49 protein-coding genes and 1 tRNA gene are annotated in these 45,438 nt (G+C 55.1%); 27 read left to right on the plus strand and 23 right to left on the minus strand.

Annotated elements, in window-relative coordinates:
* The 9 genes from ACILP3_RS06710 to ACILP3_RS06750 all read right to left on the minus strand — a co-directional run.
* A partial coding sequence (locus ACILP3_RS06710; protein WP_395615882.1) for an S-(hydroxymethyl)glutathione dehydrogenase/class III alcohol dehydrogenase occupies positions 1-1,051 on the minus strand: 1,051 nt, incomplete at its 3' end.
* Between the two features lie 62 nt (positions 1,052-1,113).
* A complete protein-coding gene (locus tag ACILP3_RS06715; RefSeq protein WP_395615883.1) occupies positions 1,114-1,887 on the minus strand; it encodes a molybdopterin-dependent oxidoreductase in 774 nt (257 codons plus the stop codon).
* Positions 1,884-2,705, minus strand: coding sequence for a cytochrome b/b6 domain-containing protein (locus ACILP3_RS06720; protein WP_395615884.1), 822 nt, complete (start codon positions 2,703-2,705; stop codon positions 1,884-1,886). The genes ACILP3_RS06715 and ACILP3_RS06720 overlap by 4 nt, the downstream gene beginning before the upstream one ends.
* A gap of 156 nt (positions 2,706-2,861) precedes the next feature.
* Positions 2,862-3,794, minus strand: coding sequence for a ParB/RepB/Spo0J family partition protein (locus tag ACILP3_RS06725; protein WP_395615885.1), 933 nt, complete (start codon positions 3,792-3,794; stop codon positions 2,862-2,864).
* Positions 3,791-4,570 carry a ParA family protein gene (locus tag ACILP3_RS06730; RefSeq protein ID WP_395615886.1) on the minus strand — a complete coding sequence of 260 codons (780 nt, stop codon included), beginning with the start codon at positions 4,568-4,570 and terminating at the stop codon, positions 3,791-3,793. Before ACILP3_RS06730 ends, ACILP3_RS06725 begins: the two co-directional genes overlap by 4 nt.
* Positions 4,567-5,235 carry a 16S rRNA (guanine(527)-N(7))-methyltransferase RsmG gene (gene rsmG, locus ACILP3_RS06735; protein ID WP_395615887.1) on the minus strand — a complete coding sequence of 223 codons (669 nt, stop codon included), beginning with the start codon at positions 5,233-5,235 and terminating at the stop codon, positions 4,567-4,569. Before rsmG ends, ACILP3_RS06730 begins: the two co-directional genes overlap by 4 nt.
* Positions 5,232-7,103, minus strand: coding sequence for a tRNA uridine-5-carboxymethylaminomethyl(34) synthesis enzyme MnmG (gene mnmG, locus ACILP3_RS06740; RefSeq protein WP_395615888.1), 1,872 nt, complete (start codon positions 7,101-7,103; stop codon positions 5,232-5,234). The genes rsmG and mnmG overlap by 4 nt, the downstream gene beginning before the upstream one ends.
* A 68-nt stretch (positions 7,104-7,171) precedes the next feature.
* Complete coding sequence (gene mnmE / locus ACILP3_RS06745) at positions 7,172-8,467, minus strand: tRNA uridine-5-carboxymethylaminomethyl(34) synthesis GTPase MnmE (RefSeq protein WP_395615889.1); 1,296 nt, start codon at positions 8,465-8,467, stop codon at positions 7,172-7,174.
* Positions 8,468-8,477: 10 nt separating this feature from the next.
* Entirely contained in the window at positions 8,478-8,735 is a 258-nt protein-coding gene (locus ACILP3_RS06750; RefSeq protein ID WP_395615890.1) for a DUF6489 family protein, read from the minus strand.
* A gap of 89 nt (positions 8,736-8,824) precedes the next feature.
* Here ACILP3_RS06750 and ACILP3_RS06755 point away from each other — a divergent pair, with 89 nt between their 5' ends.
* Positions 8,825-9,535, plus strand: coding sequence for a dienelactone hydrolase family protein (locus ACILP3_RS06755; protein ID WP_395615891.1), 711 nt, complete (start codon positions 8,825-8,827; stop codon positions 9,533-9,535).
* A gap of 31 nt (positions 9,536-9,566) precedes the next feature.
* Here the strand turns inward: ACILP3_RS06755 and ACILP3_RS06760 are convergent, their stop codons facing one another.
* From ACILP3_RS06760 to hemE, 4 genes are all read right to left on the minus strand, one after another.
* Positions 9,567-10,292, minus strand: coding sequence for a YjbE family putative metal transport protein (locus ACILP3_RS06760; RefSeq protein ID WP_395615892.1), 726 nt, complete (start codon positions 10,290-10,292; stop codon positions 9,567-9,569).
* 23 nt (positions 10,293-10,315) lie between these two features.
* On the minus strand, positions 10,316-11,572 hold the full coding sequence (rho, locus tag ACILP3_RS06765) for a transcription termination factor Rho (protein WP_395615893.1): 1,257 nt from the start codon (positions 11,570-11,572) through the stop codon (positions 10,316-10,318).
* Positions 11,573-11,791: 219 nt separating this feature from the next.
* Positions 11,792-12,235: a CopD family protein gene (locus ACILP3_RS06770; protein ID WP_395615894.1), complete on the minus strand. Its 444-nt coding sequence runs from the start codon at positions 12,233-12,235 to the stop codon at positions 11,792-11,794.
* 18 nt (positions 12,236-12,253) lie between these two features.
* Positions 12,254-13,285 carry a uroporphyrinogen decarboxylase gene (gene hemE, locus ACILP3_RS06775; protein WP_395615895.1) on the minus strand — a complete coding sequence of 344 codons (1,032 nt, stop codon included), beginning with the start codon at positions 13,283-13,285 and terminating at the stop codon, positions 12,254-12,256.
* Between the two features lie 302 nt (positions 13,286-13,587).
* Here hemE and ACILP3_RS06780 point away from each other — a divergent pair, with 302 nt between their 5' ends.
* From ACILP3_RS06780 to ACILP3_RS06825, 10 genes are all read left to right on the plus strand, one after another.
* Positions 13,588-14,421 (plus strand): pyruvate, water dikinase regulatory protein, encoded by an 834-nt coding sequence (locus ACILP3_RS06780; protein WP_395615896.1) that lies wholly within the window; start codon positions 13,588-13,590, stop codon positions 14,419-14,421.
* Complete coding sequence (locus tag ACILP3_RS06785) at positions 14,418-15,014, plus strand: Maf family protein (RefSeq protein WP_395615897.1); 597 nt, start codon at positions 14,418-14,420, stop codon at positions 15,012-15,014. The genes ACILP3_RS06780 and ACILP3_RS06785 overlap by 4 nt, the downstream gene beginning before the upstream one ends.
* On the plus strand, positions 15,011-15,820 hold the full coding sequence (aroE, locus tag ACILP3_RS06790; RefSeq protein WP_395615898.1) for a shikimate dehydrogenase: 810 nt from the start codon (positions 15,011-15,013) through the stop codon (positions 15,818-15,820). The genes ACILP3_RS06785 and aroE overlap by 4 nt, the downstream gene beginning before the upstream one ends.
* Entirely contained in the window at positions 15,817-16,416 is a 600-nt protein-coding gene (gene coaE / locus ACILP3_RS06795) for a dephospho-CoA kinase (RefSeq protein WP_395615899.1), read from the plus strand. The genes aroE and coaE overlap by 4 nt, the downstream gene beginning before the upstream one ends.
* 31 nt (positions 16,417-16,447) lie before the next feature.
* A complete protein-coding gene (dnaQ, locus tag ACILP3_RS06800) occupies positions 16,448-17,155 on the plus strand; it encodes a DNA polymerase III subunit epsilon (protein WP_395615900.1) in 708 nt (235 codons plus the stop codon).
* Positions 17,156-17,172: 17 nt separating this feature from the next.
* A complete protein-coding gene (gene hpf / locus ACILP3_RS06805; protein WP_395615901.1) occupies positions 17,173-17,748 on the plus strand; it encodes a ribosome hibernation-promoting factor, HPF/YfiA family in 576 nt (191 codons plus the stop codon).
* 87 nt (positions 17,749-17,835) lie between these two features.
* Complete coding sequence (locus ACILP3_RS06810; protein ID WP_395615902.1) at positions 17,836-18,303, plus strand: PTS sugar transporter subunit IIA; 468 nt, start codon at positions 17,836-17,838, stop codon at positions 18,301-18,303.
* The gene (locus tag ACILP3_RS06815) at positions 18,300-18,641 is read left to right on the plus strand and encodes a DUF1491 family protein (RefSeq protein WP_395615903.1); all 342 of its coding nucleotides are present in this window, start codon (positions 18,300-18,302) and stop codon (positions 18,639-18,641) included. The genes ACILP3_RS06810 and ACILP3_RS06815 overlap by 4 nt, the downstream gene beginning before the upstream one ends.
* Positions 18,642-18,807: 166 nt before the next feature.
* Positions 18,808-19,515: a cell wall hydrolase gene (locus ACILP3_RS06820; protein WP_395615904.1), complete on the plus strand. Its 708-nt coding sequence runs from the start codon at positions 18,808-18,810 to the stop codon at positions 19,513-19,515.
* A 77-nt stretch (positions 19,516-19,592) separates the two neighbouring features.
* Complete coding sequence (locus tag ACILP3_RS06825; protein WP_395615905.1) at positions 19,593-20,081, plus strand: MmcB family DNA repair protein; 489 nt, start codon at positions 19,593-19,595, stop codon at positions 20,079-20,081.
* Between the two features lie 3 nt (positions 20,082-20,084).
* On the opposite strand, the gene ACILP3_RS06830 is transcribed toward ACILP3_RS06825, so the two are convergent.
* The 3 genes from ACILP3_RS06830 to ACILP3_RS06840 all read right to left on the minus strand — a co-directional run bounded on the left by ACILP3_RS06830 (position 20,085) and on the right by ACILP3_RS06840 (position 23,979).
* Positions 20,085-22,022 (minus strand): DUF3604 domain-containing protein, encoded by a 1,938-nt coding sequence (locus tag ACILP3_RS06830; protein ID WP_395615906.1) that lies wholly within the window; start codon positions 22,020-22,022, stop codon positions 20,085-20,087.
* A gap of 65 nt (positions 22,023-22,087) precedes the next feature.
* Positions 22,088-22,879, minus strand: a complete 792-nt coding sequence (locus ACILP3_RS06835) for a sterol desaturase family protein (RefSeq protein WP_395615907.1) — start codon at positions 22,877-22,879, stop codon at positions 22,088-22,090.
* 5 nt (positions 22,880-22,884) lie between these two features.
* On the minus strand, positions 22,885-23,979 hold the full coding sequence (locus ACILP3_RS06840; RefSeq protein ID WP_395615908.1) for an alkene reductase: 1,095 nt from the start codon (positions 23,977-23,979) through the stop codon (positions 22,885-22,887).
* 73 nt (positions 23,980-24,052) lie between these two features.
* On the opposite strand from ACILP3_RS06840, the gene ACILP3_RS06845 reads away from it, so the two are divergent.
* Genes ACILP3_RS06845 through ACILP3_RS06875 form a run of 7 tightly spaced genes read left to right on the plus strand, consistent with a single transcriptional unit; the run spans position 24,053 to position 30,493 of the window.
* On the plus strand, positions 24,053-24,925 hold the full coding sequence (locus ACILP3_RS06845) for a DMT family transporter (protein ID WP_395615909.1): 873 nt from the start codon (positions 24,053-24,055) through the stop codon (positions 24,923-24,925).
* Between the two features lie 38 nt (positions 24,926-24,963).
* Entirely contained in the window at positions 24,964-25,632 is a 669-nt protein-coding gene (locus ACILP3_RS06850; RefSeq protein WP_395615910.1) for a COQ9 family protein, read from the plus strand.
* A gap of 47 nt (positions 25,633-25,679) precedes the next feature.
* Positions 25,680-25,922: a ferrous iron transport protein A gene (locus tag ACILP3_RS06855; protein WP_395615911.1), complete on the plus strand. Its 243-nt coding sequence runs from the start codon at positions 25,680-25,682 to the stop codon at positions 25,920-25,922.
* Positions 25,919-27,772, plus strand: coding sequence for a ferrous iron transporter B (locus ACILP3_RS06860; RefSeq protein ID WP_395615912.1), 1,854 nt, complete (start codon positions 25,919-25,921; stop codon positions 27,770-27,772). The genes ACILP3_RS06855 and ACILP3_RS06860 overlap by 4 nt, the downstream gene beginning before the upstream one ends.
* 36 nt (positions 27,773-27,808) lie before the next feature.
* Positions 27,809-28,333, plus strand: a complete 525-nt coding sequence (ssb, locus tag ACILP3_RS06865) for a single-stranded DNA-binding protein (protein ID WP_395615913.1) — start codon at positions 27,809-27,811, stop codon at positions 28,331-28,333.
* Positions 28,334-28,365: 32 nt separating this feature from the next.
* Positions 28,366-29,040, plus strand: coding sequence for a TVP38/TMEM64 family protein (locus tag ACILP3_RS06870; protein WP_395615914.1), 675 nt, complete (start codon positions 28,366-28,368; stop codon positions 29,038-29,040).
* Positions 29,033-30,493 (plus strand): dihydrolipoyl dehydrogenase family protein, encoded by a 1,461-nt coding sequence (locus ACILP3_RS06875; RefSeq protein WP_395615915.1) that lies wholly within the window; start codon positions 29,033-29,035, stop codon positions 30,491-30,493. The genes ACILP3_RS06870 and ACILP3_RS06875 overlap by 8 nt, the downstream gene beginning before the upstream one ends.
* Here the strand turns inward: ACILP3_RS06875 and ACILP3_RS06880 are convergent.
* From ACILP3_RS06880 to ACILP3_RS06890, 3 genes are read right to left on the minus strand one after another with little or no spacing between them, the layout of a single operon-like run.
* The gene (locus ACILP3_RS06880) at positions 30,490-31,092 is read right to left on the minus strand and encodes a CDP-alcohol phosphatidyltransferase family protein (RefSeq protein WP_395615916.1); all 603 of its coding nucleotides are present in this window, start codon (positions 31,090-31,092) and stop codon (positions 30,490-30,492) included. The two genes, ACILP3_RS06875 and ACILP3_RS06880, sit on opposite strands and share 4 nt — an antisense overlap.
* A 12-nt stretch (positions 31,093-31,104) precedes the next feature.
* Positions 31,105-31,635, minus strand: a complete 531-nt coding sequence (locus tag ACILP3_RS06885) for a YceD family protein (protein ID WP_395615917.1) — start codon at positions 31,633-31,635, stop codon at positions 31,105-31,107.
* Positions 31,629-32,177 (minus strand): ubiquinol-cytochrome C chaperone family protein, encoded by a 549-nt coding sequence (locus ACILP3_RS06890; protein WP_395615918.1) that lies wholly within the window; start codon positions 32,175-32,177, stop codon positions 31,629-31,631. Before ACILP3_RS06890 ends, ACILP3_RS06885 begins: the two co-directional genes overlap by 7 nt.
* An 88-nt stretch (positions 32,178-32,265) precedes the next feature.
* On the opposite strand from ACILP3_RS06890, the gene ACILP3_RS06895 reads away from it, so the two are divergent.
* Positions 32,266-32,739 (plus strand): outer membrane protein assembly factor BamE, encoded by a 474-nt coding sequence (locus ACILP3_RS06895; RefSeq protein ID WP_295489247.1) that lies wholly within the window; start codon positions 32,266-32,268, stop codon positions 32,737-32,739.
* 310 nt (positions 32,740-33,049) lie between these two features.
* Here ACILP3_RS06895 and ACILP3_RS06900 read toward each other — a convergent pair whose 3' ends face one another.
* Positions 33,050-35,311: an NADP-dependent malic enzyme gene (locus tag ACILP3_RS06900; RefSeq protein WP_395615919.1), complete on the minus strand. Its 2,262-nt coding sequence runs from the start codon at positions 35,309-35,311 to the stop codon at positions 33,050-33,052.
* A gap of 101 nt (positions 35,312-35,412) precedes the next feature.
* Here ACILP3_RS06900 and mutS point away from each other — a divergent pair, with 101 nt between their 5' ends.
* A complete protein-coding gene (gene mutS / locus ACILP3_RS06905) occupies positions 35,413-38,013 on the plus strand; it encodes a DNA mismatch repair protein MutS (protein ID WP_395615920.1) in 2,601 nt (866 codons plus the stop codon).
* 13 nt (positions 38,014-38,026) lie between these two features.
* Here the strand turns inward: mutS and ACILP3_RS06910 are convergent, their stop codons facing one another.
* Complete coding sequence (locus tag ACILP3_RS06910; protein WP_395615921.1) at positions 38,027-39,292, minus strand: NupC/NupG family nucleoside CNT transporter; 1,266 nt, start codon at positions 39,290-39,292, stop codon at positions 38,027-38,029.
* A gap of 173 nt (positions 39,293-39,465) precedes the next feature.
* On the opposite strand from ACILP3_RS06910, the gene ACILP3_RS06915 reads away from it, so the two are divergent.
* The 6 genes from ACILP3_RS06915 (at position 39,466) to ACILP3_RS06940 (ending at position 43,618) form a co-directional block, all read left to right on the plus strand.
* On the plus strand, positions 39,466-40,149 hold the full coding sequence (locus ACILP3_RS06915) for a queuosine precursor transporter (RefSeq protein WP_395615922.1): 684 nt from the start codon (positions 39,466-39,468) through the stop codon (positions 40,147-40,149).
* Positions 40,109-41,029, plus strand: coding sequence for an acetylglutamate kinase (gene argB / locus ACILP3_RS06920; protein ID WP_395615923.1), 921 nt, complete (start codon positions 40,109-40,111; stop codon positions 41,027-41,029). Before ACILP3_RS06915 ends, argB begins: the two co-directional genes overlap by 41 nt.
* An 82-nt stretch (positions 41,030-41,111) precedes the next feature.
* Entirely contained in the window at positions 41,112-41,414 is a 303-nt protein-coding gene (locus ACILP3_RS06925; RefSeq protein ID WP_395615924.1) for a YggT family protein, read from the plus strand.
* Positions 41,411-42,307: a bifunctional methylenetetrahydrofolate dehydrogenase/methenyltetrahydrofolate cyclohydrolase FolD gene (gene folD, locus ACILP3_RS06930; protein WP_395615925.1), complete on the plus strand. Its 897-nt coding sequence runs from the start codon at positions 41,411-41,413 to the stop codon at positions 42,305-42,307. The genes ACILP3_RS06925 and folD overlap by 4 nt, the downstream gene beginning before the upstream one ends.
* Before the next feature lie 4 nt (positions 42,308-42,311).
* On the plus strand, positions 42,312-42,995 hold the full coding sequence (locus tag ACILP3_RS06935) for a hypothetical protein (protein ID WP_395615926.1): 684 nt from the start codon (positions 42,312-42,314) through the stop codon (positions 42,993-42,995).
* On the plus strand, positions 42,995-43,618 hold the full coding sequence (locus tag ACILP3_RS06940; protein WP_395615928.1) for a MarC family protein: 624 nt from the start codon (positions 42,995-42,997) through the stop codon (positions 43,616-43,618). Before ACILP3_RS06935 ends, ACILP3_RS06940 begins: the two co-directional genes overlap by 1 nt.
* Here ACILP3_RS06940 and ACILP3_RS06945 read toward each other — a convergent pair whose 3' ends face one another.
* Positions 43,619-44,236 (minus strand): LON peptidase substrate-binding domain-containing protein, encoded by a 618-nt coding sequence (locus tag ACILP3_RS06945; protein WP_395615929.1) that lies wholly within the window; start codon positions 44,234-44,236, stop codon positions 43,619-43,621.
* Positions 44,233-45,156 carry a tetratricopeptide repeat protein gene (locus ACILP3_RS06950; RefSeq protein WP_395615927.1) on the minus strand — a complete coding sequence of 308 codons (924 nt, stop codon included), beginning with the start codon at positions 45,154-45,156 and terminating at the stop codon, positions 44,233-44,235. Before ACILP3_RS06950 ends, ACILP3_RS06945 begins: the two co-directional genes overlap by 4 nt.
* Before the next feature lie 170 nt (positions 45,157-45,326).
* Here ACILP3_RS06950 and ACILP3_RS06955 point away from each other — a divergent pair.
* Positions 45,327-45,401, plus strand: a tRNA-Gly gene (locus ACILP3_RS06955).
* Positions 45,402-45,438 lie beyond the last annotated feature (37 nt).

A 45,438-nucleotide genomic window follows, 5' to 3' on the forward strand; every position in this document is an offset into this window, starting at 1 on the left:
TCTCTTCCAGACCCATGACATGGGTGATCATGGGGTCAATCTCGATCTTGCCGGTCATATACATGTCGACAATCTTGGGCACATCGGTGCGGCCCTTGGCCCCGCCAAAGGCTGTGCCGCGCCAGTTACGGCCCGTCACCAACTGGAACGGACGTGTCGCGATTTCCTTGCCCGCCTCGGCCACACCAATGATGATGCTGGTCCCCCAACCGCGATGGCAGGCCTCCAACGCGGTGCGCATAACCTCGGTATTACCCGTGGCGTCAAAGGTATAATCTGCGCCGCCGTCGGTCATGGCCACGATCTTGGCAACAACATCCTCGCGGCTCATACCCTTTGAGTTGAGGAACGCTGTCATCCCGAACTTGCGGCCCCATTCTTCGCGGTCGGGATTGATATCGACGCCGATAATCATGCCGGCCCCTGCCAGACGTGCGCCTTGAATGACGTTGAGGCCAATACCGCCAAGGCCAAACACCACAACAGTATCGCCCACTTGCACCTTGGCCGTGTTGACCACCGCACCAACGCCCGTGGTCACGCCGCAACCAATATAGCAGCTCGACTGAAATGGTGCATCCTCACGGATTTTGGCAACCGCAATCTCTGGCAATACCGTAAAGTTCGAAAAGGTCGAGCAGCCCATATAATGAAATATCGTCTGGCCCTTATAAGAGAAACGCGACGTGCCATCGGGCATCAGGCCCTTGCCCTGCGTCGCGCGGATCGCGGTGCACAGGTTGGTCTTGCCCGACAGGCAGGACTTACACTGGCGACACTCCGGTGTGTATAAGGGTATAACATGGTCGCCCGCCTTGACGCTGGTCACGCCAGCGCCAACCTCACGCACAATGCCTGCGCCTTCATGGCCCAAAACGCTGGGAAAAATACCCTCGCTGTCAAAACCATCAAGCGTATAGGCATCGGTATGGCAAATCCCCGTTGCCATAATCTCCACCAACACCTCGCCAGCCTTGGGGCCTTCCAAGTCCAACTCAACGATTTCCAAAGGCTTCTTGGCCTCAAATGCAACAGCTGCCCGGGTCTTCATGGCGTTCGGCTCTCCTTATTATCTGAAAAAGGCTTTTCCATTAACAGCGCAGCCGCGCAAGCCTAGATTCCGGCATAATATTCATAGTCGCCAACATCTTCCCAATATCCGCCCTTTCCTCCATGGAATTTGGACAAATCATCGGTTGCCTCGACGCGCATGACATATTTGGCATGCTTATATCCCAACTGTCGTTCCACCCGCAACCGGACGGGTGCGCCATATTTTACGGGCAAGGTTTCGCCATTCATGCCCCATGCCAATATGGTTTGCGGGTGAAAGGCATCGATCACGTCAATCGATTCATAATAAGGGCGTGCGCCATAATTGTCCGCGCAGTGAAAGACGATATATTTGGCGCGTGGCGACAATTGCGCCTGCTGCAGCAAAAGGCGCAGCGGTGTGCCTTGCCATTGCGCAATGGCGCTCCACCCCTCCACACAATCATGTCGCGTGATTTGCGTGCGCGAAGGCATCGCCCTTAATGCGGCCAACCCAATGTCCATGGGATTGGCCACCATGCCGTCTATGCGCAACCGCCAATCTGCAAAGTTATTTTCAAGATGCGCCAGATAATCCGTCGACGTGCCCGTCAACGAACCATTGGTTTTGAACACAGGCGATATGTCCGACATCGCATATTCAGGTGCCAAGGCTGCACGGTCGGCCAAAGTCCGGTGCGCCATCTGATTGAGCGTTTCCGCCCCGCGCAATGCTGACCGAAAAGTTGCATTCTCATTCATAACGTCGCAGCCACCGAGAATCAGCCCGCTGCCCCCCAGAGTCACGCCCCGCAACAGGTCACGGCGGCGGAAGGATGCGCGGTCGTCTGTCATGGTCGTTTCCCGCCCTGATCCGGTTTCGACGCAGGCACAGGTCCCCCTGTAATCATCGATCGGATACCCGTAATTGGGCCAGAGAGCAGAACCATGATGAGATGCGCCACCACAAACAATGTCATCAAGGCTGCCCCGATAAAATGCAGCGAGCGTGCCGACTGCCGCCCGCCAAATAGATCCAGCAACCACGGCCAAGCCGCGTTCATGGCAGGAGACATGGTGATGCCGGTCAGGATCAACAGCGGAAGCAAAAGGAATATCACGCCGATATAGCTGAATTTTTGTATTATATTATAAGGACTTGAGTGTATTTTATTGCCAAAACGCAGCCGCGCATGATCTTTAATGTCACTCCACAAGGCCGCCCAACGCCACTCCGCGCGGCGGACATGCAAATCCTTGCGGATGTGCCCGTTGAATAAGGAGATCAGCATGAACGCGGTCAACCCCAATGCGAAAACCCAAGCAAAGGCGAAATGCCAACGCCGCGCGGCGGCCAGATCATATCCTGTGGGTATGGTCGCCCAACCGGGAAAGGCCACACGGCGAACATTGTCTTTCGCATCCAAAGAAAGCCCTAGCACGCCTGTTGTTTCAACGGAGACGTCGCCGATCCTGACAAAACCTGTGGTGCGCGTGTCGTCAATTTGCAGCCATGCATAATCTTCTCGTGAACCAAAATCACCCCAATACAACTGAGGATGGGCGTTGAAGATCATGAGCCCGCTCATGAGCAAGATCGTCGCGACCAGCGCATTCAGCCAATGCCAGATTCGCGTCGATAGACGGTGTCGCTTTGCCACATTCTGCGTCATGTAATGCGTTGCATCCATAGTTTGATCTCGGCAAGCCTATGCAACCCTGCCCTGTTCAGCAACAGCGACAAATGATTTCGCTGCACATATCCCGCTGGCCTTTGCAGCCCTTGAACCGCAGTAAGCGAGCGGCCTCAAAGACTTCGCACCCTTGGGCTAAAACTTCTCGCCCGTAAGCCGCTGACACAGCATGTCCAATTGGTCCAAGTTGCCATATTCAAACGTCACTGCGCCTGCGCCCGCATCATTCTTTTGTACGATCCGCACCTTCAGCCCCAAAAGATCGCCAAGATGCGACTCCACGGCACGGATGTCAGGGTTTTCTGCGATATTTGGCGGAACGGCCCGACCATTTTTCGGCTTTGGCGCGCGCTCTTTCTGGACAAGCGCTTCCGTCGCCCGCACGGAAAGGCCGTTTTTAATCACCAGCATCGCAAGCTGGACAGCATTGTCACTGCCCAGCAACGCGCGCGCATGCCCCATGCTCAGCTTTTCTTCCGTCACAAGCTCGCGCAGCGTCGATGGCAAATCCAGCAAGCGCATCATATTTGCGACATGGCTACGCGACTTGTGCACCAGAGCAGCCAATTCAGCGGCGCTGTGCCCAAAAAGCTCAGTCAGCTTTTTGTAAGCTTCTGCCTCTTCAATAGGATTCAGGTCCTGCCGCTGGATATTTTCAAGCAGCGCGATCTCAACCGTTTCTGTGTCATCAAAATCTCGAACGATCGCGGGCACATCGTGCAATTGCGCACGCTGGGCCGCGCGCCAACGGCGCTCGCCTGCTACAATTTGATATCCACCCTGAAAGGGCCGGACGACGATGGGTTGGATAATCCCGTGCTGGGCAATACTTGCCGCCAATTCATCTAGCTTTTCATCGGAAAAATACCGTCTTGGCTGATTGGGGTTGGGACGAATGTCGATGACCGACAAGCTTGTCACGCCTTGGCTCCGCGCGTCTCGATCTGCAGACAAATTCGCGGATTTAACGTCTCCCCGTAAAGCTTCGCCTAACAAGGCATCCAAGCCCCGGCCAAGACCCATTTTTTTCTTCAGGGGCGACTTTTCAGTCGGATTATCAATGCTCACGCTGCTAACTCCCGGATCGGCAAGCGACCGATCAATTCTCGTGCAAGTTTCATATAGGCTTCGGATCCCGAGCAACGATGGTCATAAACCAAGGCAGGAAGCCCGTGGCTGGGGGCTTCTGACAATCGGACATTGCGTGGAATCACCGTTTCAAACACAAGATCGCCCAAGCAACTGCGGACATCATCCGCCACTTGCTCGGTCAACCGGTTGCGCTTGTCATACATGGTGAGCGCTACGCCCAAGATCGACAGTGCGGGATTAAATCGACCTTGGATACGCTCCACCGTTTGTAATAATTGGCTTAGTCCCTCAAGCGCGAAAAATTCGCATTGTTGCGGGACAAGAAGCGAGTCGACGGCGACCAGCGCGTTGACGGTAATCAAGCCAAGCGATGGAGGGCAATCAATGAGGCAAACGTCCCAACGCGCGTCGGATTTGTCAAACGCGGCCTTCAATCGCCCTGTGCGATTTTCATGGTCGACAAGCTCAATTTCGGCGCCCGATAAATCTACGGTCGCTGGTACCATATCCAGGTTCGGGATAATCGTGGGAATGGCTGCATCCTCCAAAGATGCATCGCCTAGCAACAAATCATAGCTGCTATGGACGCGCTGCGCCTGCTTCAGACCAAGGCCCGTGGAGGCATTTCCTTGCGGATCCAGATCCACCAACAGGCAGCGCCAGCCACTTGCGGCAAATGCCGTAGCGAGGTTGATGGCAGTGGTTGTTTTCCCAACACCCCCTTTTTGGTTGGCGACAGCTATTCGGATCATTCCTCTTGCCCCTGTGCTTCAAAGATGGCGCGCGCTTTGCGTTTCCCCGACAATGTGCCAACAAGAATACCAGCCTCTTGGTCTGTTACACTGTCCATGATGCGGAAATCTCCGTGCCATTGTGCCCGTGCGCCTTCCCATTCTGTCTTTGCATTACGCCCCTTTGGCAGCAGCCACAAAGTATTATTTGTGGCGAAGCGCGCGGCAAGATCAAACAATTTCGGCAAGGGTGCAAAGGCGCGGGCGCTAATGACCGCATATGGGGCGGTTTCCAAGCGCTCCAATGTGACGCCAGCGACGCGCACGCGGGGCGTCAGGTCGAGCATTTCGATCGCTCTTTGCAGATAATCAATTCGGCGGGCGCGCGATTCGACTAATGTCACCTGATGCTTCGTCAGCAATGCAATGACCAATCCCGGAAACCCAGCCCCAGATCCAAGATCGAGCCAATTAATCTGTGGCGCAGATACATCGGTAAACAACAATAATTGGGCACTGTCGACGATATGGCGCGCCCAAATATGGTCTAAGGTTGAGGCAGATATTAAATTCTGGCTTTCGGCTTCCCGCTTGAGAAATGCCACAAATGATTCGAGGGCATCCATTGTTTCACGTGAAACATTCAGATGGGCCTGGAGCCAATCAACAGCTTCAGCCTCTGTCATACCGATTCCGCAACAGCGATTTTGGCGCGCTTAGCGTGCACGAGAATGGCCGCAAGCGCAGCAGGCGTAATGCCCCTGATCCGTGACGCGGCAGCCAAATTTTCAGGCATCGACACCTCAAGCCGCTCGACCATTTCATGCGACAATCCAGATATGGCCCGATAGTCGATTAACGCCGACAGTTGAATTTGCTCATTGGCCGCCATGTCGTTTATCTCTGCCTCTTGCCGCGCCAAATAAGGGGCATATCGGCCGTCTTGTTCCAACTCCATGATCAAGTCCTGTGGCCAGGATTCGTCCTCCGACCCCAACAATTGAGCAATGGATAGTTGGGGAAAGCGCAGCCAATCGAACAGGGACATTTTCCCGGCGTCTTGCTTCACTTGGATACCCTGTTTGATCAGGACGTCGGCACTCACCATTTTTTGAAGTCTGTTTTGAAGTTCGCTCTGCTGCACAAGCCTTTCCTCAAAAGCAGCCGCACGTTCCTTGCCCACCGCGCCAACGGAAATCGCGAGAGGTGTAAGCCGTGACGCCGCATTGTCAGAGCGCAGGCGCAGGCGATATTCCGCGCGCGCCGTTAACATACGATAAGGCTCTGTCACCCCTTGCAAGGTTAGGTCATCGATCATCACCGCGATGTAGCTATTGGTCCGGTCGATAGTCGGCATGGGCTGCGACAAAATTTTCGACGCAGCGCCCATTCCGGCAACCAAGCCTTGTGCGGCGGCTTCCTCATAGCCCGTCGTCCCGTTAATCTGCCCCGCGCAATATAGCCCCTCAAATCCTCGCACAGCGAGGCTGGAATCCAAGCAGCGTGGATCGATGTAGTCATATTCCACCGCATAGCCTGGTACGACAATCTCGCATTGTTCCAGACCAATCATGGATCGGACCATGGCCGCCTGAATATCCGTCGGTAGCGACGTGGAAATGCCATTGGGATATATCAAATGGCTGTCGATGCCTTCGGGTTCCAGAAATACCTGATGTCCTTCACGGTCGCCGAACCGAAAAATCTTGTCTTCAATTGATGGACAATATCGCGGCCCCCTGCCCTCAATATCGCCTCCAAAAAGCGGCGAGCGATGTAGCCCTGACCGGATGATATCATGCGTCTGGGCATTGGTGCGTGACATTGCGCAGAACAGCTGCGGCACCGATCGGCGTTGGCGCATCGATGACATTGTCCAGTCATCATCATCGGATGGCTGCATCTCCAACTGGGACCAATTGATTGTCCGCCCATCCAGACGTGGCGGCGTGCCCGTTTTCAACCGCGCGATGGGAAGGTCTGCGCCGCGCAATTGCTGCGCCAATAGCATAGCGGAGGCTTCACCGACCCGCCCGCCATCGAGACGTTCTTCGCCGCGAAACAACTTGCCGCCTAAAAACGTTCCTGTCGCCAAAACCACGGCGGACGACGTGATGATAACATCGTTGCCCAAAACCAATCCTGCAACGCGTGTGGGCGCGTTCGGTAGGAAATGCAGAGCTGCGGCCTCAGCCTGTATGATGCGGAGATTCCCCAAGGCCGCAAGCTGGGTCTGGATCGACGCTTTGAACAATTTACGATCAGCTTGAATTCGGGGGCCCTGCACTGCCGCCCCTTTTGATGCGTTGAGCATGCGGTAATGCACAGCAGAGTCATCGGCGGCGCGTCCGATCAGGCCATCAAAGGCGTCAACTTCGCGCACCAAATGCCCCTTGCCCAAGCCGCCAATGGCTGGGTTGCACGACATCGCCCCGATCATGTCCTTGTCAAAGCTCACCAGCGCGACTCGCAAGCCCATGCGCGCGCCGACAGCCGCCGCCTCGGTGCCAGCGTGGCCACCCCCTACAACAATGATGTCGAAATCGGTTGTCATAGGTCGCGCATATACGAACATTATCCGCGGGTCAAAAAAGAGTGCTGTTCTGTTTCACGTGAAACAGCCTATTTTCCCACGCAGAATTTTCCAAAGATGTTATCGAGCAGATCTTCGGTGTGCGCGCGACCCGTGAGGGCGTCGAGTGCGCGGCGCGCTTGCCGCAAGTTTTCGGCAATGATCAACCAGTCTTCAGTTTCACTGCACGCCGCAAGGGCAACTTCGGCGTCACCCAAAAATGCCCTTTGCCGCGCGTTGATGGCAAACTGATCCGCTGGTGGCAAAAGCGCCTTAGCCCGTGACGCGACAATCTGGAGTAAAGCGCTTAACCCAGCCCCCGTCTGCGCGGACACAGATATCGCGTCTGTAGACTTTGCCTCATTTTCCATGACGTCGCTTTTTGCTGCTATTTCGATGAGATTGTTATGGACAGGTCCCGCACCTTCCGGACCAAGCCATAACAATATGTCTGCCTGCTGCATCGCGGCATGACTTCGGTCGATGCCGATACGTTCGATGACATCGGCACTATCGTCACGAAGCCCTGCTGTATCCGTGAATAATAACGCCACCCCGTCAACAGCCATCGGCACTTCGATCATGTCACGCGTGGTTCCTGCAATATCAGAGACAATGGCGGCCTCGCGCCCGACCAGCGCATTTAACAAAGTGGATTTTCCGCTATTGGGTGGGCCGGCCAAGACGACGCGCAGCCCGTCCTTTAACTTTTCGGCAGGAGGACACGCCAACAATATCGCTATTTTTTGCCGTAATGACTCACAACCATTTGTAATTAATATATTATTTTGGGAATCCACATCGCCTTCATCCGAAAAATCTAGCTCGGCTTCGGTCAGTGCAGATAGTTGGAGCAGTTCTTGCCGATATTCTTCAATCGCTATGCTAAAGGCGCCGCCAAACATCTTCGCGGCGGCGCGGCGTTGCCATTCGGTCTCCGCCGACAATAGATCCGCCAATCCTTCGGCCTCGTTCAAATCCATTCGACCGTTGGCAAAAGCGCGTCGGGTAAATTCGCCTGCCTCCGCACGGCGAGCTTCGGGGAAGGCGGCAATGGCGTTTTCAACGGCGCGGACCACCGCACGGCCGCCATGAAGGTGAAGCTCCACCAAATCTTCGCCCGTAGCTGTGTTTGGCCCTGGAAAAACGAGCACCAGCGCCTGATCTAAAATATCCTGAGTCGCTGGCGAACGCAGGCTGCACAAGGACGCCCTTCGCGGCGCGGGCACTCGCCCGCATAGGCCGTGCAATATGTCAAAGGCCGCAGGCCCGCTAATCCGCATGATGGCAATAGCAGCCGGCGGCGCGCCGCTAGACAGCGCGAAAATCGTGTCAGCGCTTTTCATCACTAAGCTATTATTTGTCGTTCTTGTTCAGGCCAGACATTGCCGCCTTGGCACCTGTTTCAATCAGTTGCTGAAACAGTTGCAGACCCATTTGCCCCATGGGCGCGATTTGCTTTCCCAACTCCTGCAATTGGTCAATGCCGCCTGCGCCGTTCATAAGGTTGGTAACCTTCTCGACATAAGCGTCATTTGCTTTTGTAACATCGGGAAGTCCAAGCAGCGCCCGAGCCTCTTCAGGGGAACAATCGATCTCAATGTTCATCTTCATGGGCCGCGCCCTCCTATTCACCGATAACATCACTATAAAGGCTAAGTCGAATCACGCAATTGCGGAGAATATCCGCCGAGGAGCATTAAATGGGTGAATATGTAAAGATTGACGCGCTGGGCGAGGACGCTCTGTTTCCCATCTATGTCGCCGCGCCATCAGACGGTGCGCGCGCCGCGATCATCGTTATTCCGGAAATATTTGGTGTGAATGCGGGCATTCGTCAGAAATGCGACCATTTGGCCGCTGCGGGTTATCTCGCGGTCGCACCTGACATATTTTGGCGCTTTGCACCTGGGGTGGAACTGAACCCTGATATAGAGGCCGATCTTCAAGAGGCATTTGGCTATTTCGGTCAATATGATGCCGATGATGGTGTGCGCGATATTGAGGGGGTGATTCACGCTGTCCGCAAAGGGCTTTCTGGACAAAAGCCCATCGAAAAAGTCGGCGCTGTCGGCTACTGCTTAGGTGGACGGCTCGCTTATATGGCGGCCGCGCGAACCGACATCAACGCGTCGGTTGGCTATTATGGGGTGATGATCGACCAGATGTTGGACGAAAGCCATGCTATCGCCAATCCGTTGATGCTGCATATTCCCACCGCCGACCATTTTGTCGGACCGGAAGCGCAGGCCGCGATTCACGCCGGCCTTGGCAATAACTCTAAGGTGACGCTGCATGCCTATGACGGTCTTGACCATGGCTTTGCTGCGGAAATGGGCAATCGTCGGAACGCCGAAGGCGCTGAATTGGCGGATGCGCGGACAGCCGGGTTTTTCGCCGAGCATTTGGGGTAAATAATAAGGGCTCCCACAAGGGAGCCCTTAATTACAAGCCAGCAAAACTCATGGCGTAAGGCTGCACTTCACTCCAGCCTTCGACTATCATTTTGCCCGCAACATAGACAATCACTACCAAGCCGACCCACGCGATCCAGCGATACCGCTCAATATATTGGGCGATGATATTGGCCGCGATACCCATCAGCGCGACCGCAAAAATCAGGCCGACGATCAGGATTCCAGGATGTTCGCGCGCCGCCCCTGCGACCGCCAGAACATTGTCGAGGCTCATCGATACGTCCGCAACTGCAACACCCCATGCGGCACCCGCAAAGGTTTTGGTCGATTTCAAACCCGAATGTTCGTCACCCACGATTTCAGGGGAACCCGCAGATTCACCGGCATGGCCCTTAATATCGCGATACATGCGCCAAGCGACCCACAGCAGCAATAAGCCACCTGCGAGCACCAGACCAACAATGCCCAGAAGCCATGTCACCATGAGCGCAAAAATGATGCGCAACACCAAGGCCGCGAGGACACCGATGAGAATGACCTTCTTACGCTGTTCCGGCGGCAATCCAGCCGCCAAGGCACCGACAACAATGGCATTGTCACCAGCCAGCACGAGATCGATCAACAACACCTGCATAAAAGCCGCGAAGGCCGCAGGTTGGGTAATGTTGGAAAAATCCTTGACGATAGCCGCCCAAATATCAGCGGGACCACCCAGACTGGGGACGGTCGTGGCGACCAAGAGAAAATCAATCACAACGGATCTCCGGAATATTGGGCTTACTGATTCATCGAGTCAAAAAAGTCTTCGTTGGTCTTCGAATCCTTCATTTTGTCGAGCAGGAACTCCATCGCGTCAATAGTGCCCATTTGCATGAGGATGCGGCGAAGCACCCACATTTTCTTGAGCTTGCTTTCCTCGACCAGCAATTCTTCCTTACGCGTACCGGATTTGCCGACATCCAATGCTGGGAAGATGCGCTTATCAGCGACCTTGCGATCCAGCACGATTTCGGAGTTGCCCGTACCCTTAAACTCTTCAAAAATAACTTCGTCCATGCGGCTGCCGGTGTCGATCAAAGCCGTCGCGATGATGGACAAGGATCCACCTTCTTCAATGTTTCGCGCCGCGCCAAAGAAGCGCTTTGGACGTTGCAAGGCGTTGGCGTCCACACCGCCGGTCAACACCTTACCCGATGATGGAACCACCGTGTTATAGGCGCGGCCAAGGCGTGTGATGGAATCGAGCAAGATGACAACATCATGCTTATGTTCCACCAAACGTTTTGCTTTTTCAATAACCATTTCAGCAACTTGAACGTGGCGCGTCGCAGGTTCATCAAAGGTAGAGGACACAACCTCCCCCTTCACCGAACGCTGCATGTCGGTCACTTCTTCTGGCCGTTCATCGATCAGAAGAACGATCAAAAATACCTCTGGATGGTTTTCCGTAATGGCGCGCGCGATATTTTGCAGCAACACGGTTTTACCCGTGCGTGGCGGCGCAACGATCAAGGCACGTTGGCCCTTGCCCTGCGGGCTGACAATATCGATGACGCGCGCGGACTTGTCCTTGACGGTCGGATCAAGCGAATCCAGCGTGAGCTTGGAATCTGGATAAAGCGGTGTGAGGTTATCAAAATTGACGCGATGCCGCACAGCCTCGGGATCATCAAAGTTAATCTTCAATACCTTGGTCAGGGCAAAATAACGCTCACCATCCTTTGGTGCGCGAATTTCGCCTTCAACGGTATCACCAGTGCGCAAACCAAATTGGCGCACCATGTTCGGCGACACGTAAATATCGTCCGGACCCGCCAGATAATTGGCTTCAGGCGAACGCAAGAAACCGAAACTGTCGGGCAGAACCTCAATCGTGCCAAGACCCATGATCTGCTCGCCATCCTCGGCCAGCTCTTTCAAGATCGCGAACATCAAATCCTGCTTACGCAAGGTCGACGCGCCCTCAACCCCTAGCTCTTCAGCCATAGATACAAGGTCGGCGGGATTTTTGCTTTTCAGCTCTTTTAAATGCATAGATAATTCCGTTGGATGGACCAAAAGCCCGCATGATGGATGGGCAGACCGCCCGATGATATGACCGGTTTTAAAAAAGCCAACCGGTTGAATAATGAAAGGTCGATGGCGCGGTTATTATATAAGGTCGCGCCGCATGCCCAGGACGGGCTTGAAGCCTTAAATACTCCGCGGCAGGCGCGCCGTCAACTCTTCTCAAAAAACGGGTAAAAAGAGCCGTTAAAACGGCTTTGCGACCACCAATATCACGATAATCGCCGACGCAACGCCCGGAACTTCGTTAAATAGTCGCAATTGCTTACCCGTTAGCTGCCGTTCGCCGCGCGCCAATTTCTTGGCGTAGCCAACTGTCCACCCATGATAAGCCGACAGCCCCAACACACATAGCAATTTGGCATGGAACCAACCTTGCGCCATGGCACCAATATTCCACGCCAAAACGAGACCCAAAACCCAAACCACAATGAGGGAAGGATTGAGGATAATTTTGATGAGCTTGGATTCGCGGTCCACCCATTTGGCAGCTTCTTCGGATCCTTCAGCGCTTTCTTGATGATAGACGAAGAAACGCGGGATCATAAATAACCCCGCCATCCAGAAAATGACAAAAATGATATGAGCAGATTTTAGCCAGATATACAGCACAGATAGAGTTTCCGTCATAAAAACGGCCTTTATAGGTTAACCCTTGCGGACCAGATTCAGAAGCAGTTCAACATTTTCAATCGGGGTATCTGGTAAGATGCCATGCCCAAGATTGAAGATATGCGGACGGTCATCAAAGGCGCTGAGGATATTTTTCACTGCATCCTTTAACACATCGCCGCCTGCAATCAAAGCCAACGGGTCAAGATTGCCTTGCACGGGCAGCCCTTTAGGCAATTCCCTGTTGGCCCAATGCGGATCAACGGTTTCATCCAATCCCAAGGCATCGACGCCTGTCCCTTCGGCATAAGCCGCAAGCTTGCCGCCTGCACCTTTTGGAAAACCGATGATGACGGCGTTCGGGTTACGCGCCTTCAAACGGCGCACGATTTCGGCGTTGGGCGCAATGACCCATTTTTCGAATTGCGCTGGTGACAATGACCCTGCCCAACTGTCGAACAATTGCACTGCATCAACGCCAGCATCAATCTGATCACCCAGATAATCGACGGTTGCGGCAATGATCGCCTCGATTAACGCGCCAAAGCGCTCAGGCTCCGCGTGCGCCATCCTACGGGCCTCGGCTTGGTCTTTGCTACCCTGACCATGCACCATGTAGGTTGCGACCGTCCACGGGCTTCCTGCAAAGCCTAAAAAGGTTGTTTCGCGCGGAAGCGCTGCCGATACCTTGCGCACGGTGTCGATCACTGGGGCAAGCCGTTCTGGCGCGGCAACAAAATCCTCTAAACGCGATTCTACTAAACGCGGCGCAAGGCGTGGACCTTCGCCCGTTTCGAACCAGAGGTCCTGACCCATGGCGTGCGGGATCACGAGAATGTCGGAAAACAGGATCGCACCGTCAAAACCAAAGCGCCGGATTGGCTGCAAAGTGATTTCGCAGGCTGCGTCGCTGTCATAAGCTAACGCCAAAAACCCGCCCTTTTCCGCCCGCAACGCACGGTATTCGGGCAAATAACGACCCGCTTGGCGCATGAGCCATATAGGTGGGATAACCTCTTGATTGCCCCGCAGGACGTTAAGCAGTTTTTTCGGGTTCTGCGCAGACATAAAGGGATGAGATCCAATCAAAATATATTTTTATATAAAGGATGATGAAAGATGATGCGCTGTTGATAGTCGGCGCCTTAAAAGCTTTTGCGGATATTGCCAACAGCTTGACGCGTGCGGACAAGAGGATGGGGCCAGAGTCGCAAATTTATTCCCCATTATCCACAAGCTGTGCATAATGGTTTTTGGTTGTGGACAGCCTGTGTCCGAATCGAGCGGTAAATTCGTGGTAATGGGCAAGAATGCATCATGCAAAACTTGTCCCTTGATTTATCCCCAAGCTGCCAACAAGACTGTCAGCCATGAGCCAACGTTTTCATTTACATTTGTTATCGGACTCCACTGGCGAAACCTTGGAAAATATTGCCAAGGCCGCCTTGGCGCAGTTTGACGGTGCAGAAGATGTGGTCAAGCATTTCTGGCCAATGGTGCGTTCGGAAAGCCATTTGGACCGGATATTGACCGATGTGGCCGCTAATCCCGGGCTTGTGCTGTTCACTTTGGTCAACCGAGATACGCGGCGCAAATTGGAAACGAGATGCAGGGTCTTGGGCCTGCCCGCGGTTGCTGCGCTTGATGCGGTCAGCGATGCCATGTCGAACATGTTGGGCCAAGAGGCCAAAGCGCGCCCAGGTCGGCAACATGTTATGGATGCCGCTTATTTCGCGCGTGTCGATGCCATTCAGTTCACCATTGCCCATGATGACGGCATTAATGCACAAAATTGGGAAGAGGCGGACATTGTGTTGGCGGGGGTGTCGCGGACCTCAAAAACGCCGACGAGCATTTATCTCGCCAACCGAGGATATAAGACGGCGAATATCCCCATTGTTCCAGAATCGCCACCGCCACCCATATTGTTTCAACTGAAACACCCGATGGTTATTGGCCTTGTCACAAGTGCAGAGCGATTGATTCAAGTCCGGCGCAACCGCTTGCTGTCGCTGAACCAGTCGCCAGATACAGATTATGTGGATGAGGAAAAAGTGCGCGCCGAAGTCGCCCATGCGCGGCGGATGTTTGCGGACAATGGTTGGCCAGTATTGGACGTAACGCGCAGGTCAATCGAAGAAAGCGCCGCGGCGATTATCAATATGTTCAACGCACGCGAACTGGCGCAGGTTCAGGGTTCATGAACCTTATCCTTGCCTCACAAAGTGCAGGGCGGATCGCGATGTTGCACGCGGCGGGGGTATCTGTACAAGCAGTTCCAGCTTTGGTTGATGAACAGAGCATCAAAACATCATTGGCCCAAGCAGGCGCCAAGCCGCGCGATATTGCCGATGCCTTGGCAGAGGCAAAGGCGCGTAAAATATCCCGCAAATTGCCAACGGCGATGGTGTTGGGGTGCGATCAGATTTGCGTTGGTCCCGACGGATATATTTTTGACAAACCCGAAACACCTGATGACGCCCGCGCGCATCTGGCGCAGCTTTCGGGCAAAGTGCATCGGCTCATCAGCGCGGCTGTTATCTGTGAGCATGGTGCACCGGTCTGGCGCATTATCGACACAGCGCAAATGACGATGCGCAGCTTAAGCCCGCAATATATCGAATATTATGTCGAAACCTATTGGGATGAAATCCGCCACTGCGTCGGCTGCTACCGGATTGAAGCCGAAGGCGCGCAATTATTCGCAAGCGTTAGCGGCAGCCAATTTACGATCATCGGAATGCCACTGCTTCCGCTGCTTGATTATCTGCGATTGAGAGGCCTTTTACCAACATGAATCATTATGCCGAAGTGATCGGTCATCCGATATCGCATTCTAAATCACCGCTAATTCACAATTTTTGGCTTGAACAATTGGGGTTGCCCAATGATTATCGGGCCCATGAGGTGCTGCCCGATGGTCTGGAGCGCTTTTTTGCCGAGCGCGCCGCCGATGCCGCATGGCGCGGGTGCAACATCACGATACCGCACAAAATTGCGGCGCTTGATTTTGTGGCCGACCCTGGCGATGTGCGCAGCTCTATTGGCGCGATTAACACGGTATTTCGCAATGACGCCGGCGCGCTTGTTGCGACCAATACCGATGTTGGCGGCTTTTATGGCCCAATTGCTGATATCCCGTTATCGGGTGAAACGGCTGTCGTCATTGGTGCAGGCGGCGCGGCGCGCGCCGTGCTCTACGCCTTGGCGCAGGCTGATGTCGGTGAAGTCGTTTTGATTGCACGCAACGGTTTGAAGGCAGCAGCTTTGCTCGCGCATTTTGGGTTGAAAGGCAAAGTGATTGGCTTTGACGCGCGCTTGCCGGATGCAGCCTTGCTTGTGAACGCAAGTCCGTTGGGCATGGTTGGGCAGGAAGCGCTTGAGATAGACCTTTCGCCCTTGCCGGAACATGCCATTGTCTATGACCTTGTCTACGCGCCGATAGAGACGCCATTGTTAAAAGCAGCGCGGCTGCGCGCATTGGAAACGGTCGACGGCCTTGAAATGCTGGTGGGGCAGGCAGCCATCGCGTTTGAATTATTTTTCGGCGTTGCGCCGCCGCAAGATGATGAGGATATATTGCGGGCATTGTTGCTGAAATGAAAAAACCGATGATCATTGGCCTGACCGGCTCAATCGGCATGGGAAAATCGGCGGTCGCTGCGATGTTTGCCGACGAAGGCGTGCCGGTTTTTGACGCTGATGCCGCGGTGCATGACCTGCAAAAGGCCAATGGCGCGCTTGTGCCTGCAATTGAGTCTGCCTTTCCTGGAACGACGGGGCCGCAGGGCGTCGATCGTCAAGCGCTGGGTGCGGCTGTTTTTGGTGACCGCGACCGGTTGGCATTGTTGGAATCGATTATTCATCCCGCCGTGGGCGAACGCCGCAAAGCGTTTCTGGAATCGCATCAGGGCGCGGACATGATATTGTTCGACATCCCCTTATTGTTTGAAAAGGGTGGGCAGGATGGGGTCGATACGGTCGTCGTTGTAAGTGCGCCTGCCGCGGTTCAACGTGAACGCGTGCTCGCACGGCCAAATATGACGCCAGACAAGTTTGAACATATTTTGGCGTTACAAATGGATGATGGCGAAAAGCGCGCACGCGCGGACCATGTCATTGATACAGGCAAGGATATTAACGAAACGCGGGCCGATGTGCGCGCTCTTGTCAAAAAGCTGCGCTTGGGTCTTGCATAAGCCCTTAAACAGGCTCACATCTAATATCAGAATGCGTGAAATTATATTCGATACCGAAACGACTGGCTTTGACCCTGCAACTGGGGATCGCATGGTCGAAATTGGCTGCATCGAAATGGTCAGCCGGGTTATGACAGGCAAGCATTACCACGCATATTTCAATCCACAGCGCCCGATGCCAGCTGCCGCCGAACAAGTGCACGGCCTTTCGGACCGTTTTTTGTCGGACAAGCCTGCCTTTGGCGAAAAGGTGGATGAGCTGCTTGCATTTTTGGACGACAGCCCGTTGGTTGCGCATAATGCCAGCTTTGATTTTGGCTTTCTCAATCACGAATTGCAGCATTGCGGTCGTCCGCCTGTGTCAATGGACCGTATGGTTGACACAGTGGCATTGGCACGGATTAAAAACCCCGGAGCGAAGCTGTCTTTGGACGCTTTATGTACCCGCTATGGCATCGACCGCAGCCACCGCGTAAAGCATGGCGCGTTGCTAGATGCCGAATTGCTTGCGCAATTATATATTGAACTGACGGGCGGTCGGCAAATTGGCCTTGGCCTTGCCGACGATGATAACGCGCATAAAATAATGGGCCAAATGGACGTTAATAAAGTTCAGACATTGAAAACATTTCGACCAGCGCGCGCACATTCTGCCTCAACCGAGGAATTGGCGCGCCATGCCGAATTTGTCGCAAAGATTAAGGATGCGCTTTGGCTCCAGCCGGGGTCAGCGCTTTAACAAAAAAGGAGACGGCAATGGACATCAGGGTTTCAGGACATCAGGTCGACACCGGTGAAGCGCTCCAAACCCATGTGGAAACACGACTTGGTTCCATTGCCGAAAAATACTTCGCCAAATCATTATCATCACATGCCACCTTCGGCCGTGCGCCGCATGATGGCTTTACTAGCGATATTGTGATGCATGTGATGCAGGGCCTTGTGCTGAAAGGTCGCGGCGAAGCGCAGGTTGCGCATGTTGCCTTTGACCGTGCTGCCGAACGTATTGAGAAACAATTGCGCCGTTACATGCGCCGACTGCAGGATCGCCATGAACAAACCGCTTATGCGATGGCGCAAGAAGAAGCTGCATATACCGTATTTGATGCAGGTGATGGTGAGGAAGAAATGCCCTTATCTGATGCACCGGTGATTGTGGCTGAAATGAGCGTAGATATTCCTGAATCAACGGTTTCCGATGCGGTTATGTTAATGGATTTACGCAATACACCTGCCCTGTTGTTCAAAAACACTGGAACTGGGCGGCATAATATGGTTTACCGCCGCGAAGACGGCACGATCGGGTGGGTTGAACCAAAATCGGCACCTTAGACCTTGGCTGACGAGAATTAATTTTCTATAATATTTCAAAAATTTAGGGATTGCGCTCCGGTCGCACCGGACGCTTTTGAACAAAATATGATTCGACTTTCTACTAGGCTCGTTGAGGGGGCCGTTGCTGCTGACATGCTATGTTCGGGCAAATCCGACCTGTTGGCGCAGCTATCGGTTATTGCGGCCGAAAATTATTTTGTCGACGCCAATGCTGTTCTAGACGGCATGATTGAACGTGAGCGACTTGGCCCGACCGGTTTTGGTGGCGGAACAGCGATACCCCATTGCAAAGTCTCAGGCATCGACATGCCTGTGGCCGTATTTGTCCGGCTGTTAAAACCAGTGCCTTATGATGCTGTCGATGATGAGCCAGTTGATCTGGTCTGCGCACTTGTTTCACCGGCGCAGGACGGTGCATCACATTTGCGCGCATTGGCGGAGGTATCACGCCTGTTTCGGGATGAGAAATTCCGCGCGCAATTGCGCGGTGCGGCAGATTCGTCGGCGATGTTTGCGCTGCTGACCTTGTCTGAAGAGCGTGACGCGGCTTGATTGAACCGCGGCTTGCCAGCGGCGTTCTTATCTCCGCCATCAAGCGCATGGTGGAAGCGGAAGGTGATTTTGCCACCGTTCTGAAAAAGGGCGATGCGGTCTCTGGTGCGATATTGCTTATCGGGCAGGTGCGCGGCGCAGACCCCAAAATATACGAACGCTATCCATCATTAGACGGCCAGACCGCTTGGCAAATGACGGATTTAAAAGAATATACTGGCGACGCGGTACAGGATTATTGGCAAAAGCGTTGCGCGCGCGACCCAGATTTGTGGGTTTTTGAACTGGATGTCGCGTCCGGTGCACGGTTGGACGGACTTCTGACCATGTTTGTTTGACTTTGCTGCGCCGCGCCATAGATGCGGGCCATCGAGTAGCGAAGGTTGTCATATCGGGCACAAATGGGGTGGCCAGACAAACACGCGAGTCGGATGCAACAAAAGACGAACAAGAATAAACTAAGAGAGTTTCGTCTGCTGGTGCCGCCGCTTTAATGTATGTTTAATGTTGAAATTTTTTCGGGCTGCCTCTTTGGTAGCCATATCTTGTACCCTGATTTCTGCCGTCATTACTGCGGAGGCAGGATTTGCTTTTGGTAATGACCAAGGCACTCAGTTAAGCGCCAATAATATCATCACAGACCCAGCGCAGATCGCCGCCGAACAGGCGCAGTTGGATCTGGAGAAAAGCGGTAAAGTGACCGTCACGCGCGCCGACAATGGCGACATTGTTTATACGCCAAGTAACGGCTTTATCCCCAAATCGCTCCTAAACCCCAACGATGTCGATGCAACAACTGCATCCTCACTCACCCATCTGGTGCGCACGCACGCTATGGATGACAGCTTAAGCAAAGAAGAGCGGTGCCTTGCTAGCGCGGTCTATTTCGAAGCGCGGGGCGAAACGCTTGCTGGCCAATTGGCCGTGGCCCGCGTGGTACTGGCCCGCGCTAATTCGGGTCGCTTTCCCAGCACATTATGCGGCGTCGTCCACCAAAAGGGTCAGTTTTCCTTTGTTCGCGGCGCAAATGTGCCGTCGATCCAAACGGACAGCATGCATTGGCGCAACGCGGTTGCGATCACCAACATTGCACTGGATAACAGCTGGAAAAGCCCAGTTGAAGGCGCATTATTCTTCCACGCCCGTCATGTTTCGCCAGGATGGCGTCTGACGCGGATTGGCAGTGTAGACAATCATATCTTCTACCGCTGATCTTCGCGACCGGAATGCACGATAAGGGCCCCATAAGGGGCCTTTATTTTGTTCACTTTTCGTTCTATGCATAGATAATGGATCAGGTCATTAATATAGCATCGATTTCGGGTGCGCTGGCCGTTGCGCGCGGCGTTTCGCGTCTATTCTTGCGCAACCAGATTGTGGCGCAACCCGAGGTTAGCCTGCGCAACAATCGCCGCGCTGATCTCATGGGCCTCAGCAACAAAGGCGAGATTATCATCGTCGAAATCAAATGTGCGCGCGCCGACCTTTTGGGTGATCAGAAATGGCCAGAATATCTCGAATATTGTGACCGCTTTTTCTGGGCAGTGCCGGCTGGGTTCGACCTTAGCCCGCTGCAAAATGATACGTTCATACCCGAACGCGCCGGCTTGATTATTGCCGATGCTTATGATGCCGAAATCGCGCGGCCAGCAGCATTGGTGCCGCTCGCCCCTGCGCGCCGCAAAACCGAAACACAGCGGCTCGCGCGGTTAGCCATGCGCCGCTTGATGGGAATATCTGACCCTGACTTCGCGCTATCTGGGTTGGAATGGGAATAGACGCTAGCTGGCCTTATTGGGGTTATACCAAATAGGGGATGAATACGCCCGCTCCTGCGCCTTTAACTCCGTTCCTGGCAGCAATTTTGCACCATAACGCAAGGCATCAAACAACACCCAGCGCGGTGTCGGTATCTCGATAACCCGCACATAATAAAATGCGCGGACATTGCGGTTAAATTCCGGATCGGTCCACACCGTCCGCAATTCCGGATCGCCAATGCTGTTGGTATAGCTCGCCTTTGCGATGTTTACAGTGTCGCCGACCGTCGGGACTTTGCCATTGGCACCTTTACGCCTTTTGTCGGCATCACCCCATACAACGTCGAAAATCTTTTCCTGCAATTTGCCGGAAGAATCCACCCAACCTTTGACGACCTGAACGCGATCAAGATTTGCGCCCATCGGGTCTTTCAACGCAGAAATCATGAACTTTGGTGCGCCGTTGCCGGGTTTAAGGTCTGCGCCCATGGGCACGCCCTTGGCATATCCCGTCTTTACCCAGTCGCCTGCGAAATCCGTGTCATTAAAACCCCAACCGCCAAAGAAACGCACTGTCATGCGCGGACCAGTTGTGGCGTACACCTCGCGGCGCATCATTGCGTCAAATATCGCGGCGCGTGTATTGGCCGTGGCCCATACCGCAGCATAGCCGCCCGCCAGATAGTGCCAACCGATACGTCCTTCCCTTGTGCCCAGATTTTGGGCCTGCGAAGCCCGCAGTTTATTTGGTTCGCCGCCGGAATGCTTGCCAAAAAAGTTATCTTCGTCGCCAGTGGCCAACGCCGTATGGCTGTCAGTTGATCCGATGACCCCGAATTTATAGGGATTCACGCCGGTGCGCGCTTCAATCGCAAGACCACGCTTCAACGCCTCACGAATATATTCACCCGCATAATCCTGCGGCTTCTTCTTGGCCTGCATGGTCAGATTGCCAAGATCCCAACCTGCGGTGCCGAAACCAGAGAATTCGTCGTTCGGCGACAAAAATGGATGCGATTCACTATCGCCCTTGATTTGCGTGATCTCGGTCACTGGCTCGCGCGCCGCGCGCCGCCGTGCATAGGCAGCAGTCATGGGGCCACCATCAGGGCCAACCAATTCGAACATCAAACCATTGGACAGATTGCTGTTATGGGGAATCGCCAGCACCTTGCCGCCAGTGACCTTCTCATAATTGTCCATATAGTCCCACAATTGGCTGACCGGCGTGTCGCCTTGGCCAGGGTCGTAGGGCAGGACCTTGTCGGTGCGGCTTTTGCCATCGCGGAACATGACGACGCGGTGCAAATTATTGCCGCCGGGCATCAACGTATATTCAAAGCCCATGAAAGCTGTGAACTTGCCAGGTTCATTATAGCGTTCGACAAGCGTGCTATGACCCGTCCAGATGCTGGTCCCCGTCTTGCGCTGTCTTTCGGGATCGGTCAGCGCAGCAGGAAGCGTGTTGCGGCCCGCACGGTCGATGAGTTCGCCGGTCACGCGCTGCATGCCCTCTGGCCCCTTATGCATTTCGGTGTGCCAACGCTTCAAGGTGGGGTCGCGGACGAGAAATCCGGGCGCATCGTAAAGCGCCTTGGTTGCCCCAAGCCCGCCGGAGTGATCCGCGATCACAAGAAAATCAAGCGGTCGTTCCAACTTGGCTTTCATCCCACCAGTCGACACAACCTCTTCACCACGCGCAAAACGAAGCGCCTCTTCTGGTCCAAGCTTTACGCCAAAGCCAAAGGCATCGATGGAATTGGCGGTATGAAGATGGGTATCGCCCCACAATAACATATTGGCAGGGCCGGACGTGACTTCAGCATCGGACGAAACTTGCGCCACGCGTGAATCATCCATGATGCTTTTGTCACGATATTGTTGCCACCCATAAACAAGGCCTGCACCAATCGCCACGACGGCAACGCTGCCCAATATGATCTTGCCTATTTTGGCCATTTTCAACTCTCCCTCATTAAAAATGCTCCGGAAAATCGCGCTGGTCAAGACGGCGTTATATTCCGTTACGTTATGGGTTGTTTCATGCTCCAGATGAACCCTGCCGGACGGGCATCATGGACCTCTGCTAAGCCTATTTCCTGATTTTCGGCGCCTAAAATGGACTCTGTACGATAGGTGCCAAAACAGCGGTCCCAAAGCGTCAGCGCAAAACCGAAATTATTTTTCTGTTCCTCAACCAAAGTGCTGTGGTGCACCAGATGCATGTCGGGCGTCACCAACAACAGCCGCAACATCCGGTCAAGCTTGCGTGGTAGGCGGATATTGCTGTGATTGAACAGCGCATTGGCGTTGAGCCAAGTTTCAAACGCCAATACGACAAGTAACGGCGCGCCAAGCAATGCGACAATCGCTGATTTGTAGAATGTCGAGACAATCAGTTCAAACGGGTGGAACCGCAGCGCGGTGGTCACGTCCAGATCGCGGTCGCTGTGGTGGACCGCATGCATGCGCCACAGATAGGGGCTGCGATGCATCCAAAAATGCTGAAACCAAACGGCGAAATCAAGGATGACAAACGCGATTGCTGCCTCAAGCCAAAAGGGTAAGGCGACCAAATTGAGCGCGCCAAACTGGTGCGCCTCTGCCCAATTTGCAGCCACGCCGACCACGACCAAAAACGACAGCAGTCGGCCGATGACGGCGTTGCTGACGAAGAATAATGCGTGCGTGCGCCACCGTGGGCTTCGGCCCAACACCAACGCGCGGCGTGGCCAGATTGCTTCGACGCTTGCGAGCAGCACAAGCAACAAGGCGGGGATAGCTATCGCATAATGGCCAAGCCCCGCCTGTATCATGCGCGTTATGCGTCCGCCTGTGCAAGGAAAGGATAATCGGTATATCCTTCGGCACCGGGCGTATACCAAGTTTTGAAGTTATCTGGCGTCAGTTCCGCGCCAATGCGCAACCGTTCAACAAGGTCGGGGTTACTGATATACAGACGGCCAAAGCTGATCGCATCGGCAAGGCCCGAGGCCAGATCGGCATCCGCCAATTCCTTGGTATATTCTTGGTTCAGCACCAATGGGCCTTTAAATACCTTGCGGATCTCAGGTGACACGCGCGGCACTTCGGTTTGTCCAAAATTACCATAAGGTTTGATTTCGCGCAGCTCAAGAAAAGCGATGCCGATATCCTGCAACGCCGCGGCCGCTGCGGTGAACAATGCAACTGGGTTGCTGTCGTCCGCGCCTTGGGTCTCTCCATTAGGGGACAGGCGAACCGATGTCCGATCTGCGCCCACAGCGTCCACCACGGCCTGTGTCACTTCGCGCAGCAAGCGGATACGATTTTCGATCGGGCCGCCATAATCGTCGGTGCGCACATTGGTGTTATCGCGCAGGAACTGGTCAATCAAATAGCCATTGGCAGCGTGCACCTGCACCCCGTCAAAACCTGCGGCGATCGCGTTTTTCGCGGCATGGACATAATCCGACACAATACGCGGAATTTCCGAAATATCGAGCGCGCGGGCTTGCGTATAATCCTTCTTGCCCTCTGCTGTATGCGCATAGCCGGGCGCAGTGGTGGCCGAAGCCGAAACGCATGGCGCGCCGCCCAAGAAATCTGGGTGCACAAGACGGCCCATGTGCCACAATTGCAGGATGATCCGTCCGCCCGCGTCATGGACGGCTTGCGTTACCGGTTTCCATGCTGTGATTTGCGCGTCGGACCAGATGCCTGGGGCCGATGGCCAGCCAAGGCCTTCTTGGCTAATGCCCGTTGCTTCGGCGATAATCAGGCCTGCGCTGCTGCGCTGGCTGTAATAATCTGCCTTCAGGTCGGACAAAGGGACATGTTCGCCTTCACTGCGTCCGCGCGTCAATGGCGACATCAATATGCGATTGGGCGCGTTGATGGCGCCAAGTGTAATTGGGTCGAACAAAGTTGCAGTCATGCGATTTCCTGTCATTAAGGCGTAAATTTGAAGCCAAGATGCGGATGAAAGTTGCAAATTGCAACGGGGGTTTATGCAGCAGAAGATTTTACATCAGCAATCGCCAAGCTTGCTCGCCTTTGCCGCATTGCTTGCGGGCAATGTCGCGATTGCTTTTGGCCCGTTGCTTGTGCGCTATGCGGATAGCGGACCGATCGCGACCGGATTTTGGCGGCTGGCGCTGGCTACGCCCTTTTTGTTTTTCGTCGGCTACCGGTTCGGGTTTCGCTTTTCTGCGGTCAGCCGCCCGACCTATTGGATCGCCATCGTCGCAGGCTTGTTTTTCGGCGTCGATATCATCTTGTGGCATATTGGGATTTTTCAGACAAAAATGGCCAATGCGACGCTGTTCGCCAATTGCGCCAGCTTGTTGCTGGTGATTTATGGCGTCATTGTAGCACGCAAAATGCCTTCGAAATGGGAGAGCACGGCCGTATTGTTCGCCTTTGTCGGCGCGGCATTATTGATGGGACAAAGCCTTGAGCTGTCCCCGCGCCACTTTACCGGCGACCTTTTGTCGCTTGGCGCTGGCCTGACCTATACCGTCTATTTGGTGCTGATGATGAAGATGCGGCAAAACACCGAAAGCTGGGGCGCGCTGGGTATGGCGAGCGCTATTGCGGCCGTTGTCCTTTTTGCTGGCGCCGTGTTTGCAAATGAACAAATCATTCCCACGGTTTGGTGGCCCGTCCTCTTGCTCGCCTTTACCTCGCAATTTTTCGGTCAAGGCTGCCTCACTTATGCTTTGCCGTATTTCAGCCCATTGGTGATTGGCCTTGCCTTGCTGTTGCAACCCGCTTTGTCCGCGACGGCTGGCTGGCTAGCCTTTGGCGAGATGCTGACGCCGATGGATTTTATGGGCAGCGCGCTTATCATGATCGCGCTGGTTCTCGTGCGTAAGCAATAGCCCTTTTCTTGAACGTGGCGAACGCCTACATGGTATGTATGTCCAAAAACGCCCTTCCTTCTGACCCGACAATTGATGAAATTCGGCTCGCCCTTGCGCCCGTCATTGGCCGCCATGCCGGCTTTGACGGATGGTCCGAAGCGGCCGTCCATGCCGCCGCGGACGAGATGGGCGTTGACGGCGATGTTGCCATGCTCGCGTTTAAGGGCAAGGGCATCGACATGATTGACGCATGGGTTGAGGGCGTTGATCTGGAGCTCGCCCGCCGCCTACCAGCCGAAAAACTGAATGCGATGAAAATCCGAGACCGGATCACGGCCTTGCTAGCGACGCGGCTAGAGATCATGGCGCCTGACCGGGAATCCTTGCGCCGTGCGCTGGCCATCATGGCGATGCCACAGAATCTCGCGCGGGCCGCAAAAATGGGCTGGCGTTCGGCGGATCGCATGTGGCGACTGGCCGGCGATAACGCCACAGACCTTAATCATTATACCAAGCGGATGATTTTATCGGCGGTATATGGAAGCACCTTGAGCGTTTTCGTTAATGATGACAGCGAAAACTTTGCCGACACCCGCGCTTTTCTGGACCGCCGGATCGACAATGTGATGCAGATTGAAAAAGTGAAATATCAGGCAAAGCAGCGCAAGGACTATACGCCAAGCCTGTCACGTTTCATCGGTCGGCTGCGCTATCCCGCGCGTTAATGCAAATCCCTATTGATGTTATTGCGAATCGGTTGCAAATAACAGACATGCAACTTGATCATCTTCCGTTGAACCAAATCGCCATAATTAAGGGCATTGATTGGGAATCCTTGCCTGATCAAGAGGGGCATCGTTTGCGCGCGCTGGGTTTTGAACCCGGGGTGACAATAGAGGCATTGCATAAGGGTATATTGATGTGGCGTGATCCATTGGCGGTCCGGGTTGGCCGCATGACCGTCGCGTTGCGTACAAATGTTGCTGCCGCGATTGATTGCGAATTATCCGTATGACGCAAATGCCGCCCCTGGTCGCATTGGTCGGCAACCCTAATGCTGGGAAAAGTGCGTTGTTCAATGCGCTGACCGGCGCACGTCAGAAAATTGCCAATTATCCCGGCGTCACGGTTGAACGTAAATCGGGCCGCGCCGCTTTTGCCGATGGGCGTCCGGTTGAAATGATCGACTTACCCGGCGCCTATAGCTTGGATCCCGACAGCCTTGACGAAGCTGTCACGCGCGATGTTGTCTTGGGTAATCTTTCGGGGCACCGCCGCCCTGACGCATTGGTGATCGTGCTCGATGCGGGCAATCTCGACAATCATTTGCGCTTTGCCCTTGAACTGATTGCGCTGGGCCTGCCGACGGTGGTTGCGCTGAATATGATTGATCTTGCGGAGCGCGATGGCCTTCGGCTCGATGCGCAGACACTGGCCGGCGCGCTGGGCGTGCCAGTGATTGAAACCGTTGCCGTGCGCCGCCGCGGGCTTGAACCCTTGATGACGGCGCTTGATGGCGCGCTCAAAAATCCCGTCGCACCCGTTGAACCCGTGGCGACATCCTTTGGCGCCCAGAACAAGCGCGCACGCGATATTGCCCGTTCTGCTATCATCAGCGAAACCGCAGGCCGCCAATGGACGCGCAGGTTGGACACAGTTTTGCTGCATCCGGTGGGCGGCGTCGTGATATTATTGGGCCTCTTGTTCCTGATGTTTCAGGCGGTCTACGGTTGGTCCGAAGCCCCAATTGGCTGGATTGAAAGTGGCTTTGCTTGGCTCAGCGATAACATTAAAAATGTCATGTCCGACGGATATCTGCGTTCGTTTCTAACAGATGGCGTCATTGCCGGTGTTGGTTCCGTCGTCGTATTCTTGCCGCAAATTCTGATCCTGTTCCTCTTCATTTTGTTGCTTGAGGCATCGGGCTATATGACCCGCGCTGCCTTTGTAATGGATCGCATGATGGCAGCGGTTGGCCTGTCGGGGCACAGTTTCATACCCTTATTGTCCTCCTTTGCGTGTGCCATTCCGGGCATTATGGCGACGCGGACGATCATGGATCAAAAAGAGCGATTGGCCACGATCCTCATTGCGCCGCTGATGACCTGCTCGGCGCGTCTGCCGGTCTATACTGTCATCATTGGCGCGTTTATTCCGGCCTCCAGCGTTGGTCTCGGTATCGGTCTCCAGGGTCTTGTCCTTTTCGGCCTGTATATCGCAGGTATATTGGGCGCAATGCTGGCAGCCGCGGTCATCCAGCGCTTTGTGACGCAAAGCCGTACGAGCAGTTTCCTCATCGAAATGCCACGTTACCAATGGCCACGTTTAGGTGATATTGCGATCAGCCTATGGCAGCGCGCATGGGTGTTTTTGCGCCGTGCAGGAACGATCATCTTTGCCGCGACGGTTATTTTATGGGCGCTGTTAAGCTTTCCCAAGGCACCAGATGGCAGCAATGTTTCGCAAGTTGAATATTCGGTTGCAGGCCGCATAGCCGATGGGATTGAACCGATTGTTCGCCCGATTGGCTTCAACCATGATATTGCCTTGGCGCTCATTCCGGCGATGGCTGCGCGCGAAGTTGCAGTATCGGCGCTCGCCACAGTCTATGCCATTGACGCGGCGGATGAAGATGCTGCGGCGACCAGCCTTGGGCCAAAGCTGGCGGCGGATTGGTCGTTGGCGACGGCCTTGGCTTTCCTCGCTTGGTTTGTTTTCGCGCCGCAATGCATCTCGACGATTGCTGTGACACGGCGTGAAACCAATGGTTGGAAATGGCCCATCTTCATGGTCAGCTATCTTTTTGCGCTGGCGTATGCGGCTGCTGGGATTACATATTGGACAGCGCGTTCCTTCGGCTTATAGCGGTCCCACAGAAAATTTTACTTAAAGGACGGGAACATGGCGGGAAGCGTCAATAAAGTCATCATCGTTGGCAATTTGGGCGCGGATCCTGAAGTCAAATCATTCCAGAATGGCGGCCGGATCTGCAATTTGCGCATCGCGACGTCGGAAGATTGGAAAGACCGCACCACGGGCGAAAAAAAGGAACGCACCGAATGGCACAGCGTTGTGCTCAATTCGGACGGCCTTGTCGGCGTGGCCGAACGCTTCTTAAAAAAAGGCAGCAAGGTGTATATTGAGGGCCAATTGCGTACGCGTAAGTGGCAGGATGCCTCGGGCAATGACCGTTACACGACCGAAGTTTCAGTCGCCGGTTTTGATGGCAAGTTGGTGATGCTGGATGGCGCCAAGGGCGGCTCAGGCGGCGGCGACGGCTGGAACGGTGGCGGCGCATCATCCGGCGGTGGTTCGGGTAGCGGCAATAATTGGGGCGCTGGCGGCGGCGGTAGCAGCGGCGGATCGTCAGGCGGCTTTGGCGGCGGTGACTTTGATAATGACCTTGACGACGACGTGCCATTTTGATCCCACATAAGGGGCATATAGCCGGGGCCGTGATGAAAAAAGCAATCTTGGTCCTTGTTCTGCTTGGCGCAATTGTCGCCTATTTCCTTTTCGATCTTGGCCAGATTCTGAGCCTTGAAAACTTTAAGGCCAGCCAAGCAGATATCGTCGCGGCGAAGGACGCTAATCCTGTCCTCTATATCGCCGGGTTCTTCATCCTATATGTCGCCGTGACGGGGCTTTCGATTCCCGGTGCCGCGATCATGACATTGATTGCGGGCGCGTTGTTCGGTGTGGTGGTTGGCACAATCATCGTTTCCTTTGCTTCCACCTTGGGGGCGACTTTGGCGTTTTTAAGCGCCCGTTTCGTGTTGCGCGAATGGGTGCAAGGCAAATTTGGGGAACGTCTGCGCGCGATTGACGAAGGCCTAGAAAAGGATGGTGCTTTCTATCTTTTCACGCTGCGCCTGATCCCTGTATTCCCGTTTTTCGTCATCAACCTTTTAATGGGTCTTACGCGCATCAAAACGGGGACATTTTTCTGGGTCAGCCAATTGGGCATGCTGCCTGCGACCATCGTGTTCGTGAATGCGGGCACGCAGATCAGCCGTATCGAAAGCACCGCTGGTTTATTGTCACCAATGCTGATTGCCTCTTTTGTCGCGCTCGCACTTTTCCCTTGGGTGGCAAAGGGCCTTGTCGCTTTGGTGCAACGCAGCCGTGGCTGAACGCTGGAAAAAACCCAAACGGTTTGACCGTAATCTTATCGTCATTGGCGCAGGGTCTGCGGGATTGGTCTCGGCCTATATCGCAGCAATGGTGCAGGCCAAGGTGACGTTGATTGAAGCGCATGAGATGGGCGGGGACTGCCTGAACACCGGATGCGTGCCGTCCAAGGCGCTCATCAAAAGCGCCAAGGTCGCACACCAGATTGCCGATGCCGCGCGCTTTGGTATTGACGTTGGTGCGCCTATCATTGACTTCCCCGCCGTCATGCGCCGCGTGCGGGATGTCATCACGGCTATTGAACCACATGATAGCGTTGAACGCTTTACCGGCCTTGGGGTCGACTGCGTGCAGGGCTATGCGCGTTTCGTCGACCCATGGACCGTCGAGATTGACGGCGCACGGCGATTGACGGCCAAATCCTTTATCATCGCCACAGGCGCAGCGCCGCTTATTCCGCCGCTACCCGGTGTGGAGAATAGCGGATATCTAACCAGCGAAACTTTGTGGGACGCCATGTCCATGCGGTCTGCCGCGCCAGACAGGCTCGTCATCTTGGGTGGCGGGCCGATCGGCTGTGAACTGGCACAGGCATTTCAGCGGCTCGGCTCAAACGTCACCATAATCGAGATGGCGGACCGTTTGCTGTTGAAGGAAGATGCAGACGCCGCTGCATATGTAACGGCGCGTCTTGAGGCCGAGGGCGTATCGGTCCTAACCAACCATCGCGCATTGCGGTTTGAGGCAAATAAGACGCTCATTGCGGCCGGACCAGACGGCGCGGCAGAAATTGCATATGATGACACCATCATTGCCGTCGGGCGCACGCCCCGCGTCGCTGGCTTTGGTTTGGAAGAGCTTGGGCTGATCGTCGATGGACGGTTGGAAAACGACGTATATTTGCGCACCAACCTGCCACATATTTTATGCGCCGGCGATGTGGCGGGACGTCAGCAGCTCACCCATGGCGGCAGTCATGAGGCCTGGTATGCCAGCGTGAACGCGCTGGCGCGTCCTTTCAAAAAATACCGCACCGATTATCGCGTCCTGCCGCGCGTGACCTATACCGAACCGGAGTTGGCGACGGTTGGCCTGACCCAAGCCGAAGCCGAAGCGCAGGGCCTTTCCTTTGATATCACGCGTTATGATTTGGATGACCTTGACCGCGCCATTGCCGAAAGCGAGGCGCATGGTTTTGTGAAAATCCTGACCGCAAAGGGCAGCGACCGGATATTGGGCGCGACGATCATTGGTCAGAATGCAGGCGAAATTCTCGCTGAGGTCACCTTTGCCATGAAGCATAATATGGGCTTGCGCAGTATCCTCCAGACCATTCATCCTTATCCCACATGGGCCGAAGCGAACAAATATGCTGCGGGGCAATTTGGCCTTGCACGCAAGCCAGAGGGCTTGTTGAAATGGGCTGAACGCTGGTTCCGCTGGCAGCGGGGTTAGCTGAAACTTTTCGCTGCGAGGATGAAGCGTTGCACGACCGTCAGTAGGCACAATGCAGCAAAGACAATCGCCAGCGTCGGGAAAAAGCCCGGAAACAGGCAAAATAGCGCGAAAAATGCGATGGTCTCTGCGCCCTCCATCAACCCTGTTGAATATATAAATGCCTTTGGCCCATGCGCGCCGTCGTCGGACGCCTGCCGCGCGGCAATGGCGGCAAAGGCCAGAAAGCTGACAGCGGTCAGCGTGAAGCTGGCGACCAGCAGCAAAGCGGGTATTTGGTTAACCGGGTCCATCAACCCGAACGTCACCGGAATGGAGAGATAGAAAATATAATCGCAGATGGTGTCGAGATAGCCTCCAAACTCTGTCGGCCCTTTGATACGGGCCACCGCCCCATCTAACCCATCAACGATCCGGTTCAGCAGGATAAAGCCTAAGGCTGCTGCAAAATTTGACTGGCTGACGAAAAACGCAGCAGCCAGCGCAAGCCCTGCGCCGCTGATCGTCAACATATTTGCCGAAATGCGGGCGTCCACGATCCCAACCGCTATGCGGTTAAGTGCAGGGTCGACGAACCGGCGAAGCGCCACGTCAAACATGGCGGGCGGCAATCATTTTTTCGCCAACAAGTCCTTGAGGCCAGCCAACGCACCCGTCGGGGCCACATCTTCCTCGCTCTTTACGCCAGCGGCCTTGAGCATTTTCTCCGCCTCCGGACTGCGTGGATAAGGGTTAAGCGCAAGGCCAAGCGATTGGGCCACGGCCTCACCCAAATCAATAGTCTGACCATCGTGGAACATTGTGTCGCAATCGTCGGCTTCTAATTCAAGTTCAACTTCGCCGCTCATAACGGGTTCGGGGATGAAACGGATATGCACCACTTCGTCCATTTTGGCAGGAACAGGGTTGTGCGAGGCAATGCAATATTGCGCAAGGTCAGCGGAGAAACGGCCAGTTGCCACCACGCCTTCGGCATCATGTGCCAGCGAAATCTCCGCCTTTAGCGAATCCAATGCAGCCAGATCAAAACGCGCCATCAGGCCAGCACGCGCCGCCGCGTCTGCGGACAGTTGCAGATTGCGGCTATGGCTTCCCACTTCGGAAAGCTTGACCACATGGCTGAACTCATTGGCCGTCACCATTTGGCGTCGCCCTCTATCAACATATCTGGCAATTGCGCGCCAAGTGCACGTTCGACATCGAGCAAGCCCTGACGTGTATGCGCAAGCGCGTCTGGCGATGGCGCAGCACTGCGATACAGGTTGCGGACCAAGGCATCGTCAAGGGCGCTGTGATCGGCCATCGCATTGCGCAACGCGCCTAACCTGCCGCCAACGGCGCTCATGATCTGACCGATATGCTTTCCCACAATCATGTCGCCAATGCCGACTTCGCGGAGTTGACCGTCCATGTCATCGACAAAAACCTCCGTCAGCCGCGCCATATCAAGGGCGTGGTCCTTGCTTTCTTCCAGCCGCAAAAGCACGAGAGATAGTATTGTCGCCACCATGTCGAACCTGCCGTCAAGGCTATCGGGGACCGCGCCTTCGACATACCAATGCGGATCACGTGCCTTGGCCACAATTTGGTTATATAAAGGGACAAGCTTTATTTTAGGGTCAGGTTGCCCGTTGCCGAACAGTCGTTTTAATAATGTCATCACGGCGAACTCATCCTTACTCATGCAGCATTCATCTGGGATTGCATATTGATATTGCGCCTTAAGGATGCAATGGCAAAGGCCCAAGTTTAGTGGATTAGCGGAGAAGTCTATGCGTGCGTCGCAAATTGCCGGTCTTGCAACATTGATTGCCGCTTTGACTTTGTCGACGGGATGCACCCGCCTGCGTTCACACCAGGGTTATATTGGTGATCAGACTTTGCTGAATTCGGTTCAGCCGGGCGTCGACAATAAGGAATCGGTTCAGGCATCGCTGGGTCGCCCAACCTTTGTTGGCCAGTTTGACCAGAATGACTGGTATTATTATTCGCGTGACGCAAAGCAACTGGCGTTTTCGCAGCCAAAGGCTGACAAGCAATATGTGTTAAAGGTCCGTTTTGACCCCGCAGGCAATGTCGCGTCGATTTCCCAAACGGGCACGGAATTGATTTCGAAGATCAGCCCGATAGGCGATAAAACGCCGACATTGGGTCGCGACACAAGCTTCTTTGAAGAAATATTCGGCAATATCGGTGCGGTCGGTGCCGGTGGCGGTCAAGGCGCGACGCCGAATAGCCCGAATTGAAAATAATGCCATAACGGGGGCATCACCATCCGGTTGATGCCCCTGAATGATGCCGCTTTATAAAAGCTTCGTCACCCTGAACTTGTTTCAGGGTCCATCTATCAGCCGGCATTTTCGGTTTATTCGGCGAGATGGATGCTGCACAAAATTGTGCTCTGCACGCCTTCGGCCCCAGCATGACGGTGTTGGATCGGTCTTTGTTTCTTTGTGCGAACTTGCACAGCTTTTTGGTTCGCACGAAGACACAAAGACGATTGTTTGGCCTATTAGTGGTGGCGAGCGCCCTATGCCAACTGGTCCGACATTTAGGCTATTCCGCAATCCCCGCAGCAGCCAACACAGCAAGCGTCACAAGGTCGCTGGTGCTTGATGCCATTGTTGCGACCTGCACTTGGCGTTCCATGCCCAGCAACATCGGGCCAATGACCTGATCCCCACCCAATTCGCGCAACAATTTGGCCGAAAGGTTCGCGGACTGAAGCCCGGGCATGATCAGGATATTGGCAGGGCCAGATAGGCGACAGAATGGGTAGTTTTTCATGAGCGCTGGGTTCAACGCAACATCGGGTGGCATGTCGCCTTCATATTCGAAATCGGGCCGACGTGCGTCCAACATCGCAACCGCATCGCGGATATTGTTAAGCCATGTTCCCGCGGGATTGCCAAATGTTGAAAAGGACAAAAACGCAACGCGCGGCACATGCCCCATGCGGCGGGCAACAGCGGCGGTCTTCTCGGCGATGTGCGCGAGTTCCTCGGCGCTTGGCCGCTCGTTCACGGTGGTATCGGCAATAAACACCGTGTGCGTTTTGCCGACCATGACGTGAATACCAAAGGGGACAGCATCCTTTTTCGCGTCAAGTACGCGGCGCAGTTCGCGTAGCGTCTGACCAAAGGTGCGGGTGACACCCGTGATCAGGGCATCGGCCTGATCCATTTGCAGCAGTAACGCGCCAAAGATATTGCGGTCACGGTTGACCATCCGCTGAATATCGCGGCGCAGATAGCCGCGGCGTTGCAAGCGGTTATAGAGCCGGTCGACCATTTTATCGACAAGTGGGCTTGTGGCGCTATTGTGGATTTCATAGTCATCGGGGTTAGCCCCGAGCTCCACCAGCTTCTCCGTCACGCGGGCATCACGGCCAATCAGAACCGGAATGCCATAGCCATCCTGTTTAAACTGGACGGCAGCGCGCAGGACGACATCTTCTTCTGCCTCGGCAAAAATCACGCGCTTGGGTTTCGCGCGTGCCGCCTCATACACTTGGGTGAGCGCCGATGTCGTCGGGTTCTGCCGAGCGCGCAGGCTGGCGCGATAGGCGTTCATATCGGCAATCGGTTTTTGCGCCACGCCCGAATCCATCGCGGCCTTCGCAACGGCGGAGGCCACGATTTCTATTAGACGCGGGTCGAATGGCGACGGGATGATGTAATCCCGCCCGAATTTGTGCATGAGGCCGCCATAAGCCGCGGCTACTTCTTCGGGCACGGTTTCGCGGGCCAGTTGCGCCAGCGCGTGTGACGCGGCAATCTTCATTGGCTCGTTGATGGTCGTCGCGCGCACATCCAACGCACCGCGGAACAGAAACGGGAAGCACAGGACATTGTTGACCTGATTGGGGAAATCTGACCGGCCCGTCGCGATAATCGCATCCGGCCGCGCCGCGCGCGCCACCGGCGGAGAAATTTCGGGATCGGGGTTTGCCATGGCAAAAATGATTGGCTGATCCGCCATGGATTTCACCATATCGACGCTCAAGGCATTGGCCGCCGACAGCCCCAGAAACACATCCGCGCCAACAATCGCTTCTGCAAGGGTGCGTGCGCTGGTCTTTGCGGCATGCGCGGATTTCCATTGATCCATGCCTTCGGTCCGGCCCTGATAGATGACACCCTTCCGGTCGCACATTATGACATTATTGTGCGGCACACCCATGCCCTTGATCAGCTCCGTGCAGGCAATCGCCGCAGCGCCAGCGCCGTTGCAAACGATCTTAATGTCTTGAAACGACTTTCCGGTGAGCTCGCACGCGTTGATCAACCCGGCGGCTGCTATGATCGCCGTACCATGTTGATCATCATGAAATACGGGGATGTTCATCCGTTCTTTCAATGTTTGTTCAATGATGAAGCAATCGGGTGCGGCAATATCTTCCAAATTGATGCCGCCAAAGGTTGGTTCCAACAATTCAACCGCGTCAATGAAGCGCTGCGCATCTTCGGTGTTCACTTCGATGTCGATGGAGTCGACATCGGCGAAGCGTTTGAACAAGACGGCCTTGCCTTCCATCACTGGCTTTGATGCCAAGGCCCCTAAATTGCCCATGCCGAGAATCGCGGTGCCGTTGGAGATGACCGCGACAAGATTGCCTTTGGCGGTGTAATCATAAGCTGTGGCCGGATTATCATAAATGGCCTGCACCGGCACAGCGACGCCGGGCGAATATGCAAGGCTCAGGTCACGCTGAGTCGCCATTGGCTTAGTCGCCACGATTTCGATTTTGCCGGGGCGTCCTTGCGCATGGAAATCAAGTGCTTCCTGCGGGGTGATTTGGACGTCGCTGTCGTTCATTCTTGGCCCTGACTATTTATCATCAATTAATCAGCCCTAACGCGCTGCTGACGCAAGGGCAAGCATTGCCCTGCTCGACAGGCTTCGCTAACGCTTTGTTCATGGCGGGGGACAACACACCGACACCCATGATGGTGCAATATCTTGGTTTGAAGGCCAAGGCAGGCGATTGCTTGCTGTTTTACCGCATGGGTGATTTTTTCGAATTATTCTTTGATGACGCCCGCGCGGCGGCAGCGACGCTGGATATTGCCCTGACCTCGCGCGGCGAACATGATGGCAAGCCCATCCCCATGTGCGGCGTGCCTGTCCATGCAGCCGAAGGTTATTTGGCGCGGTTGATTAAGGCGGGGCATCGCGTTGCGATTGCCGAGCAGACGGAAAGCCCTGATCAAGCCAAGGCGCGTGGTGGAAAGACCTTGGTCACGCGCGATATTGTGCGCTTTGTGACCGCAGGGACGCTGACTGAGGATAGTCTGCTGGACAGCTGGGCGTCCAATATGCTCGTGGCAGTTGCGCCGGTCGGAGAGCTTTTTGGCATCGCCGCCGCCGACATTTCGACGGGCTATTTTGAACTGGTCACGGTGACAGCTGGCGCGCTTGAGGCCGAGTTGGCGCGGCTTTCCGCCAGCGAGTTGGTTGTGCCCGACGGTTTTGCAGAACTGTCGGGCGCCAGCATGCGGCCACGGGCAGATTTTGACAGCATCGTTGGCAGCGATGTGTTGCGGCAGCATTTTGCGCTGAACACGCTGGATAGCATTGGCCCTGTTACGCGTGCAGAGCAGGCGGCGGCTGGCGGCCTGATTTCTTATCTCGCCCATGCCGGGCAGGGCAAAATGCCCTTCCTAAAACTGCCCGTTCGCCGCGAGGTGCATGAACATCTTTTGATTGATCAGGCCACGCGCGATAGTCTGGAGATTAACAGCGCAAGCAAAGGCGGGCGCACAGGCTCGTTGCTGGCCGAGGTTGACCGCACAATCACGGGCGCAGGTGCGCGGCAACTGGCCGCTGATCTGGCTGCGCCCCTGATGGACCAAGCGAAAATCGATGCGCGTCTGTCATTGGTGCAATGGTTCCATGACGCGCCGTTAACCCGCGATGCCGTGCGCGCGGCTTTGCGGCAGCTACCCGATATTGCGCGCGCGCTTGGCCGTGTTGTAGCGGGACGGGGCAGCCCAAGGGACTTGGGCCAGATTCGGGACGGCTTGGATGCGGCGCGGGCTTTGCGTGAACGTCTGGGCGTGATGGCAGGTCGGCCGGAGCTGCTGGATCACCTTCTGCCCGCATTGGATGGCCATGGCCATATGGTGGATCTGCTGGCGCGCGCTTTGGTGGCTTCGCCGCCCACCGACGCGACGCAAGGCGGCTATATCGCCGAAGGCTATGATCCCGCTTTGGATAATCTGCGGGTGGCGGGGCGCGATGGACGACAAGCGATTGCGCAGTTGGAAGCGCGTTATCGTGATGCCACGGGCATATCCGCGCTCAAAATCCGGCACAATGCCGTTCTGGGCTATTTTGTTGAGGTGCCTGCCAAGCATGGCGATGCGCTGATGGCTCCTGGAACAGGCTTCACCCATCGGCAAACGATGGCAGGGGCGGTACGATTCAATTCGCCGGAATTGCATGAAGAAGCAGTCCGCATCACGCAAGCCGGCGGCCATGCTTTGGCCGCCGAAGCCGCGCATCTGGAAGAGTTGATTGCGCTCATACTGTCCCGCCGCGATGCCATTGCTATAAGCGCCGATGCCTTGGCGCGCATTGACGTGTCAGCCGCACTCGCCGAGCGCGCTGCACAGAGCAATTGGTGCCGCCCAACTTTTGTGGCGCATCCGTGCCTTGAGATCGAAGGTGGGCGTCACCCCGTTGTCGAAAGTGCGCTGGCAAAGTCGGGCGACCGTTTCATCGCCAATGACTGCAAGCTGTCGCCCAAAAAGCGGTTATGGCTCGTCAGCGGTCCGAACATGGGCGGAAAATCCACCTTTTTGCGGCAGAATGCGTTGATCGTTTTGCTGGCGCAAGCAGGCAGCTATGTGCCTGCAACCTCGGCGCGGCTTGGCCTTGTCGACCGATTGTTCAGCCGCGTTGGCGCGTCGGACAATTTGGCGCGTGGGCGGTCAACCTTCATGGTCGAAATGGTCGAAACCGCCGCGATTCTTGCCCAAGCGACCGAGCGCAGCTTTGTGATATTGGATGAGGTTGGGCGCGGCACCTCGACCTATGACGGCCTTGCCATTGCCTGGGCCGTGGTGGAGGGCATTCATGAAACCAACCGTTGCCGCTGCCTGTTCGCAACGCATTATCACGAACTGACGCGGTTGGTGGACAGCCTTGACGCGCTGTCGCTGCACCATGTGCGTGCGAAAGAATATAAGGGCGATCTGGTCCTGTTGCATGAGCTTGCAGATGGTCCTGCCGACAGAAGCTATGGCATTGCGGTGGCAAAGCTTGCCGGTCTGCCGCCGCAGGTTGTGGCGCGCGCAAGTTCCGTGCTTGCCAAGCTCGAAAAAGGCCGCGCAGAAACGGGCGGACTTGCAGCGGGCCTTGGCGACTTGCCATTGTTCAGCGCCGCTATCGATGCCGCCGAGGCGAAGGTTGACGCCTTGCGTGAGAAACTTACGGATCTCGACATTGACGCACTCAGCCCACGCGCCGCGCTTGATTTATTATATGAACTCAAGCGCGCGGCGGGCGAAAACTGATTAGGTCCCCATCCTAGGTTAGCGACAGAAACAGTCCCGCCAGCGCCGCACTCATCAGGTTCGACAGCGAACCCGCGGCAAGCGCTTTGATACCCAGCTTTGCAATCATTGGGCGTTGATTGGGGGCAAGGCTGCCGGTGACCGCCATCTGGATGGCGATCGAGCTGAAATTGGCAAAGCCGCACAAAGCGAACGTCACGATACCGACGGTTGGTGCGGACAAATCTTTCAGCGCGCCCAAGTCGATGAACGCCACAAATTCGTTCAAAACGACCTTTGTCCCGAAAAGTCCGCCCGCCTGAATAGCTTCATGCCAAGGCACGCCGAGCAGGAACATGATGGGCGCAAAAACATAGCCGACAATCTGCTGAAAACTCAAACCGGGCAGACCGAACCAACCGCCAATGCCGCCCAAAATACCATTTGCCAAGGCAACCAAGGCAACAAATGCCAGCACCATTGCACCGACGGCAACGGCAAGCTTTACGCCAGTTTGCGCACCTTGCGCTGCGGCCATGATGATGTTGGCTGGTTTCTCTTCTTCATCTTCATGCGCCATTTCTGGTTCATTATCAGGATGCGGGTTCGCCAATGCAGGGTCGCCTTCTGTCACCAATGCGGGCGGGACGTCGGGCATCATGATTTTCGCCATCAATATGCCGCCGGGCGCGGACATGAAAGCCGCGGCGAGCAGATAATCAATGCGAATACCCATTGATGCATAAGCGGCAAGAATGGTGCCAGCAACGCCCGCCATGCCAACGGTCATGACGCAGAATAATTGTTCAGGCCTTAACCCTGCGAGATAAGGTCGAATGACCAATGGCGATTCCGACTGGCCAACGAAAATATTGGCTGCGGCGCACAGGCTCTCGACTTTGGAGATGCCGGTAATCTTTTGTAACCCACCACCAATCCAGCGGATTACATATTGCATGATGCCCAAATAATAGAGGATGGAGATTAACGACGCGAAAAAGATGATGACGGGTAAGGCTGCAATCGCAAAGCTGTTACCGCCGATTTCCGGAGAGGCTAGCGGACCAAAGATGAACTGCGTCCCTTGGGCCGAATAGCCAAGCAAATTGGAAACGCCGGTCGAGGCTGCATTCAACGCAACCTTGCCCCATGAGGTATATAACACCAAAGCTGCAAGACTTGCCTGCAGGGCAAAAGCCGCACCGACGACACGGAATTTGATCGCGCGACGGTTGGACGACAATAAAACCGCAACCGCCAAAATGACGATCATGCCCGCGATGCTCAATAAAATCTGCATGTATAGCTTCCCCGAAAACCGTCACCCTCGATTTCATTTCTCAGCCTTATTCCGACAACTGTAAGAATTAAGGCGCTGAAAAAGACCCGCGCAACGGCATTTTACGTTTCCCCATGTGACCTAGCGCCATCGTTAGTCTTGCGCCAATAAAATTAGACGCTAGTCAGTTTTGAATGACTGATCAGACCACATTGCGCGCGACCGGCGGAGGCATCCCGAAATCGCTTTTCATGTTTTCAATCATTTATGGCGGCATGGTGTGCATTGCCGGTGTGCTTGGAAATAAACAGGTTTCTTTAGGACCGCTGGCTGTGGAGGCGGGCATTTTTCCGTTTCTTTTGCTGGTCATCCTTTCCAGCGCGGTAGCAGCCTTGCATGGTAAGGTTATTGCGGATCGATTGGTTAAATATGGCTTCATTCCGCTTATTGCCTCGATATTGCTCGCGTTGCTGGTGCTTTCATTGCCCCCGTCCCCGAAAATGGACGAAAAATATCTGGATGCGTTCAACACCATGATGGGCCAGACGCCGCGCATATGGCTTGCAGGCATCATCGCTTATGGCGTGTCCCAAATGCTGAACGTCTATTTGTTTGATCGCCTGAAAAAAACAGTGGGTAAATATCTCGCATTGCGGGGTGCCATCGCTGCGGTGCTGTCACAGATTATTGACACTTTATTGTTCGTCAGCATTGCCTTTTACGGCGTGTTTCCGATCACCGAATTGCTGTTCGGCCAAATGCTAGCCAAGGTGGTGTTGAGCATGATCATGGTGCCGTTACTCATCACTTTCTTTGTGCGCTACGGCCATAAGTTGGATGGCACAGACCCCAAGGCAGTGGGTGCACATGATGATTGATCCGGCCAATCTGGCGAAGGCCGAAACGCTAACCGAAGCGCTGCCTTATCTGCAGCGTTATGCGGGCAAAACCTTTGTCGTCAAATATGGCGGGCATGCAATGGGCGATGCTAGCCTAGCGCGCGACTTTGCAGACGATGTGGTGTTGCTAAAGGCGGTCGGTATCAACCCTGTTGTCGTGCATGGCGGCGGCCCCCAGATTGGCGCAATGCTCAAGAAATTGGGCGTCGAGAGCGAATTTGTCGACGGCCTACGCGTCACCGATGCTGAAACCGCGAAGATTGCGGAAATGGTGTTATCGGGTTCGATTAACAAGGAACTGGTCGGCTGGATCAATGCCGCTGGTGGTAAGGCGCTTGGCATATCGGGCAAGGATGGCGGGTTCGTTACCGCCACCAAGGTTCAGCGCACGCAAAAAGACCCCGACAGCCATATTGAACGCAATATCGACCTTGGCTTTGTCGGTGAACCAACCAATGTTGACTGCAGCATCATTGACACGATTAGCGCGGCAGGCATGATTCCTGTGATCGCGCCGATTGGCGTTGGCGCAGATGGCCATACCTATAACATCAATGCTGATACCATGGCAGGCGCGGTCGCAAGTGCCTTGGGGGCCTCGCGCCTGTTCCTGTTGACGGATGTTGCCGGCGTCTTAAGCAAGTCGGGTGAATTGCTGACGGATCTCGATCCTGCCGCCATTGCCGAGCTGCAAAAGGACGGCACGATCAGCGGCGGTATGATCCCCAAAATCCAGACATGTGTCGATGCTGTGGAATCGGGCGTGGATGCGGCTGTCATATTGGACGGCCGCACCAGCCATGCCATGCTGATCGAAATGTTCACTGTAAAGGGCGCAGGAACCCTGATTCATAAGTAAACTGCGGCCTGCACTGTTATAGGCAGTTGATACAGCGCGCCGCCTCGGCTAATCGCCTCGACACACTTTTTCGGAGAATTTCATGCTTCTCGCGCTTATTTCCATAATCGGATATTTGATGACGATATTGTCGACCGTCGTCATCGTTCAATTCATCCTGAGCTTGTTGATTTCGTTTAACGTTGTCAGCCTGTCGAACAACATCGTCGCCTCCATCTGGCAGGCGCTTTCGGTCATTTTGGATCCGTTTCTAAAGCCGATTCGCAAGATCATGCCGGATACGGGCATGATCGATTTTTCGCCGATGGTGTTATTGATCGGTCTGCGCATATTGCAGATGCTGTTGATGGGTGTGGCCAATGATATTTCTGCGGCGGGCATGTGAGCAACGCCGTTATCATAGATGGCAAGGCATTTGCCGCCCAATTGCGTCTGCGCGTGGCCGCTGCCGTTGAGAGCTTTATAGCGTCAACCGCGCGCAAGCCGGGCCTTGCCGTTGTCCTGGTGGGTGAAGATCCCGCCAGCCAAGTATATGTGGGGTCCAAGAAAAAAGCGACGGTCGAGGCGGGCATGAACAGCTTCGAACATCGCTTGCCAGCGTCGGTTTCGCAAGACGAACTCATTGCGCTGGTCCAAACGCTGAACGCGGATGCCGCGGTCGATGGCATATTGGTGCAATTGCCCTTGCCACCGCATATGGACGATAAAGCCGTGATCGCCGCGATTGATCCGGGCAAGGATGTTGATGGCTTTCATGTCGTCAATGCGGGGCGTCTCGCGGTAGGTGAAGAGGCGTTTGTGCCATGTACGCCGCTTGGCTGCCTTATGCTGCTCAAGGACCATATGGGCGATCTTTCCGGCAAAAACGCCGTGGTTATCGGGCGGTCGAACATTGTCGGTAAGCCGATGGCGCAATTGCTATTGGCCGAAAATTGTACGGTGACCATCGCGCATAGCCGCACGCAGGATTTGCCAGACGTTGTGCGCCGCGCAGACATTGTCGTTGCCGCGGTGGGCCGCGCAGAGATGGTGACCGGCGATTATTTGAAACCCGGCGCCGTGGTGATTGATGTTGGCATTAACCGCTTGGAACCCGAGGCGGGCCAAAGCAAAGGCCGTTTGGTCGGCGACGTTGCCTTTGACGATGCGTTACGCCATGCTGGCGCTATAACCCCGGTGCCGGGCGGGGTCGGCCCGATGACCATTGCGTGTCTGTTGCGCAATACATTGGTTGCCGCGCACCGCCGTGCAGGAGTGGCCGCACCAGAAGGAATTTGACGCGATGAAAGCATTTCCTGTCCTTCTTGCCGCAGCAGCGCTTTCGGCTTGTGCGGCGTCGCCAAGCCGGGAATATTATGAATTTCAGCCCAAAATCGCGAACCCAAGCGCGATTATTGCGGCTGACATTGGTTTTAATCAGCTTGCCCAACAAAAGGGGCAATGGACCGCCTTTCGTGAAACCGCTGCTAAAGACGCGATAATGTTCGTGCCGCAACCCACGCTTGCGCTCGAATGGCTGAAGGGCAAGGCTGACCCAGCCGTGCCGCTAAAATGGCAACCGCATAAGGCGGTCATGTCCTGCGATGGCAAAACGGGCGTAACGACTGGCGCGTGGCAGAGGCCCGATGGCGCGGTCGGCTATTTCACCACCGTCTGGCAATTTGTTGAGAAAAATGCCCGTGGTGACGGGGAATGGAAATGGGTGCTGCACCATGCGGACACTTTGGCTGTGCCGCGTGCGCCAAAGGAGATGATCGAAACCAAGGTTGCCAGTTGCAAAGGCCAAGCGCCCGCGACGCCAGCGGCTCCATCGAACGACATGGTCGAAAAGACCAGCTACGCAGGTGATCAATCATTGCGCTATACTTATGTCGTTCAACCCAATGGCGCACGGACATTAGAGGTTAGATTCTGGAACGGCGCGGCAAACGAAATTGTCGTTCGTGATCAGGTTGCGCCGCAATGATGATTGAACTGTTTCTTTCCGCCTTCATCACCTTTTTCGTCGTAATTGATCCGCCAGGCTGTGCGCCGATTTACGCCAGCCTGACCAAGGGCGCCAATGCAACCCAGCGCCGCAATATGGCGCTCCGTGCCGTCATGGTCGCTTCAGGGATATTGCTCGTCTTTGCATTGTTCGGTGAACAATTGTTGGGCGCGCTGCATATTGAATTGAACAGCTTTCGCATTGCAGGCGGCATCATGCTGTTCTTAATCGCTATCGACATGGTTTTTGAAAAACGCACGTCACGCCGCGAGGAGCGCGCGCAGAAAATCATCGATACGCCCGAGATTGAAGACGTTTCTGTCTTCCCTATGGCCATGCCGATGATCGCTGGGCCAGGGTCGATTGCCTCGGTCATGCTGCTTATGTCGCAAAATAGCGGCATTGAACGTGCCGGCGTCATTTTGGCGGCACTGGGAACTGTACTTGTCCTGACGCTGCTGGCGCTTCTTGCGGCTGGTCCGATCATGCGCGTTCTGGGTGCCAATGCCGAAGCCGTAATCACGCGGCTTTTGGGTGTGCTGCTCGCCGCATTGGCCGCGCAATTCGTCATCGACGGTTTGCGGGCAAGCTTTCTAGCCTGATTATTGCAGCGTCACGCGGTCTTCAGAACCATCATGCCGTCCGAAAAATTGCATCAATTGCACGATAGTGTCGGCACGGTCGGATAGCCCGCGCGCTTCCAACAAGGCTTGCTTGGCAGCAAAATCAAACGGGGCAATTTGGGCAATGGCGTTGACCAGAGAATAATCGTCCAGTTGCGACACTGCTGCCCAATCGACGCTATAGCCTTGCGCTTCGGCAAAGCGGCGTGATTCGATTTCAATCGACGCGCGTTCGGCGAGCGAAAGGGCTTCGCCCATTTCATCCTCGTCCCATAATTCAGCCTCAACTTGACGAAAGCTGGTGGTCACATCCAGTTCGCTAATCACAGAAAAGCGTTGCACGCCTTCGAGGATGATATTGTACCTACCATCGTCCAGCGCCTCCACATCGTGGATCCGTGCCAAACAGCCAACATTGAACAAGGGGGGCTGATTGCCTTGCCCCATGGGTTGGATCATGCCGATCTTGCGGTCACGGGCCAACGAATCGCTCACCAGATCGCGATAGCGCGGCTCAAAAATATGCAGCGGCAGTTGCATGCTTGGGAAAATAATCGCGCCCGTAAGCGGGAAAATTGAAATACGCTGCGCGCTCATCCGAATAGGATCGCTGACAATTTTCGGCGTGTCGCTGCTACCCATGGGTCTTCCAATCCAATTAAAGCAAATATCTCAAGGAGTCGTGCTTTGGCGGCACCGCCATTCCATGCACGGTCCGCCGCGATGCTATGTAACAACGCTTCGGCTGACCCGTCACGGTCGCCCGCTGCCATCAGGGCATTGGCCAGTTCCAGGCGCAAAGCATGGTCATCAGGCGACGCTGCAACGACGGCCTTTAACCGCGCCAATTCCTCCGGCGGAACGGCCGCGGCCGCAATGCTCAATACCGACCCCGCCTTTTCCAGCGCTGGATCGGCGCGGAGTTCCTCGCTGAGGCTGTCAAAAATAGCCTGCGCCTCCTCCGGACGTCCCAATGCGGTCAAGGCACGGATCAGCCCCGACAAAGCGGCGGGATGTTCAGGTAGTGTCGAAAGCACTTCGGCAAACAGAGCATATGCTTGCTCCGCGCCATCTTGCGCCAAAAGCGCTTCCGCCTCGTCCACCAGCGGTGCGAGTTGCACGGCTGGGTCGGTAACGGCGCCTCCAGCCGTGATTGGCAGCTTCTCCAACAATTGGTCAAGCATTTGCCGCAATTGCGGTTCTGTGCGTGCCGGCGTCAGGTCCGCAACGGGCTGGCCCTGAAATATGGCGTAAACCGTTGGAATGGAGCGCACCTGAAATTGCGATGCGATAAACTTGTTCTCGTCAACATTGACCTTGGCCAGCACGACCCCGCGATCGGCATATTCGGCCGCAACCTTTTCCAGTACCGGCATCAGTTGTTTGCACGGGCCGCACCATTCGGCCCAGAAATCGAGAATCACCAACTGCTCCATCGACGGCGCAACAACGTCGGTCCGGAATTGCTCAACGACTTTTTGTTCGTCGGTGGTCAGGCCCATCGTCGCCAAGGTCATTCTCCAATCTTCAGAATTCGTTCACCCCCTATGTGGGTAAAAAGATGGCTTTCACAAGACAGGCTTTACCCTCTTTTTCGTAAAAAGGCGGTAATTGGGACTTGCGGGGGGGTATACCCCATGCTAACTGCGCGCCTCACCCGTCAGGAATTAGTTGCCTGACCGCCAGAGCGGGCGTAGCTCAGGGGTAGAGCACAACCTTGCCAAGGTTGGGGTCGAGGGTTCGAATCCCTTCGCCCGCTCCAATGATTTCAATGACTTAGGTGATATCGGCTTTGCTGC

The sequence above is a fragment of the Sphingorhabdus sp. genome (assembly GCF_044239665.1).
In the GTDB taxonomy this organism is placed as follows: domain Bacteria; phylum Pseudomonadota; class Alphaproteobacteria; order Sphingomonadales; family Sphingomonadaceae; genus Sphingorhabdus_B.

What these genes read in the sequence shown, in the direction of transcription:
- ACILP3_RS06715 (WP_395615883.1), bottom strand. Translation starts at nt 1,887, where the DNA reads ATGACAGACGACCGCGCATCCTTCCGCCGCCGTGACCTGTTGCGGGGC.
- ACILP3_RS06720 (WP_395615884.1), bottom strand. Translation starts at nt 2,705, where the DNA reads ATGACGCAGAATGTGGCAAAGCGACACCGTCTATCGACGCGAATCTGG.
- ACILP3_RS06730 (WP_395615886.1), bottom strand. Translation starts at nt 4,570, where the DNA reads ATGATCCGAATAGCTGTCGCCAACCAAAAAGGGGGTGTTGGGAAAACA.
- rsmG (WP_395615887.1), bottom strand. Translation starts at nt 5,235, where the DNA reads ATGACAGAGGCTGAAGCTGTTGATTGGCTCCAGGCCCATCTGAATGTT.
- mnmG (WP_395615888.1), bottom strand. Translation starts at nt 7,103, where the DNA reads ATGACAACCGATTTCGACATCATTGTTGTAGGGGGTGGCCACGCTGGC.
- mnmE (WP_395615889.1), bottom strand. Translation starts at nt 8,467, where the DNA reads ATGAAAAGCGCTGACACGATTTTCGCGCTGTCTAGCGGCGCGCCGCCG.
- ACILP3_RS06750 (WP_395615890.1), bottom strand. Translation starts at nt 8,735, where the DNA reads ATGAAGATGAACATTGAGATCGATTGTTCCCCTGAAGAGGCTCGGGCG.
- ACILP3_RS06755 (WP_395615891.1), top strand. Translation starts at nt 8,825, where the DNA reads ATGGGTGAATATGTAAAGATTGACGCGCTGGGCGAGGACGCTCTGTTT.
- rho (WP_395615893.1), bottom strand. Translation starts at nt 11,572, where the DNA reads ATGCATTTAAAAGAGCTGAAAAGCAAAAATCCCGCCGACCTTGTATCT.
- ACILP3_RS06770 (WP_395615894.1), bottom strand. Translation starts at nt 12,235, where the DNA reads ATGACGGAAACTCTATCTGTGCTGTATATCTGGCTAAAATCTGCTCAT.
- hemE (WP_395615895.1), bottom strand. Translation starts at nt 13,285, where the DNA reads ATGTCTGCGCAGAACCCGAAAAAACTGCTTAACGTCCTGCGGGGCAAT.
- ACILP3_RS06780 (WP_395615896.1), top strand. Translation starts at nt 13,588, where the DNA reads ATGAGCCAACGTTTTCATTTACATTTGTTATCGGACTCCACTGGCGAA.
- ACILP3_RS06785 (WP_395615897.1), top strand. Translation starts at nt 14,418, where the DNA reads ATGAACCTTATCCTTGCCTCACAAAGTGCAGGGCGGATCGCGATGTTG.
- aroE (WP_395615898.1), top strand. Translation starts at nt 15,011, where the DNA reads ATGAATCATTATGCCGAAGTGATCGGTCATCCGATATCGCATTCTAAA.
- coaE (WP_395615899.1), top strand. Translation starts at nt 15,817, where the DNA reads ATGAAAAAACCGATGATCATTGGCCTGACCGGCTCAATCGGCATGGGA.
- dnaQ (WP_395615900.1), top strand. Translation starts at nt 16,448, where the DNA reads ATGCGTGAAATTATATTCGATACCGAAACGACTGGCTTTGACCCTGCA.
- hpf (WP_395615901.1), top strand. Translation starts at nt 17,173, where the DNA reads ATGGACATCAGGGTTTCAGGACATCAGGTCGACACCGGTGAAGCGCTC.
- ACILP3_RS06810 (WP_395615902.1), top strand. Translation starts at nt 17,836, where the DNA reads ATGATTCGACTTTCTACTAGGCTCGTTGAGGGGGCCGTTGCTGCTGAC.
- ACILP3_RS06820 (WP_395615904.1), top strand. Translation starts at nt 18,808, where the DNA reads ATGTTGAAATTTTTTCGGGCTGCCTCTTTGGTAGCCATATCTTGTACC.
- ACILP3_RS06825 (WP_395615905.1), top strand. Translation starts at nt 19,593, where the DNA reads ATGGATCAGGTCATTAATATAGCATCGATTTCGGGTGCGCTGGCCGTT.
- ACILP3_RS06830 (WP_395615906.1), bottom strand. Translation starts at nt 22,022, where the DNA reads ATGGCCAAAATAGGCAAGATCATATTGGGCAGCGTTGCCGTCGTGGCG.
- ACILP3_RS06835 (WP_395615907.1), bottom strand. Translation starts at nt 22,879, where the DNA reads ATGATACAGGCGGGGCTTGGCCATTATGCGATAGCTATCCCCGCCTTG.
- ACILP3_RS06840 (WP_395615908.1), bottom strand. Translation starts at nt 23,979, where the DNA reads ATGACTGCAACTTTGTTCGACCCAATTACACTTGGCGCCATCAACGCG.
- ACILP3_RS06845 (WP_395615909.1), top strand. Translation starts at nt 24,053, where the DNA reads ATGCAGCAGAAGATTTTACATCAGCAATCGCCAAGCTTGCTCGCCTTT.
- ACILP3_RS06850 (WP_395615910.1), top strand. Translation starts at nt 24,964, where the DNA reads ATGTCCAAAAACGCCCTTCCTTCTGACCCGACAATTGATGAAATTCGG.
- ACILP3_RS06855 (WP_395615911.1), top strand. Translation starts at nt 25,680, where the DNA reads ATGCAACTTGATCATCTTCCGTTGAACCAAATCGCCATAATTAAGGGC.
- ACILP3_RS06860 (WP_395615912.1), top strand. Translation starts at nt 25,919, where the DNA reads ATGACGCAAATGCCGCCCCTGGTCGCATTGGTCGGCAACCCTAATGCT.
- ssb (WP_395615913.1), top strand. Translation starts at nt 27,809, where the DNA reads ATGGCGGGAAGCGTCAATAAAGTCATCATCGTTGGCAATTTGGGCGCG.
- ACILP3_RS06870 (WP_395615914.1), top strand. Translation starts at nt 28,366, where the DNA reads ATGAAAAAAGCAATCTTGGTCCTTGTTCTGCTTGGCGCAATTGTCGCC.
- ACILP3_RS06880 (WP_395615916.1), bottom strand. Translation starts at nt 31,092, where the DNA reads ATGTTTGACGTGGCGCTTCGCCGGTTCGTCGACCCTGCACTTAACCGC.
- ACILP3_RS06885 (WP_395615917.1), bottom strand. Translation starts at nt 31,635, where the DNA reads ATGGTGACGGCCAATGAGTTCAGCCATGTGGTCAAGCTTTCCGAAGTG.
- ACILP3_RS06890 (WP_395615918.1), bottom strand. Translation starts at nt 32,177, where the DNA reads ATGAGTAAGGATGAGTTCGCCGTGATGACATTATTAAAACGACTGTTC.
- ACILP3_RS06895 (WP_295489247.1), top strand. Translation starts at nt 32,266, where the DNA reads ATGCGTGCGTCGCAAATTGCCGGTCTTGCAACATTGATTGCCGCTTTG.
- ACILP3_RS06900 (WP_395615919.1), bottom strand. Translation starts at nt 35,311, where the DNA reads ATGAACGACAGCGACGTCCAAATCACCCCGCAGGAAGCACTTGATTTC.
- mutS (WP_395615920.1), top strand. Translation starts at nt 35,413, where the DNA reads ATGGCGGGGGACAACACACCGACACCCATGATGGTGCAATATCTTGGT.
- ACILP3_RS06910 (WP_395615921.1), bottom strand. Translation starts at nt 39,292, where the DNA reads ATGCAGATTTTATTGAGCATCGCGGGCATGATCGTCATTTTGGCGGTT.
- ACILP3_RS06915 (WP_395615922.1), top strand. Translation starts at nt 39,466, where the DNA reads ATGACTGATCAGACCACATTGCGCGCGACCGGCGGAGGCATCCCGAAA.
- argB (WP_395615923.1), top strand. Translation starts at nt 40,109, where the DNA reads ATGGCACAGACCCCAAGGCAGTGGGTGCACATGATGATTGATCCGGCC.
- ACILP3_RS06925 (WP_395615924.1), top strand. Translation starts at nt 41,112, where the DNA reads ATGCTTCTCGCGCTTATTTCCATAATCGGATATTTGATGACGATATTG.
- ACILP3_RS06935 (WP_395615926.1), top strand. Translation starts at nt 42,312, where the DNA reads ATGAAAGCATTTCCTGTCCTTCTTGCCGCAGCAGCGCTTTCGGCTTGT.
- ACILP3_RS06940 (WP_395615928.1), top strand. Translation starts at nt 42,995, where the DNA reads ATGATTGAACTGTTTCTTTCCGCCTTCATCACCTTTTTCGTCGTAATT.
- ACILP3_RS06945 (WP_395615929.1), bottom strand. Translation starts at nt 44,236, where the DNA reads ATGAGCGCGCAGCGTATTTCAATTTTCCCGCTTACGGGCGCGATTATT.
- ACILP3_RS06950 (WP_395615927.1), bottom strand. Translation starts at nt 45,156, where the DNA reads ATGACCTTGGCGACGATGGGCCTGACCACCGACGAACAAAAAGTCGTT.